Origin of the sequence: Exiguobacterium alkaliphilum (genome assembly GCF_018138125.1) — a bacterium.
Taxonomy (GTDB): Bacteria; Bacillota; Bacilli; order Exiguobacteriales; family Exiguobacteriaceae; genus Exiguobacterium; species Exiguobacterium alkaliphilum.
In genome coordinates this window covers 1-57,671 of sequence record NZ_CP073103.1, presented here as the reverse complement: position 1 = coordinate 57,671, position 57,671 = coordinate 1, and the positions used below count along the sequence as shown (strand labels likewise).

Below are 57,671 nucleotides of genomic sequence, written 5' to 3'. Positions count from 1 at the left end.
CGACTTTAAATATGTTTCCATTTAAAAATCTGCCTAACAATGACTCTGAAGCCATTGAAATAACTATTGTATTTAATGATTTTAATCAGGCAGATTATAATCATCATTTTATAAGGCCCTACATATACAATAACGAATTAGTTCTAAGACGCAGATGGATTGACGTAACTACAAGTGATTCAAATATACCTTTTGAAGTCTATAGTCCTGAACTTACTATTACGGAATTGAATAATGATAGAACATGGAACCAAGCAATATTTGATAATAAATCTCAAGAATTACGTGATCTACACACAAGATTTGTTGCTGAAAAAGAACTTTCTTCACCAACAATCCCTGCAAAGCTTAAAAATGAATTTACACGTTATGTTTATATGAATAATTCCGATTTAATAACAGAGGGCGATGTCCAATGGATGGACAATCCAAATGGTTTGTCTTCTAATATTCGATCAATTATGCCGAAAGTTATTTATGTACCTGCCGTTAAATTAATTGATGAGGAAGCGGACTCGAATAAAAACAAATCTGCTGCTAATCAAATAACTTCAGCGTTATTCGAACATCACTTAAATCAAACGCAAGAAATTCAAGAGTTCAGAAACTCATTAGATTCTTTGAAAACAATATTCAATGAAGGCACTAGACACGCGGAAGTACTAAATTTAGAAGATAAGCTAAGTCGCAAATTAAAAAGATTAATGGATATCGAAGCTAACGTAGATTTTGAAGTACCAGAAGTAATGCAAAAATTACATTTAAACTCTAACATATATTTAAAGCATAACAATTTAGTTACTCATCCCAACCAACAAGGTAACGGGGTACAGAGAATGTTAATACTTTCATTATTGGAATTGATGGCAGAACAACTCACCAACAATGCCTTAGACGATACTAATGATGCTTCACACGAAGGCGATGAGGCTATTTGGAAGAGAAGCTTTTTATTTTTAATTGAAGAACCTGAAATATACTTACATCCTCACTTACAGAGAAAAATGAGAGATTCATTAATTCAAATTTCAAAGCATCCTTTGGCCCAAGTGATTTGTACCTCACACTCAGAAAATTTTATTGACTTGGCTGACCGACACCAAGGAATAGTTTTGATGCAAAAAAATATTGATCAAGGCACAACAATTAAGCAGGTGGAGAACAATATATTTAATGGTGAAACAGCTATAGAAAAGCGCAATAGAATGCGTATGCTATTAAATTTTAATACCTCAACATTAGAAACTTTTTTCGCTAAAAGAATAATTCTTGTGGAAGGTGATTGCGAAGTAGCAAGCATTTCAGCTATTAAAAATAAAATTCAAGAAAGGAAACCTGAAATTAAAGAACAACTCGAAAACATCTTAAGAGAAGTGTCTGTTATCCCTTGTAATGGAAAGTTAACTCAGAAAGCATATTATGAAGTTTTATCACATTTTGGAATCCAACCGCACCTTATCCATGATTTAGATTCTCAAAGTTCTAACGAAGGAAATAACCTTAGCATTTTAAATTTGATAGGGTCTGAATCTTTACGCCTTACGCATCAACCCAATTTTGAGGAAGATATCTTTAATGAAACATGGACTTCTGATAAACCATGGAAAGCCACCACACTGATTTATGAAAACTTCGATTTATATCAAGAAAAACTAATGAGATTTTTTAAATTTGTTATTGGTGAAGATAACTATATTTCCTTGAATTTAGACACTGAAATATCTATCACCAACTAATTAGATATTTAGAATCATTTAATTTAAATGATTCTAAATATCTTTTAATTAACTTGTGATAATATAAGGTTATCACAAGTTAAGGATTATTATTTGATGTATATGTTAATGACGTATTACTTTATAGTCACTAAAAATAGATATAATAATCATTGTATTTTTAATGAAATACATACGTATTACATTAAAAAGACCTTGATACTATTCATATGTTTCATTTTTTATGAAAATTGATTAGAAAAGAGGAAGAAGCATGGAGATCAAGAAAAAGCAGCAGGCGTTCGAAGTGGCATTGCGAGAATTGACCGGGGCGAATCCTAAATTAGCCGAGGCGCTGAAAAAGGACCATATCGATCTCGATACGTTAACTGACATCGAAGTGATTGAATTGTTCTGGGCAACGGAATTATTCCCAATCTACGCTGATAAGAGTCCGCACACGCGTCGTGCCTATAAGCAAGATCTCGAGTTCGTTCTCAGTTTTGTGATGACCAATACCGAAGGTCTAAAGCGCTTAACCGTTCTAGATATTCATCGTTATTTGTTTGACGTAAACGAGCAATATTCACCTCGCACGGCACAACGCAAGAACAATATGTTAAAGCGTCTCTTAACTTACCTTCATATCAATCAATATCATCAACACAACTTAGCTTTCCATGTAAAAAATCAAAAGCGACCAGAACCCCTTCGTCGAGAAGTTGATTTTGAAGAGATTGAACGCATTGCTGAATCATTTCGTTATACGGTTCAACGAGCACAAAAAAAGGAACTCATAGAGCTCCGAAATGAAACCATTGGCTATTTGTTGTTGACGACTGGGATGCGTGCTTCAGAGCTTCTCACTGTGAAATTTAGTGATGTTAAACGGAATCAACACACCTTCTACCTCGGTGTCAAGGGAAAACGTGATAAATGGCGTCGAATCCCACTCACCGAAAAAGCCAGTCACCTGATCAATCGATTGCAGACACTCATGATGATCGAAGAAGAGGATTCTCAATTCATCGCTTTCAGCACGAAGAAGACAGGAGATGCGATGACATATGAAGCACTCCGTCTGATGACTCATAAGGCTGTGGAGTTCGTAGCAGTAGAGAATAGTAATCCTCCCCACTGGTTCCGTCGTGCTTATATCACGAAACTTCTTAGCAATGGTAGTCCACTCATTGGGGTCATGCAATTAGTCGGTCACGAATCGATAGGTACGACGAATGGATATTTACAAACTATTAATCGATTATCGAATATATCGAATGCTGAATTACCGTTTGAATAACTCTATTTTTGATCTGCTTTATCCTCAATAATCATGAGCAGATAAGATGTCATAATGATTTATAGCTATTTTACCTTACTTTATAATTGTGTTTTCGTTTTATTTATAAAGGTTGTTAAATATAAAATCAAAGAAGATGGTTAGTAGATTGTACTTCTCACTCTATTTCTTTCATAAAATAGTAAAGTAAAAGATACCTTGTCCATTTTTTATGGAAAGGCATCCTTCACTATTAATTTTTGATTCAGATTAAATCTCTATTTTGTTATAGGCCCGTTTCGAAGAAATAAAAATTTAGAACAACATCATTATACCTGCAAATGTCGAAATTCTTAAATGCTAAGCCACTCAGGAACATCAGATGTAGAAGCACTTAAGGGCGAGTGGAGAGATTTCTAGCTTCAGCAGACGGTCAGACAGGTCTATCAACCGCGTTTCCAAAGAAACGATGTCTTTCAAAAAAAATTCAAGGACATCGTCGGGCAGACCGGGGCCCACGGCTTCATTTCAAGACAAATCATGATCACAGGCTACATGTATCGGACCCGAAAGCTTAAGAGTTACTTTTGGCTCGGCCACCGCGCGGTCTACAAAAGAAAGATAAAACTTCATCATCGACGCCTACGTCGTTCCAAGAAAAGTTTATGACAGCATCTTCAGTAGTTCTTTAATTAAACTTCGTAAGGCAGATCTGAAAATGTAGAAACCTCCGTGTTTTTATAAGCTGGTTCTGAAAATGTTGGAGCGGTTGTAAAAAAACTAAAAATTACGATAATCGATACAATGGATTTTAATGTATTCATTTAGTATATTAACTCCTAGATTAAATTATTTGGTGGTGTTTTAAGGATGCAGTTGGAGAAGCTAGGTTCCGAAATAAGTTCTTTAAGAAAAGAATTAGGGATCTCACAAAAACTATTGTGTGAAGATATTTGCACCCAGCCCACGATTAGTCTTATCGAACGAGGCGAAATGTTGCCCGGGTTGGATATCATCTACAAAATATCTTTGAAGCTTAAGAAACCTTTAAGCTATTTTCTTAATATTATGTTCGAAAATAATTACGAATATGTTCACGAGATGATTGTGTACATCGAGGAGCAATCTTTGTCTCAGCGATTTGATATTGTATATGAAATGGTAGCCAAAGAATTAGAACAGGTTTCGGAAAAGAATAACCCTTGGTTCTACCACTTTCTGCAATGGCAGCATACGCTCTGTCTTTTCTTTCTGAAAAAAAACAACAGTACAGCTACAACCATCAAGTTAAAAGCTTTGCTGGCTCGGGAGTACAATCTAATTCTAAGCAAAGATTTTCTTCGCGAGCGTATTCTGAACTCGCTTGCTTTTATTTATGCACTGGAAAAAAACTACGACCTATCCATTTATTACTATGAAAAAATTGATTTTACCGAAACATACTCTTCTTCGCCAAGACTGGATCCCAAAATTTACAGATTAAGAGTTCTGTATAATAAGGCGAAAACTCTCTATGACATGAAGCGCTATTCTGAAGCCATCCAAGTCATTGATGAAGGTATAGAAACTTCGCTCAAACTTGAAAACATGTCTCTGCTGGGTAATTTTTATTACTACAAAGGGCAATGTTGCGAGAAAACTGAAGAAAGTTTTGATGAAGCGAGTTTTTGTTACAAACAGGCTTTATTCTTCTTCTCTCTTTTAAAAAGAGAACTATATACAGACTTAGTAAAAAAACAAAAGGGCAGATTCTTAGTTTAAGTAGTTACTTTTTAATCGATATGGTAAGGCCGTCTTTTATAGGGATGAGGGCTGACTGCAGTTCAGAGCTATTATGAGTGTAAGTATTGTATTCTTTAATTATTTGAGTGCGCTGATCCGCATGCTCCCATCTGACCCGGCCTCCCCACATCGTATTATCCGCTATGATCATTCCGCCTTTTTTTACTTTAGGCAAGACTATTTTTAACGCTTCCATATAAAGCTCTTTATCCAAGTCAATAAAAACAATGTCGTATTCTTCCTCTGTATCTCGTGCAAAGGCCAGAGCATCGCCAACATGGAGTCTGACTTTATGCTGCAGATTTCCTTTCCTCAAGAACTCCTGCGCAGTCTTTGCATTTTCTTCTGATAAATCCGTATACGTTACCTTGCCTTCTTCAATCGACTCAGCAAACCAGAAAGTGCTGTACCCGATTGAAGATCCCAACTCTAAAATGTTTCGGGCTCCACTTATTTTTGTAAGAAGGCTTAAGAAGTTTCCTACTTCTGCGCTTGCTATCGGAGCATTGTGTGTAACAGCAAACTTTTCCATTTCTTTGATAATAGCGCTTCTGCTTTCTAGGTGAGAAAACAGGTATTTTCTTACGCCGGGTAGGCTTACGCTTTCAAGCATCAAATCCATATTATTCTACCTCCGTTGCAATTTTATATTGGGTTAAAACCTCACTGATATTATTCGGTTCGATTAAGTCCCCTCCAAGAGGATCAAATTGGAAAAACAGCATATCTGTCTCATGGCTCTCTGAATCCGAAATATAAATTAGGTACTGGCTGTCCCCTTCATGAAATACATCCATTAAAGTGAAATTCACCAATTCCTGCATTCCCATGTCTGCTTCAATTTTATTTAAAGCATCAAATCGGTTGTCTTCTAACATATTAATGACTCCTTTTTACTCCAACAGCTGCAGTTTTGATGTCGGCTTACTTCTTGATGTGTGACATCATTTGTGAAATGGTCAATCTGAACAATGTGGTTGAGAGATGCAATATTAGAATGGTTTATACCGGCCAGGAGTTTTATTAAATCAAAAGTCAGCATAGAAGCTAACAAGCTGGAATTAGCTAGAATACAGTCATTTTGCGCTCCGTATTTCCCGCTTAACAGTTGTATATATTTCTCTTTTGCTTCTTCAAACTGAAATATCTCCTGCTCTAAGCATTCGTAACAAGACGTAATGCCGGGAATGATTGTTTGAAACCGCGAAACATATTCGACCATATTAGAATACGACCAAATTGTGCCTGTTTTCATGCAGGCTGTATTGCACCACTGTAAAATTTTCAGGCTCGGTTGATCGGCAGCGCACAACAAGTAATCGCATTCATACTGCTCTAACATGCTTTCAATCTCACTGCTTGAATTCACTTTCTTATCAATTCCTATAAACTCAATTGAAGAATTAAACTCGGACAGTGCTCTTTGTGCAGCACTGACTTTTTTCATTCCTACATCTGCTTCCTTATAAAGAATTTGACGATTTAGATTCGAAATTTCAACTTCGTCATAATCGATTCCAATAATTTTTTTAACGCCGAATGATGCCAGATTATAGATGAGATTTGTTCCTGCGCCTCCTAACCCAATAATCATGACTGTAGAATCAACTATGTTCTGCAAATACTCGTATTTCTTATCTCCTTTTGCATCAAAGTTGGATAAAAAATTTAAATTTCTGCTCTGTCTTTCCTTATTTTCAATTTCCAGATCATTAGCAGCATCCTCCATTATGTATTCCACCTCAGAGAATTGCTGGATAATATTCATTAATTCCTCGGAAGAAATTTCATATCCTTCAGATTTTAAATTAGAATGGATGGATGCAAGATCGTTTGTGCCGTCGCAATAAAATAGAATGCTAGTAAACAAACCCTCTGTATCTTCAATTTCAATATTTGTATTTTCACAACTCCCAATTAAAATACCTTTATCGACGGGAACTGTCACAAGATGTTTTCTAATTCTTGGATATTTCAAGTTGTTTCCCCCTTAATAATTCCTGCACTTACTATTATCCATAAAAAGTATTATTTGTGTTTGAATATTAGTATCTTTATATTTATTTCCATAATGTTTGTTGTAAGTGGTTATTTTACAGAATATACTCATTTCATAACGTTAGAGGGAGGTCAAAACCATGAAAACTGTTGTCATTAAGAAGAACTCAGTTCGTGCTAAAGTCGTTCTCGGATACAACTAATACTTAACATTCTTAAGTCTTTTACTTATCTATTACATAAGGAGGCCGAAAACTATGAAGACTGTCGTCATTAAGAAGAACTCAGTTCGCGCTAAGGTTGTACTCGGATACAACTAATACTTAACATTCTTAAGTCATTCACTATCAACTGCATAAGGAGGCTGAAAACTATGAAAACTGTTGTCATCAAAAAGAACTCAGTTCGCGCTAAGGTTGTTCTTGGCTATAACTAAAAAAAAAGAAGAGCTTCTAGCTCTTCTTTTACTATATAAGGAGGCATACATACGATGAACAAAATCAATATCTCAGTAACATTTCAAAAAAACTCATTAGGATTTGAGAACCTTAAACCGTTGCTGGACTATTTATATCCTTATTATCTGGAAATGCGGTCAGAAATTGAATTGGCATTAGACTGGGAACATTCCCGTTATTTCTTCCCTGTTGACCGCGACGTCCAATCGCCGAAGCAGAGCATTACTTCCTCTGTAGGTTTTTCAGAGCGGATTCGATTCTATCAATTCAGCAAAGTGCAATATCCCGTATTTTTTTTATGCGATGTATTAGCGACGGTAGCAGAGAATCAGAATGATGACCGCCGGTTGGAAGTTTCTTTTTATAACCTGAAAGACACGAACGAAGCAGAAAGAATGTTTCTTAAAACATTAACTGAGCGGATACAAATTCAAAAGCCTAAAAATCTCGTTTTAAATTTTGAAAACAACGCAGATTATTTTTCTGCAACGAATGGCAAACGGGAATACCTTACGCAAGATCTTCACTGGGACTCAGCACTTATAAAAGAGAAGTTTCAGTTTTACATCAGCCTTGGAATGCATGAGGATGCCATTCGCTTGGGCAACCTTTATCTTCAGAGACATCCGGAAAATTATGAAATGCACATGTTTACCGGGCTTGCCTATGTATTATTTGATATGCCTGAGAAAGGAGAAGACAAATATCTTCATGTTCTCGAACATTCAAACGACCCGAAATTGATAGCAGATATTTATTACTGTCTTGCCATGTTGTACATGCGACACAACGACAAAAACAATCTGGATTTTGAAAAATCGCAACAGTACCTTGAACTCGGTAGAAAAACCATTCAGCATAACAAAGAAGCACTGGGATTGGACTATACATACCTTTTCGTCTTTAACAGAAATGGAAGAGCTTTGGCAGAATTTAAAAAAGGAAACTTTGAACTGGCTCATCAATATTGTGAAGATGGTCATCGGACCTTGTTTAAAGCATACGGGTCAGAACCTCATATACTGCACAGATCTGTGCTAATTTACAATTGCACATTGACAAGCAAGGCGCTCCGAAACGATTTGCAGACGAAATTGTATTATGATTTGCTGTTGACTATCGATCCCTATTATCCTGATTACTGGTATGACAAGTTTAAATTTGAAAGTCGGATTGGGGATCTTGAAAATGCCGAGTTCAGTATAAACCGGGCTCTCGAGCTGAATCCTTACAACTCTTCCTATTATATTGAAAAAGCCGAGTTCTTAACTCAATATGCTTATCCCCAGTCGGCAATTGAGGATAGTTATTCTAAGGCGCTTAAAATTAATCCCATGCATGAAGAAGCTTTGGTAAATTATTCAGCCTTTCTGCTGGAACACAACAAAAATGAGGCAGTAATTGAACTGTTAAGCAGCAGAAAAGCATTTCTCTCTGCTGATGCGAAAAGCAACTTAGCCCTGGCTTATTTAAACGTAGAGGATACAGACCGGGCGATTGCTTTATATGAAAGCTTATTAGCAGATGCACCAAAAGCTGACTGGCTGGCTAACCTCTCTGTTTGCTACTACTCTCAGCAACGTCATGGTGCAGCATTAAAGTCTATAAACGACGCTATGGAACATGATCCTGACAATCCGAGCTATATTTACAATAAAGCTTTTTTGCTGAAGGAATTGTATTCTATTGAAGAAGCCTCACGCTACATTCAGAAAGTAAAAGAAACGTATAAAGAAGAAAATTTTATTGAAGAGCTATCACAGCTTTTAGAGGAACCTGCTAATGTCTAAAATCTTAAATCAATTAAAAATTAATTCTGATTTTGTCAATCTGTTAAAAAACAACAGTGATTTCAACAAATTGTTCTGGGCCCGAACCTTATCACTGATTGGTACTCAGATGCAACGGTTCGGGCTGCCGTGGCTCGTCTATGAAATTTCTGGATCTGCAGCATTGATGGCTGTAAACTTTACTGTTTCTCTACTTCCAGGCCTGTTGTTCGGATTTACTGGAGGAGTAATAGCCGATCGCTATGACCGGAAGAAAATCATGTTCTGGGGAGATTTAATTGCAGCGGTCATTACCTTTTTGTATTTTATGACCTATCTGTTCTCCATTTCTGTAGGCGCATCCGGATTGTTTATTCTAACATTTATTCTTTCTAGTCTGGCCGCCTTGTATACTCCTTCCTTTGATGCTGCACTGCCTAACATTGTAGAAAAGAAAGACATTGTTAACGCCAACAGTTTATTTAATGTGGCAAGATCTTTTATTAGTTTGGGCGGGCCGATGGTTGCCGGTATTTTAATCGGTTTCATGGGACCATGGACTAATATCATGATAAATGCTGTCTCTTTTCTGATTTCCTCTCTGTTGATTTTGGCGATCAAACAGCAATTGAATGCTATTCAGATAAATGAGAAGAGCAGTATGCGGTCTGACTTTAACAACAGTTTGAGCTATATCAAAAACCAAACGTGGCTTTATTATGGTCTATTTATTACATTCGGCCTCTTTTTGGCCACAGGTAGCGTAGGCAGCCTGATTCAGTATTATCTTTTAGAAGTATTGAATGTAAAAGGGTTTATGTTCGGATTCTCCTTCACACTCTTTGAATTTATTCCAATGCTTCTAATGGGCATATATGCTCCGGTGTTAGCAAAGAAATATGAATACGAGACCTTGATCTTTTGGGGGACATTGATATTTGCTTTGAGTATTGTAGCGATGGGAGCGACTACTGTCTATGCAGCGGTTATACTTTCAGGTATGATTCTTAACGCTTCTGCAGTGCTAGTTCTAATCAGCTGGAATACGATGATTCAAGTTAGAGTGCCTAACCATATGCTCGGTAAAATATCAGGAGTGGCAATTACTATTCAATCGGTATCTTTGCCGATCGGCGGGGCTATTTCATCCCTGCTGGTGATTTACATCTCTGCTCAATGGACACTGATAACATTTGGCCTTCTAGCAGCATTAATTTCCTTGTCGACGCTTAGCACGCCTTTCCTGAAACCAGCAAAAAATGAAGAGAACATTAAAGCGGGCTAAGAGTAAGTGTAAGAATAACGCCATTAACAAATCTCAGCAAGCAGTTATATGCCATTTTTAGGTGTATTTACTGCTTGTTTTTATTTTTTGTGAAATCAGAATAGATATGAAAAAGCATATAAACATTTAATAGTATATTGACGAATCAGGTCGCAAAATAGGAGTGATTCGTCTTTTTTGTAGATTTTGATTTCTTGAGACGTTCTACCTCCATAGAATTCAAGAAATACTATGTGGACTTTCCTTTCAGTCCAACAGGTTGGCCAACTTCTTCATGTTTGTGGTGGCTACAACCAGATTGGTGTGCTGGTTCTTCATGATTTCTTTGTAAAAGGTGAAACTAAGACCCGCGGAGATTCTTCGCGTCGGTTCATTCGGCTAGATGAAAACTTCTCGAGGAGGGCAGAAACAGTACACAACAGTACACAATAGAGAAATCGATTAGGTGTTCGAACTTTCGACTTTCGGAAAAGGTGACCCTACGGGAGCAGCTGGTCTAACGTGATTTTTGGCGTGATACATCCGGGTTTCTCCTTTTGGATAACGAACAAACGTGGTATTTAACTTCTCGTTTCCCCGGTTTGGACCGATTCGGAGTATATACAGGGCTTTTTTTTGAGGCCATCCAAGGACGGCTTCTTGTGTTGCTCGCACAACGGCACATCGATTCCTGCTGGAAAGAAACTCAACGGGACTCAAATTGCGATGCGTTTCCGGGGTTGCCTCCGGAAAACAAGGGCGCCAGAAAGGTGAACAATATTATTCAAATTAGTAGCCCAGATGATTCTGTTCTCAATTTTAAGAATAGACGTTTTCTAGATCCCTGTTTTATTTTCTGTCAGTCAATATGTCTTCCTAAAACATATTTAATGTCTTTTGGATATCTAAATACTTCCCCTTTCATTTAGAAAATCATTATTGAATTTTCTCCATACAAATAAATAAAATAACCACGTGAATATATCTGTCTAACTAATTTCACATCGTGATTAACTTATTCTTTAGAAAGTATGCGCCGGCGCATACTTTTACGGTAATTGAAATAAATATTATTTAGAAAGATATTTAATTACAAAAGTATGCACTTTTACAAATGTGCTATATTTAGTGAAGAAGAGGTGATTAATATGGAGAACCATTCATCCTCCAACAGCCGCTCGCAACAACTCATTATTTCGCAAGCGGTTAATACAATTAAGCAGCATGGTATGGAGGAGATCCTCCATAGTGTATCCATTTTTGATATTCATGAATTTGTCTCAACGCTCTATCAGGAGCACTATGCGCTTGAAAATATCGAAAGCGCCTATAAGAAAATTCGTTATTACTCTTTTATGAAACTAAAACGTCGCTGGGTAAAAACAGCTGTGCGAAATTATCAAGAGAATCGTGGTTATAACAAAGAACTGCGAGCCAAACACGATATGATCTCAGCTTATGTAAAAGTTGCAGGTTTTGAAGGACTTTACAAAGAGTTTCACGTGAAAACAATTGAAGACTATATGAATCTCTGTATCACCGAGATTGAAGAGTGGGCAGAAGATCCAAATCAACTAATCCATACGTATCCGTACTGGTCTCAAAAAACTGTCAATCAAAAAACTACGACGTTAAAAACAGATGTGCTCATGATATTAGGGGAAGTTGCAAAGGAAATTGATTCAACCAAGCGTGTAGCACATCATTCACCAACACTTGCTGTTGATATTCCATTTTTCGGGATGTCTGATCGCATCAAAAATAAAACAGAGCAACTTGATGAGAAGCTCAATGATGCGTCACAACTTAATCTCGAGCTTTTGAACTACGACTCGGTCGTCCCGAAATATAAAGATGGCGTTCCACAGAATCTTTCTGTTTTGGTTAGTAAAGAGTTTATTCAAGAGTTAAATGGTAAAGTACCTGATCTAGATGCGAAAGATTTCGAGGCCTTTACCGAGATCTTGTCATACCGGGATATCTCGTTCCAAACGAGTCGCAAGATCATCTTTCCACTCGTTCAATTAGTTGAGAAACTCTATGCCAACAAGAGTGGAAAGAGCTATGACTTAACAACAAAACGCCTTATGAAACTGGGTTATTATCGAGTAGCTGGGCACAATGAAGAAGGCGATTTCTTTATCCGGGGCCTCTTTTCTTCCGTTACCATCAAGAACGCCACAACCCTTGCGGATAGTCAGGTCATCGTCACAGTAGCTGAAGAAGTGTATGATGATCTACTCAAGCAGCAAATCGTCAGTATCTACGGTGAACAGATTGAACAGTTGAAAGGGAGCTTTGCGTATCATTTGGCGTTCGTCCTTCAAAAAGAACGCATTGCGTCGCTTCAGACAGGGGAACAAAGTCCGGTTCGTCGGCATTGGCGTCAATTTACTTATTCGATTCGCTTCAATAAATCACGAAAGTCAGAGAACTTGCGGGAACTTGAAGCAAATCTTGATCGTATCAAGGAACATGAATTTATTTTGAAAGATTGGCATCGTTCGGGCGACTACTACTTCTTCACGTTTTACCCGCTCGAATCATGGGAGCTATTAAACCATCCTGATACATTGCTGCTTTAATAGAAACAAAACATAGAAGAAGCCTACTATATCGAAGGCTTCTTCTTTTTTTATGTTTGCTCTTTAGTCTATGTTTCACATGGAACGCTTTTTAGGTGGATTGATGAATTAATATAGGTGAACGCCAGCGTGTAACTATCAGCGCCATCCTTTCAAACTAGAATTAAGTGATGTGATCATATCATTTTTGTTACCCAGATGAATGAACTCTTCGTACTGAAATGACACTTATGAGTACTTTAGAAAGAACATTTTTACAAAATCGTTCGCTTTAGGGTGAAATGATTCGTAAAAGTGCGTACTGAAACGACATTATAATTGAATTTGGTCGCAAATTGCGTACTAAAATGACACGCCTCTTAATTTGGTCGCAGATCATCGTACTGAAACGACATTTAATTGGTTTTTGTCGCAATTTGTCGTACTGAAACGACACTTTTCAACTTTTTGATGAAAAACCAAAAAAATTTTAAGTGTCTGTCTCTTAAAAATGGTCGCAAATTATCGTACTGAAACCGCATTTTCGATTGTTTTGGTCGTGAATCGTCGTACTGAAACGACACTTTTATTAAAATGGTCGCAAACCGTCGTACTGAAACGACATTTTAACTACTTTTCGTATGAAATTTCTACTCTGAATCACTCTCAAATGGCTTTCTTAAGCAATTACTCCTAATTTGGTCGCAAACCATCGTACTGAAATGACACATTTTTATAGCTCTAAAATGGCTTAACATCAACGTTTCATCAAATTTGGTCGCGATAGATCGTACCAAACCCACACTTTGACACTATCTCGAAAGAACAAGATACTAAAACTAGCATATTTTAGGATAGAGGAGGTGTAGGGTACGTGGCTTACAAAAACCGTCACATTTTAGTTGCAAACAAACTACTCGTCGCGATGAGTGGCTTAACTCGTTGGACGAAACGAGCTGATCACTATCGCTATGAACAGCATCACTATAACATCCCTACATGCTTCACTTCTTTTAAGTGGACAAAGTCACGGATTCGCCATGTCCTTACACTTCTTTCTTATGCAGATGACCAAGGTAAGATTGAGTTTATGGAAGATACCGAGCTTGCTTCTTCCGCTCATACGTCTGTCCGTTCTTTACATAATAATTTAAAAACATTTGAGAGCCATGGCTTGTTACGGCTTGTCCGGCATTTCCCTGGAGTGCTCTCGATTGAACTAACCGATTATCTTGAGAATTATCGTGATCTTTATGTTGACGGAGCCTCTGTCGTTTCGAAGACCGGGTACACGTCTATTTGGCATGATCTTCTTTCCGAACTACTCATGCTTGATAACGTGAACGCTTTGCGCCTTGCGTTACGTACACTCGTACAAGTTGAAAAAGATATCCATGTTCAATCACATGACCAAGCCATCCTTACCTATGACGAGATCAAAGGCTTCTTGCCTAAATACTGTGGCCACAAACTTGCCATTCAAAAGATGATGGCTCGTTTGAAATTCCTTCAAGTGTCCCTTATAGAAGATAGCCGTCATTTCTTAAATGTGGTAAAGCAAAATCTCACGCTTAAAAAACGCGTTCAAGATATTTCGCGTCCAGTCCTCGTTAAATTGACATTAGACAAATCTCAAGACAGTAAAGTGATCCGAGAAGAAGAGCGTTCAGATGCTCAAATTGCTTGGTTCGAGTTGCGTAAGCGCGTTGGTGAGTTCTTCGATTTCGATGCACTAAAAGTAAGCCGTGAATCTCTCTACTCTATGAGTGATACGTTCGGTGCATCAGCGTTCCGTGAAGTCTTGGCTGACTTGAAACAAGCGTTTCTTCACCATCGTGAAGACTTAATTCATTCAAGTGAGCATCAACTCTTCTTCAAGGAGCCGATTCTTTACCTTCATCAACAACTAAAACATAAAGTTGAAAAATTGACGATCGCATGATGGTCTTTTTGGCATGCCTCATTTTGAAAAATTGTATGAAAGCATCCCGAATCTATATCCATTGTTGATTCATTCCATCAAAAGGCATCGTAAATGACCTGTGTTTCATAAGGTCATTTTTATTTTTTACATCTTCGGAAAAAAATCAAATACAATCGTTTTTATTTCAAATATATAGCGAATAAAATTGGCTGTTGGATATGATTTATCAAAAAGGAAATGAAAAAAAAATAGCCCCTTTGAATAAAAGAAACTATATCTGACATATTTACAATCTTCTTAATCTCTCGAAAACGTTGGTGTCAAAAGGATTTTCGGACTGTCATTTTTCCTAATTCTTTTAATCTATCTTTAATTCTTATTCATTCTATTTAATCTTTTTTATTTATAAGAATATGGTTTTGTATTCTTCTCTTAATCGATTAGATCTGAGCGCTTGATTACATATACATTCTCTAACGACTTAAATCATAGTAATCGTTCAAAAAACCGTTCATACAATATCATGAAGATGTCACATCCATGATGACTTAATCCTATATACCCCTCATACAATAAAGTATATATCATCTTTTAGGAGGTCTTTCCTATGAAACGAAGTATTCGCTATGATGTTGATTATGTATTCGCTGGTTTTGACAATACTGAAAAGTATGGACATTGGACATATCGTGATGAAATTACAGATTTAGAACTTAAAAATGCTGGAGAAAACATTGAGAATCTCGTATTTACGGGTCAAATGTTAGATGAAATTTTTGCAACTGAAATTTTCTATCAGTACGTGACAAAACTACTCGGTGCCCCTTGTGTCACCACTAATGCGATATTCGAACATTTACATAACGAAGATGACGGTGTCTATACACTAGGATCACTCTCTGTTTCGCTGATGGAACCAACCTATCAATTTGACATGTAATGTATACATCGTTAGAGCTACACGATGGTCTTAGCTTTTATTTGATGTCATCTTATCTATCGATGTTTCCATGTTCGATGTTTTTAACTTTAAATATGTATGGCCAGAAACTGTATGCTCCTTTAGTATCCATATATCCTGATAAGGGCTTAGCTCAAGTTGCTATGTTTTATTCATTCATTAATTTCAAATTCGAAGACTATAACCCAAGGTTGTAGTCTTTTTTCTATTTCAAATAGTAAAACACTCTTGAGATGAGAGTCGAAAGTATACATTTCGACGTCGAAATGTATACAAATCAGATGGTAAATTTAAGAGTATAAAACACGTATACAAACTATTTTTTAATTTGTATACAAATTATTTATTTAAATATGTCAGTTGTTCATTATTTTTAGTTGTTCCATAAAACAGACTGTGGCATCATAAGAACTAGAAAGGGGAGAGGACATGAACATATTAACGTTTTACATTTCGAAAGGTGGATCGGGTAAAACCACCTGTTCCTTGAACATGGCCTATGCATTAGGAGAGTTAGGGGAACGTGTTCTTCTCATTGATTTAGATCCCCAGGGTTCTCTTAGCAAACTAATGTTAAAAGAATCCGATACGATTAAATACATGACTATGTTTGATGTACATACACGAAATTTAGATATCAAAGATATTCTATTTGATGACGAAACGTATCATGTCAGTCTTCTTCCTTCAAATGAACGAAATGCAAGGTTAATCAACTTACTCTCTGAGCAAGATAAGCTTTTCCTATTAAAAGACATGATTGCACCGCTCGAAGATGAATTTGATTGGGTCATCTTAGATTCAGTTCCTTCGATCAACGAACTCTCAAAAGTTGTCTTGTCGACTGCCAATACGACCATTATTCCATTTATGCCGAAAAAGCTTGTCTTTGATCAGCTAGGAAGTACCATTCGCACCGTACAAAAGGTGAAAAAGTTCTATAATCCTAATTTAGAGATTGCCGGGGTCTTGCCTGTGGCGATGGACCATACGTTAAAAGCCGATAAAGAATACTTCGAAGCAATGGAACAAATTGCGTTGACTGAATCGTTGCCTATTTTACCTGTCATCAAACGATCGACATTTATTGAAAAAGCAGCGGATAGCGGAAAAAGTGTCATTCAATACCGCTCCAAAGAATCAAAGCAGTTATCTGAACCGTTTCGAGAGTTGGCACACATGATCCGAACAGCCAGAGGTGATTCTGTATGAAGGCCAGAAATCGTAACATTCATAAAATCAAACCGAGTGAGCAACACCCTTATCAGAGCGGTTTAACGAATATCAGTTCACTGGTTCAAAAGCTGCCGATTTCAAAGGAAGTTGAAGACCTCGTTCATGAAATCAATGAACTCGCCAAAGTACAAACCATTTCCGTATTTGAAATTGGCAAACGTCTAGTGATCGCCCGTTCTGAGATGCATGATAAAAAAGAGTGGGGGACGTTTTTAGAAGCGGTCTCCATGTCCGCCTCACTTGCCTCACGATATATAAAAGCCTATGAGACGCTGCATCCGCTCGAGGCATCGCTAACAAGTCTACCAGCATCCAAAATTTTTGAACTCATGTATCTCGATAATGTCGATGAGGTCGTCGAGCATGGCCTATATATTAATGGTGAAAGAAGACAAGTAGAAGAACTCACAGTCAAACAGATCCGTGATCTTCGAAAAGGGAACACTCATACACCCCTTAAAGTGAAACCTTTTCAGCAAGAGAAAAAGTCATCTTCGATCTTGTCCGCGCGTATTCCAAGCGATCTTTCGGAACAATTTCAACAGTATGCCCATGCACATAATCGTAGTGTCAGTGAGTTACTAGCTGAAATGATTGAACGAACTGTATCAGACAATATAATTGAAGCCACAGATGAACAAGGAGAACAGTCATGAAGAAAATCGCATTGTACAATCGTAAAGGTGGAGTTGGAAAATCAACGACAACCATCAATTTAGCTCATGCCTACGCACGGGATGGCTTACGTGTACTCGTGATTGATGCCGATGATCAGGCGTCTTCAACGAATGGATTAGGTCTGACGAACGACTATGAAGGGAAAGTGCTATTGGATTGTCTACTCGAAGAGAACGATCCATTTTATACACCGATTGAACAAGTCATCGTCACTTGTGAATATGAGACTGGAACGATTTACTTAGTTCCGACAAGACGGTCTGCTTCACCGAGTGATTTAACGAGTCAAATTGGTTATGAGTACCGACTCAGTGAAGAGTTGGCCAAACTAGATGAACTATTTGATATTTGTTTAATTGATTGTCCTGGTTCGACGTCAGCGTTGAATCCTTATGCGCGCTGCGCTCTTGTCGCACAAAATCGAATTATCATGCCTGTACAAATGCAAAAGTTTTCGATGGATGCGGTATACTCAGCTCCTGAAGAGTTAGAAGAAATGAAACGATTCCGAGAAGATATTCATATCGCAGCGTTTATCCCGACAATGGTCAGTGCACGTTCTAAAGGGGATACGACGACGGTAGAAGAACTTGAGGAACTCGGGAAAGAGGTCGGGATTCCTGTCCTTACAACAATCCCGTATGCAGTTAAGGTGCAAACCCTACAACGGGAATCTAGACCTGTGATCGATCATAAAAGTCCTGCAACGGATGCTTATTTACAACTTGCCCAGGAGGTACTTTCTTTATGAGTCGCCCTCGTAAAAAACATACACCAAAAATTTCGACATTCAGTGCCAGTTTACCGGTGAAACAAGGAACACAATCTAGCGAAGACCGTACCGATCAAGTGGAAGCGGTCAAAGAATTTTCTGCAATGACGACTATCACGAATCCGTATCAGTCCTTACCAGCAACCGGACTTTCTCGTATTATCACAAAAAAACTGCCCGAGGATATGGACGGAATTGTTCAGTATTACAACCACATAGATGCGATTCAAGCGACTAGTTTTGTCGAAAAATGTCGTATACTTGCACACGCAAATAGTCTGTTCCGTGACCCTGAGACGAAGAAAGAGTTCAAACAAGAAGAAGGCAATTGGAAAGACTTCTTAGCCAAAATTGGCATGTCACATTCTCAAGTGAATCGATTTGTCTCATTTTGGAATACATTTGGTCCGAACATCTTGGAGAAGACGCTCGAGCAGGATTTTAGCGCGACGAAACTTGCTGAGTTATTGTCGTGGCCAGAAGATCCAAAACTCGCGCTACTCGAGAATAAGAAGTACTACACAGCTTCAGGAGACAAGACGGTGTACGAGATGACACGTGAAGAACTCCGTGAAGTGAAACGGATGTTGATTGAGCGTCAGGAACAACGTGTGCTCGAAGTCGAAACTAAATCTGTGAAACCAATGCGTGTACAGATTCGTTTTGCTGATTTGACAGATCCTTTATACGTCGGATTAACTCAAGCCGCGCAAAAAGAACACGTGTCAGAAGATGAGATTATCCGGCGGGCTCTCAGTGCCTATTTAAATACGAATTAAATTCAGAGATGTGAAATACATTATGGCCCACGAAGAGTCCTAACATACCGGATCAGAGTGGGTCATTTTCATTAGGAGGGACATACATGACTTACTCCAATCAATATAAAGACGTTGAGAGTATTATCGATACCTTGCTCGTTCTTGATACGTTTTGCGCCTCAAGAGACATCGAAGTCGAGTTTGTCGTGGTTGGCGCTTCAGGGATTCTTCTCTTCATTGAAATGATGAATAAAGAGGCCGAGTATCGTCCGACGCGAGATATTGATATTCGTGTGACGGAGGGTGTTGTGACACCTGAATTGAAAGAAGCACTTCATGAATACGAAATTGAAATTGTCGAAGGGGTGATTCAGTTCCCACCTCGTGAAGACTTTAGAGAAAATGAATTCCGTCATAAGATTGAAGGTCTGTTCGAGGCGATTGATGTGTATATCCCTGACATTGAACTCTTAGCATGTACCAAGATCTTTTCTTCTCGTCAAAAGGATTTAGAGGACCTCGAAAAGACGAACCTATTGGAACTTTGCGATAAAGACAAACTTCTCGAACTTGTAGAAGAATACAAGGGTAACATGACGTGGGACGATCCATTTTGTAACGTACACGACTTGAGTCGAATTTTTCAGGAAAAGGGTATATAATTAATCAAAAGAACAGTAGAGGAGGGTGACCGATGACAAACAAGTTAAATGTACTGCTACAAAGCGAGCTAGCGGATGAACTGAATCGCATGCAGACAGGCGGGACAAGCTATCGCTTAGAGACCGCTCAATTGGCCCTTGAATTAAGTCGTCATGTATCGGTCCCTGAATCGCTACGTCATCGAGAAGTGGCACGTCAGTACGTGAGAGCTGTCTCAATGGATTTACAGGAAGATCGCGCGGAAGATGTGGCTAAAATGCTTAGTATGGCAGCGCGACGTGCCTACAGTAGTCCCGAAAGTTCGTTCTCGTTAGATATGAAAGTGAAATTAGAAGAAAAACGTAACCGATATAAATCTTACGGATTGCGAGCGAAATCCTAATTTCACGCGTTCACTTTAATCAATAGTTGTTTAGAGTGAGCTTGTATAAAAAGAAAAGGTACCTACCTCATTTCGATGAAAATGAAGTAGGTACCTTTTCGGCTTGTAAGTAGCTCTTTATGACATTAGTGTTTGGTTTAGACAGCCTACTAGGTCGATTAGCATTTAGCTATTGAGGTTCAATGTTTGAGCCTACATGCTTTGAAAAACAAAAAGACTTAGGAACCGATAAATAAATTAAGCATGATAATAGCAATGTAATTTATAGTTATGTTGTGATATTGATGACGAAATTAACCAATAGAATTAAAAATGCCGATATCGTTTTGCCTTCTTTATTGTTTTAGAAAATGATTTCACTGAATTTGGTGAAGGACTATCTTGATTATTCTCTTGTATAAGTAAAGTCAGATGTATCTCATCAAGAATTTTGCATAATTCATGTCTTAATTCACGTTTTGAATATACAGAAATATTACGGATACTGCGATAGATTAAAATACTAATAAGTATTAAAACAAATAACAGAATGAAGAAAGTAAACCAAACATTCTTATTTTCTAATGAAGAAAAAGTGAACCAAGAAACAAACAAAGTGAGTATGAATGAGTACAGTTGAAGGTCAACTGATAAAAAAGAATATTTTTTTACGGTATCTTCTTTTATTAAAGTAGTAAGTACTTGCAATTCATTAGAACGACGAATACTATATTCGGTCTTAAGAAATTCAAGATACATCTTATAAGATTGGTTTTGTCTTTCTTGAACATGGCGAACCATTAAAACATCCAGCCCTCGATCAAATTTTCTAATGTAAGAAATGTTTATAAGTAGGAGTACAAAAATAGCTAAAGTAGCAAGAATTCTTATTATCCCGGTAAAAATAAACTCAATGATGAATGGACAAATACTTAGTAAAACAAAAGCACCTATAGATATGAAATAGGTTTTATAAACTTTGCTGTTCTTAAAATGAGAGAATGACGCTTCTTTTTGTTTTGAAAAATCTTTTGCGAATCTAAGGTAATGTTCAATTAATGAATTGATCTTCATAGCAATAACTACTCCTTCAAATGATTTCTATCTATTAATTGTAGTCGAATCAATGCTTATTTTATCTAATTTAGTTACAAACCCAAAGCGTTTACGAATAATTAAATGATGTAAAACGAGAAATTAGTAATAAACATCTCCTCGAACATCCAAAAATATTACTTGATAGTAAACCAAAGTCCCCGATTGATCATGATCGGGGACTTCTATTTAGCTGGCTGCGTTAGATTTTTCGCTGAGCAATTGATTATAGAGTTGGTTTACGTGAATCAGTTGTTGGATTGATTTGATTTTCTCATCTTCGATAATACATGCAGTAGGTGTTGCCTGTACAAAATAGATCGAAGGTAAATTTGATGACCGAATGTAGGCTACATTGTGCGGTAATCGCTCACGTACAGATGTATCATTTCCAACCTCATCATTGTTTACAATTAGGATGTTCAAATCATAGTGAGTAGAGATTTTAGGCAAGTCTTCAAGAATATTCTTACATGTAGGGCATAGAGTGTTAATGAAAAGGATTAGCGTATTTTTCTTTGAAAAGAGTTCTTTTGAAACGATACGTTTACGATTCACATCAAACACTCGGAAAGGTGGAGCTTCTTCACCAACTGAAACTCCTTTAAGGCGCAAACCATTGATTGTTTGAATTTGATTTAAGAAGTTGCGATTATATTTCAACATGTAATAAAGAACTGCAGTTACCCCTAATAAAAGTACAAGTGTGATAGATAATAGAATCTCAGTCATTTTCGTGTCTCCCTTAATTATGATTTAGCTTTGATAAGTAGCTTATTAAGCAATAGTCGTTGTGCTTGTAACTCTGTAACCATGTCGCTGATCAGTACCGTAATTATGGCGATGATTCCACTGAAAGCCAGGTATGGAATCGTTGGGATATTAAATTCGCTAAAGGCAATCAAAAGTGCAGTGAAAATGAGAATTGCATTGCGGTAAATATGGTTGATGCTTAAACGGTCTTTTTCTAAGACGCCTCCACACCCACAAGAAATTTCGGTATTTCCAACATAAAGATTAATACCGATCCCGATCATAAATATCGACATGAGTATCGTAAACATTAGGCCGTCCACGACGTTAAAGTTTAAAGAAACCAATCTAAACGAAAGGTAAAACTCAAGTAACGTTGCAATGATCGCGAATGGCTTGATGATTTTTTTGTGTAACAATCGGTACGCTTCAATTTTTACGAAAGTTTTTTTCAAATCTTTCACTTTATCCCATGCAGATAGGAAAAGCACTATCCCTAATATAAAAGAGATTACTATGATTGATATGTCAGGCATTTTTAACCACTCCGTTCTCATTGTTCAAATAACTTAATTGGTTGTTATACATTCTTGCATATGTACCGTTCAATTTTTTCAATTCTTCATGTGTTCCTTCTTCAATGATTCGCCCCCCTTCAAGAATAATGATACGATCAGCCATCATTGCGACATTCACGCGATGAGTGATAAATAGGACGGCAGGATCAATCACTTCGTTTAAAATTCTTTTCATGATTTGATATTCACTATCCGGATCGAGAGAGGCAGTCGGTTCATCTAACACAAGTAAATCACTCGGCTTATACAAAGCTCGAGCAATGGCAGTCCGTTGCCATTGGCCACCTGATAGTTCGTTCCCTTCTTGAAATAACAAACCTAAATCACTTTTGTAATGCTTAGAAAAAGAAGTATAGATGTGGTCCATGCTGACTAATTCAGATACTCGATCTAAACGGGTATTATCTTCGTGCTGCTCCTGATAACTCCCCAGGTTGAAAGCAAGAGAAAGATCATATTTATTAAAATCCTGAAAGAGCACGCTACAGCGTTGCCAGTAAGTTTGTAAGTTGACGTCCTCAAGTGAATATTTGTTATTCAGTATTACACTTCCTTCAGTCTCATACATTCCGAGCAAACATTTAATTAAGGTGGATTTTCCGGCGCCATTACTTCCCATGACGGCTATTCTTGTACCGCTTTGGATTTTTAAAGAGATAGAGTCGAGGATGTCGATAGTTGATGCTGGATAGCGGTAAGTTAAATCTCTAATCTCTAAAGTTTGAATACTATCGACTTCGCAAAGTTCTCTATTGTTTTTAGAGTTTAAAATGAATGACTCTTCCTCAAAGTCTTTAAAATCTTGGACCGAGAGTGTGGACTCATGAAGGCTAGATACTGTTGATGCAAAAGAAGGTATCATTCCTTGTAAGTTTTGAATCGCTTGAATCACAGCTGCCATGCTTCCAATCCCGAGTACACCTGTAGCAATCAATGAGATGGAAAGGGACCCCGACAGTAAAAAAGCGATGGCCACAATGATGTTAGATAAAATTAAAATCTTACTTTGGTGCAGGTGGAGTGCTATAACTTTACTTGCATTAGAGTTGAATAATACCGACCACTTTGTAAATAGAGTTTTTTGTAGACTATTCAATTTAATGTCTTTAACAAACTCTTTTTTAAACATCATCATTTCAAAGTAATTTAGTTTTCTGTTTTCTTCAGATAGGTCAAAGTTTAAATTGTAGCGATTCTTCCCATTACGCACTTCAAGTAGTAGTAGAGGGATCGTCATAAAAAGAATAATCCATAGAAATCTCGAATCTAGGTTGATTAAAAACAAAGACAATGTGCTAAGTGAAGTGATGGCTTGAATGAGAGTCAAATTGACCTCTACTACTGATAGGACCTGAGATTGGCCCGATATCATACGCAAAACTTTATTTTGAAATTCTGATTGCTCATATTTTGAGTATGGAATCACGTCGGTTAGCTTGAATATATTTTGCTTAATGTACTGTTCAAATTTAAAGGCGATTTTTTTAGTGATGACGTTATTGGAAATGTTCATCGCATACATCAGTAAGTTCAAAACTGAAATAACAAGTAAGATATAAAATATTTGTTTGAATTCTACGCTAACATTTAGCGCTTCAGCAATTTCATTAAAAAGCCGCTCGGTCATGAAAACAACTGTGACAGGAATTAAACCGAGGAGAATTTTAAAGATTATTTGTAATGAGACGAGGAACTTGCTTGATCGCCAAACAGACATGTAGCAAAAAAATACAGTGTGAAAGTAGTTCCTGATATTAACCAATATAAAAATCCCTTCTTTTCTTTTATTTGGATAAAATAGTTGACCGTAACCTAATTACATAATATTATAATAACTGTAGATTGTAAATATTCTGAAAAAGGATGTAATTTATGTGTCTTTAATAAATTCTCTACTTTTGCTCTTCATTGCCATTTTGATTTCATACCTTTTAGTTCAGTTAATGCAATGGAGTAACTTGTTTGATAAATGGTTAGATCAAATTTCTAAAAAAGAAGATCCGTCTTTTGGGAATGATACTGAGGGATTACTAGAAGTTGTAGAAACACTGCCGCAATTTACGGTAAGCGACATATCTGGCCAGTTAATAGGAATACAGGAACTTATTGATAACAAAAAAACACTTTTAATTTTTTTAAACGAGGAATGTGAATTTTGTGGTTCAAACTTTGAACACTTTTCTCAACTAATAAATAACTACAAGGGTAAGAAAAATATTCAAGTTTTATTTCAAAGTAATCAAAAAGAAACTGCACGGAACTTTTATGACGTGTACGATGGAAAGTTCTCGGTTCACTTATATAAAAAAGAAGTGATTAGTGAAGTTGGGATCAATTTCTTCCCAGCATATTTAATAGTTGATCCTACTCACAGTATTGACTTGATAACTCACAATCCTATTCAAGTGGCTCACTCTTTAAATTTTGACTAAAGAATAAAACTACTAATGAAAGGAGGTGGATCAAAATGAAATATATTCCATGTTCACTAGCGTCAGCTAAAGCTACTCGCTATTACTGTGGATACAACAGTGACTGTTTCCGCATGTTTAAAACGAATGCAAAAATCAAGGAAGTTTATGACACGCGTGACGGTTCTACATGCAGCACTTCAGTATACGCATGTCCTTGTTAATCTAAGTACAAACTACATAGGATAACTTGGATCACAAAAGACTGGCATCTTAATTAGAAAGCCAGTCTTTTGCATAATATTAAATAATACGTTGAGGTGACGACTATGAACTTCATTCCATGTGGTACAGCTTCTTTTTTAGCGACTCGGTATTACTGTGGCTATGATAAAACATGTAATGATTTATATAAATCTAGAGCGAAAATTAAAGAAATTTATGATACTCGAGATGGGACCATTTGTAGTCTAAATAGCGTGGCTTGTCCTTGCTAATGTGATAAATAAAACAAAATTGAAAAGGATAGATTAATATGAGTGACTTAATATGTATTGATGTGACTAAACAGTTTCAAGGAGAGGGGATTTCAACTTTAGCTCTTGATTCAGTATCGATTACATTTCGTGAAGGATCATTCGTTTCTATTACTGGTCAATCTGGTTCAGGAAAATCAACATTACTGAGTTTGGTTGGGACATTGGACGTTCCAACAAGCGGTCAAATTCTTTATGGTGATTTACCTATTAAAAACATGAAAAAAGATGAGTTGGCTGATTTTCGTTTTGATAAGATTGGTTTTATATTTCAGCAATTTCACCTTATTCCTACATTGACCGCTTTGGAAAATGTCATGGCACCAATTTTTAATCGGAAAGTTGAATATGATAAAAAATTACGAGCTCAAGAGTTACTTAAACGTGTAGGTTTGTTAGATAAACTTGATGCATTACCATCTCAGCTATCAGGAGGTCAACAGCAGCGAGTTGCCGTTGCACGCGCACTGATCCAAGAGCCTGATTGGTTGCTCGCAGATGAGCCAACCGGGAATCTCGATTCTGAGACGGGCGAAGTCATCTTCGAGCTGTTACGAGAGTTGAACCGGGAGAAGGGGTGTGGCGTCATCTGTGTGACCCACGACCCGAGTATCGCCGAGCGAGCGGATGTACAGATTCGAATGAAGGATGGCGCGGTCATCGAGGTGATCGACACAAGGGTGACGGGACATGCTTAAGTTCATCTGGAACTCGTGGTGGCGCAACAAAGAACGCTTCATCCTGCTCCTCGTCGGTGTTTTGATCGTCAGTACCGGATTGTCCTATCTCGTCGGGCTCACTGAGTCGAACAAGGGCACGGTCGTATCCGAGCTCGAGAAACGGTGGAAATCCTCTTATCACATCGTCGTCCGGCCGCCGGGCACGCGGAGCGTGACCGAGGAGTTGGACCTCCTCGAGCCGAACTATATGAGTGGACTTCAGGGAGGCATCACACTCGAACAATATGAACAAATCAAACAGATCAGTGATATCGAGGTCGCGGCACCGATCGCGATGATCGGGTCATACGACTATTACACGGAAGTCGGAGAGTTCGAATTGGATGAGACGGCCGTGTACCGTGTCAACTTCAAAGAAGAGACGAATACGGGAGCCCGGGTCGAGACAGACACCTCGACAACATATTTTCTTGGGAATTGGAGACCGATGGATGCCGATCCGAACTATGGGATGGCCCCGGTCCCGACTGGTACGACGTTCCGTCCTTCCTTTGGGTCGAACTTCATGATTGCCGGGGTCGATCCGAAAGCCGAGTCGGAACTTGTCGGTCTCGATCAAGCAATCGTCGGTGGTGCTGATATCAGTCGCTATTTGCCCGAGGGAGAAGCAGAGATCTCTCCAGAAGGAGCTGTACAAGTTCCGGCCATCATCAGCACGGATATGTTCGTGGATGCGAAGATGTCATTTGAATTGGAAAAGATCGATCTTCCTTTCAAAGGAGAAAGTGCACAGGAAATCGCAGAAAAGATACGTGATTCAGGCGGAGAATCGTACCTGAAGACCTTGTCCGGCGAAAAAATCGATCAAATCAATCCGGTGTCGACGGGAGATCTACATCAAGAGCTCATCGATCAGTTTATGGCGGGACAAGGTTTTCAGTTGAGTGAGGACTTCACTTCATACAATTTTTTGGCGATGCGTCCTTCGTCTTTAAACTATGAGACCGTCACCAGCCCGTTCGCGGACCGTTGGCCGTTCGCCTATCAGGTAAAACCATATGAGGTGCCTGAGGATAGTCTATATCCCTATAAGCAGTTGTATCGTCCGCTCAACATGTTCGGGGAGACGAGTGCCGATTGGCCGAAAGTGAAACTCGACTATATCGGGGTCTTCGACCCGGGCAAGCTCGACATGGCCCGCGATCCGCTCACCGATCTGCCGATGGAGACATATTTCCCGGCCAGGGCCGACTGGGTCATCGACGCGAACGACGAGCCGGTCAACCCGGTGAAGGAGATGTTGCCGCTCAACAACGACCGCGGCTTCCTCACACGCCCGCCACTCGTCCTGACGACGCTCGAGGCGGCAGCGGCCATCCTCGGTGACGAGCCGATCTCGGCGATCCGGGTCAACGTGAGCGGGGTCGACGAGCTGAACGAGGCGAGTGAGGCGAAACTGCAAGCTGTCGCCAAAGAGATCGAGGAGATGACCGGGCTTATCACCGACGTCACGCTCGGGTCGTCCCCGCAGATGGCGTTGACGTATTTGCCAGGTCTCAAAGAAGGAGAGGCGCTCGGCTGGGTCCAACAGCCGTGGGTCCGCTTAGGTTCCTCGTTCACCATCTTCGAGGAGACGAAAATGGGCATGGGTGGCGTCATCGCGAGCGTCATCCTTGTCGCGATTTTGTACGTGTTCACGTCGAACGTGATCATGTTGTACGCCCGGAAGAAAGAGTTCGCCGTCCTCCTCTCGCTTGGCTGGGGACCGAGACAACTGTCTCGTCTCCTCTTGATCGAGGCGATCCTGCTCGGTGGTGTCGTCGCCCTCATCGCGTGGTCGATCTTGGGTGCGTTCCTACTCGCCGGTGACACGGCGACGACCGGGCTTCGTGTCGTCTTGATCGGGTTTGGGGGACTCGGGATTTATGTGTTGGGGTCGCTCGTGCCGATGATGATGATCCGACAAATCAAACCGTATGAGGCGCTGCGCTCCGGGGCGACGACGCGCGGGTTACGGCTCGTCAGGTCCGAGGGTGTGCTCGGGATGGCGTTCAACCAGCTCGTGACTCAGTGGAAACGGACGCTTTTGACACTGCTCGCAATAGCGGTGCCGACGAGTTTGTTCATGTTCTTCCTGTTCGTCTCGGTCCGCCTGCAAGGCGTCATGTTCACCTCGCTTCTCGGGGAGTATGTCGCCCTCGAGGTCGGGACGATGCACTATGTCGCCATGGGCGTATCGCTCCTCATCGCCGTCCTGACGACGACGGAGGTCATGTGGCAGAACATCAACGAACGAAGAAGTGAAATCGCCATCCTCAAGGCGACCGGCTGGCGCTCGGCGAACGTGCGCCGTCTCGTGCTCGTCGAAGGCGGATTGCTCGGACTCTTGGCCGGTCTACTCGGCATGGTCGTCGCGGGTGTGCTCGTCTGGAACGTATATGGGTCGCTTCCGCTCACCGAGGTGCTCTTCCTCACGGCGACACTACTCGTTCCCGTACTGACGGGCCTGGTCGGAGCATTACTCCCGGCCCAGATGGCCGTTAGCGTCTTGCCCTACCAGGCGATGCGTGGGACGCAGGTGAACACGAAACGGACGGAGCATCGCTTCAAATGGATCCTTGGGACCGTCGCAGGAGGTCTCGGCGCAGCCGTCTTGACCTTGTTCTTCTTCGCGCTCCCAGAAGGAGAAAAGGAACCAGTGCAACGTGAAGTGACCGAAGTGCAGGGCACGAAAGGGGAGAAGCTGGGCGACCTCGATTCCGACTCGAAGAATCCAGAATCTTCACCGGCGTCCTTGAAGACGGGTGCGGTTGAGGCACGCGGTAGCAAGGCGTATCGGTACTATGAATATGATAATCCGACTTACCGTGATGAACTCGTCAGCATCGAGAAAATCGTCCCGACGCCTGATGAGGTCGCCCCGGCTAAGCCAGGACACAAATTGGTTTCGGTAGCGGTAAGAGGTAGCACCCCTGAAGCTGGAACGGATTCAGACGGAGGCATCATTAAATACTATCCGCCGGGCTATAAGTTGCTCGATGATCAGGGAGAAGAGTATAAAGTCAAAACGTTCACGGTGGTCGAACGAGGAGGGTGGGAACACAACTCCTGGTTACGTGTCCCGTCCACCTCATTGGTTACGTTGACCTATGAGATTCCGGAAGAGGCTAAACGTGCTGCGCTCCTCGTGAGCGGAGAGATTGTCGGAGGAGACTACGTGATCGCCTTCGATATCAACTAAATAAAGTCACAGTAGAATTGAAACGTGTTCGAAGCATCGATGATTGCTTCGAGCACGTTTTATTATCGATACGAAAGCTCGAGGGATTAAGAGTTGGGAGGTACTAAATGACAAAACATAATGAAAATCATGTCGGATGCTTTCATTTAAAGTGGGACTTGAATCATCAAACAATTATTTCTTCAAATGCTAGATGGCTCAGTGGAATTAAAGAAATGCGAAATCAGCGATATGAGGTTGAAATCAGTAGTATGTCAATGCATAAGTCAAATGAAAAAATTACACTTGAAATGACGCTCGTCACGCCATCGCTTCGGGAAGTAAAACTTTTAAGTGTGTTTAACATAGTAGACGTTGAGGGTGGCGTTGTTACTTTAATTGAAAAAAAATTTGATGTAAGAAGAAGTTCGAATATAGAAGTACATACTCAAAACCTTAAAGGAGAATTTGTTGAGAAGATAATAGATTTAAGTCATCAGTTGATAACGTTCTTCTCGAAGAAATGGGCATGGAACAAAAATGAAAGTGTTATTGTGAAAATTTATGATGACTATCAAAGCTGCTCGTTCTCTGTGCCGGACATTGCTGTCTACGGATGGTATGAATATCGAGAACCTATAAAAATCTCATTTCCAACATATCTTGAAAAGACAGAGCACTTAGAATTTGCACAAGCTGTGTTGAAGCATGAATTTGCACATCAAGTGTTGTCTGAATTAACCAATGATAATGCAGCCCTCTTTTTACAAGAAGGATTCGCTTTGTATAATGAAAATCTAATAGATTTGAATGCAAACGGCATAGTAGAGAAGGAACTAAGTTTAGAAATGTTTATTTCAAAAATATTGGCAGAGACACCCGATCGGTTGACGTTACAAGAAGTCATAGACTTGGAATATACATCTGGACTAGTCATCTATCATCAGGGGCTTTTATGGACAAGATTTTTAATTGAAGCATTTCCAAAACGTCATTTTCATGATCTGCTGAGACGATTAAGCAATCAAGAATATATGGATTGTCGAACGGCACAAAAATACAATCGAAATAATCATCTCAATTTTGACGTGATTACTGAGATATATGGTGAGGCGGATGTCCTTAATAAAAAATTTCTAGACTATTATTCGACGAACGTAAAGATAACTTGAAAGATGCCTTACTTCTTACTAACGTTGGAAGTAGGGCATCTTTCAAGTTAATTATTATGTGATACCTCAGACTCATATAATTCGTTCTCGAACACTAATTGTCCGGAAGAAGGAGCTCCTCCAAATGAAGTGCGAGATTCTTCTCTTCCTATTTATTCTTACGTCGCCTGCGTGCCTTTAATCTAATGTTGACACTCAAGTTTTTCAGGCATCCTTCCCAATTAAACAGTGGTTTTTAAGTTACCATCAACGAATTATGAGTCCGTTCGTTGAATGAAGGGGTGTTTAACCATTCAGTTTAAAAGAAAGAATGTCGATACACAGCTAATAATAGGTTCACTTCATCAATACAATTCAAAAGATTAGTTTTTGTAGAAAATATAAGTAAAACAATTTTCTTGAAACGAAAGTCTACAAATTTAATATATAAATTTGTAGACTTTACTCGAAAGCGCTATAATTACATCAAAGGAAGGTGTCATCATGAACTCAAATACAATCATCGTGAATAATATAAGATTATGGCTACAGGATAATCAAAAGTCTCAGCAATGGTTGGCCCAAGAAATCGGGGTCAGCAAGGCATTGGTCGGTCATATGTTGAATGAGAGCCGTGTCATCCAACCACAACGTATCGTTGCGATTGCTAAGGCATTAGGTGTATCGGTCAACGAATTGACAACTGATGCTTCAATGAGAGAAGAGCGCATGACAGTCGAGTTGCGCGGGACCCTTTCAAATCGTCGATCCAAAATGGAACTTGAACGCCTTAAATTTTCAATAGAAGATTACGTCGGTTTGAAGAGTGATTTACGATGAAGCCATCTACAAAATTTGCGGAAGATACTGCAGAGGCGTTTGCATCCGATTTTTTAGAGCAAGTCATTGACAGTCACGTCTTTATTGGCGCTTACATTGAGCAGGTATTGGCCAAACGTGCGAACCTCATCTTTCAATATGTCGAGGACGACTCATATTACGGCGTCGCGATCAAGCATATGTCAGGAGAAGAATTCATCGCATTGAACTCCTACCAACCGCTGCGCATGCGTTACTTTACCGCGGCTCATGAACTATGGCACTTGTCTGAAGCAAGCGAGTGGCAAGTCGATGGATTCGATCACGAAAGGGCAGCCGATCGATTCGCCGCTGCGATCATGTTGCCGAAGAGTACGACAAAAGAAGTCTGGGAAAAGCTGAGGGATGGATATGATACGAAGTCTGCCATCATCTATTTGGCAGATATGGCCCAAGTGCCATACGTATCGGTTGTAAGACGACTCCGAGAGCTCAATTATCGATTCACTGACTTAAGTGAACAGGAATCCGATTGGCGCGAGGAACGAAGCAGACTAGGGATTGCCCCGAGTCCACTGGATCAAGCTCAACGCTTCGAATCATTTCCAGCCTATGAACAAGTAGTCGTCAAAGCAGTAGAAGAAGATCGAATGACACGGTTGAGCGCCGCCAATAAACTCTCTGTCTATCGACCTGAGTTGGCTCAAGCGTTACAGGAAGATGAAATCAGTCGTCTTCAAAAGGACACTGCCCATGATTAAGGAGCCGGTGTTCATCGATGCGAACATCATCATTCATGCGGCAAGTTTTCGACAAGCCGATGTTTTCGATTGGATCAATAGTCTCTATAAACAAGTCCTTATCTATGTAGAGGTATTGAATGAACTGAAGACATCTTCGGTAAGAGAAAGGGTCGACACGTTCATCCATGATGGGAAGTGGGTGCTATTCGATCCTGAATCGGAAGCATCGATCGCGACGGATGAACTATATGACCTTTATCTCGTTTATCTGACGGAAGTTCGCCTGGCATTCCAACAACTGGATGAAAAGAAAAAAAGAGAAGGTCGGCCACTCAAACATACGAGTGACTTGGGCGAAATGCATAGTCTTGCTGCCGCGAGATTGATGAGCGCTGGGTTGATATGTAGCGATGACGCGGATATTCGAGAGGTCATCACAGATGCTGAATTGTACATCGTAAACCAAGAGGAACAGGAAACACTCATACGTCAGCATACCCTCCTAGACTTTTGTATACATTTGAAGCGATATGAAGTCGTGAAGAGGGGCCAGATTCGAAAGTTTTTCAAGACGATTCGTCCTCATGATTTAACTGTATTCGATCAACACATTGATAAGATCTGAATACGATGTTGTATCATCAGGACAAAAAGCACCCAATCTGCGTCAACTTGTGACGTAGATTGGGTGCTTTTTTATGTGTTACTAAAAGAAGAAAACACATGTTTTTGTTTTACAGGATCAATGATACACGTTACTCTTTCCTAGGTTTAGAAATCGGATCCGGAAAAGTAAAGAGTCTTTTCGTTCATTTTTGATGGGTATCGAGAAATATGTATATTTCTCGTGTGAAAATTGATATTGAGAGATCAAAGCATGAGTGATTTTTCTAAAAACAATTGTAGTAAGTTCCCTCTACTAGCTATACAATTTTGACGTGTTTTGCTATGTTTGATGTAATAGAACCCACCACGCCTCTTTAAAATGCGGACCACGGTGGGTCATTTTTTATATAAATGGGGGGAAGACGCGGATTCTATGAAGCCTAACCAGTTAGAAGTCCCAAAAACCTAAGAAAAGCAACTATCTATTTTAAAAGAGCGCAGTCTATATATTAAAAGGGCCGAAGAAATAGTCAATATGTGACTTCTCTTCGGCCCTTTTAATTAAGAATTATTCTGTTGAAGATTTCGCTCCCGAAGAACAGCAAGCTCTACCTGTTCTTGTAGTCGATGTTCAAAAGCTTCTTTCTCGCGTCGAAGAAGTTGCACCTCTAAATGAAGTTTTCGATTCTCTTCTTCGAGTTGTTCACTCCGACGTGTTTTGCTTTTTAATTCATCTACAGCATCCATTAAACTCTGGTTTTGACGATTTAATTGTTTTTGACTCTCTTCTAATTTTCGAATAGTCCCTTCCAAATCAAAGATCGTCTTTTTATGAACCTTCAACTCTTCTTTAGCTGATTGTTTCTCAGTCTCTAGTGCATTTAGTAAGTTTTGTTTATCTGTATGTAGTTGTTCCAATTGCTGTTGAAGTTGTTCTAGCTCTTCCTGATGTTGCATGACTTTAGCTTCATATTCTCGATGAAGGTCTTCACTTTCCTTCACAACACTGTCTTCAAGTTCACGTATCGTTTCAGTATATTGAATTGTCATGCGTTGAGTTTCTTTTTGTTGCTTCTCTAAGCGAAGAGCTCGTTCATGAAAGAGTGAAGTAATCTGATTAAGTGTAGTTTCAAGTACATTATTCTCTTCATCGATTAATGGGTCTGGTGATTGTTTATCAGCTAATTGAATAAACTCTTCAAATAATTGATTCGTCGTTAGTTGTCGTTCTTGCATTAAACGTTGAATATGTTCTGTCACTTCTTCAGAGACACGAAATGATTTTACTTTTGTTTCGTTTGAGGCCATATCCTATTCACTCCACGTCATTTTTTTTTAGTATGACGGTTTGTCAAATTAAGCGCAACACTTCCTCGGTGAAGGCCTCGTGTGCAGTCTTCCAGCACAGGCATTTGCGGTCGGCCGTTGATTTGGCGAGGCCGTCGCTATGGGCTTATTTTGCGCTCACGTTCAGATCTTCCACTTAAATTTATAATTCATCTTTTTAAAAAAGGATAAAGAAATTCTTGAACTTTGAAACCTTAAAGAATAAATCAAAAAGAGAAACAATAAGTCAAAAAGATTTCAAAATTACGTTTATATTATATTTTTGTCTTCAAATATGTAATTTTCTATTCCCCCTTTTTCTAATTTTATATAGAATCAATTTGTACTGTTGTATTGGTCATAACATTTAAAGAAAAATATGGAGGTTATGTATGTATAAGTTAAGTCACAAAATAATGTCATGGCTTTTAGTCGTGACATTGGTTTTATCTTCTTTTCCAATGGGAGAAGGAGTAAAGGCTGAAGGAGACGGAAAAAAGACGAATACTTCTTCCGTTAGTGAAAATGAGGTTGCCGAACTCGTTGCCCCTGATTCTGATTCTGACTATCTACCTGTCGAAGACATTACAGGGGATCATATGGTCGTGACAGAAGGAAAGGAGTCAGGTACATACGAGCTCACTGCCTACGACGATACTGTGAAAATTAAAAATGAGGATGGAGAATTCGTACCTGTTGATGCAACACTAGAAGCGAGACAGGATGGCTTTTCACCGAAGTCGACGCAGCTTCCGGTAAGCTTTGAACGAGCTTTACGGTCAGGTTCACCTTTCTTAGAAGTTGGTGAAGACTCTTCACGTATTGCGTTCACTTTAAAAGGACTGCAATACGAGGAAGGTCTTGTAGCACCGAAAGATGTTCAAACCCTTATTCGCGATAATCAGGTTTGGCATCGAAATGTGTTTCCAAATGTGGACTTGCGTCACATCACATTAAACGATGAAGTGAAAGAGGATTTGATTTTCAATCAATCCGCAGAACTACCAAAAGAAATCATTTATGAATTTAATACCTTATTAACACCAGTACTTAAAGAGAATCAGATTCTCTTCTATGACAAGGATGCTCTCGTCCTCACAATGCCCGTGCCTGAAATGCAGGACAGCGCAATTGATGAGAAGTCAGGGCTTCCGGCTCGTTCGTTTGATGTCGTCTATGAACTGACTGAACTTGCAGATGCGTCATATGAACTTAAAGTCGTGCCTGATCAAGAATGGTTGAACGACCCAGCGCGTGTCTACCCGATTTATGTCGATCCGACGCTTGCACGTGACGCTACACTTGACACATTTGTCTCTAGTAAAAACCCGACAACGAACATGAACAAATTCTGGAGCTCTAGTCGCGGGGAGTATGTCTTGTGGGTAGGCTACTTTGATGCCACCACGGGTACTAACTATGGGTTGATTAAATTCCCGGCCCTTACCGATTTACGTGGAGCTACTATCAGCTCTGCTGATATCAATACGTATGTAACATGGAGTTATTATGCGACTCAACAAAACGGATTATGGTTGGACCGCGTCAACGAGAACTGGTCTGAAACTGGTGTGACGTGGAATACGCGACCGACGTCAACAAACCTTGCCACAACAAACGTAGCACGGAATCAATGGGCCAATTTTGATGTCACTACGTTTGTTTCACAAGTAGCAAGTGGCACGCGTACAGACTACGGGTTTAAGTTTCACACCAACGGGAACACGACAACACACTGGAAACAGATCACAGCGTCCGAGACAAATACGAACCGGACACGTTTGAACGTCACCTACAGCTACCCGAAGATGTCGGCCATTTCGACAGAAGGCTTCTTAACGACTCCGACGTCTTCAAGCGGACATGTCAATGTCACGTGGCCAGCGATGGCAGGTGCGACAGGCTATCGCTTACAAATGTTCGATGGTAAGGGGTGGCAGACGGTTTATACCGGCACGGCACGATCGTTCACTACGAAAGACAAAGGATTATTCCCAAAGACGACTCAGTATGGGACACGTGATGCCTCCACTGGAGGAATCAAGTTCCGTAACGGCGATGGACAAGAACTCCCAGTCGATCCCTCCGACTTCTTTAATAGAAGTAGCGGGACAACGACGAATACATTGTCATATCAATTCCGTGTAATCGCCGATTACAAACTTGGTAGCGGCGCGGCATCCTCTACAGCGAAACGTTCGCTGCAAGAGCTCATTCCAGACGTACCGACAAACTTATCGGTTGTTGCCGGGGATACGACTGCTGATGATCGTGGACAATTTGTATTGAGTTGGGATGAGTCGGAGCACGCGACAAGCTATGATGTCTATGTGTTCAACGGATTCGCTTACGAATTGATTGAGAACGTCAAGACGACAAGCTGGAGCCCGAATGGGAAACGCCTATTCCCGACGACGGCGCAAATCAATGCCATGCCAATCAACACCCGGACGGCGTTCCGTAAAGGGGACGGACAAGACTTCCCTGGAGATCCTCGCCCGTTGTATCGAAAGAACAACCCGGACCGGACGACCTATCATAATGTTCTTCATTATTATTTCCGAGTCTATGCGAAATCATCAAAAGGTCAGAGCGCAGGGTCAGACGTACGTACATTCAATGTACCCGCACCGCGTGTTACGACAGAAGCGGTCGGCTACTCAGATAACCGAAAAAACAGCACCGGCTTCCTATTTGCAAGCTGGCAACCTGTTCCTGGCGCTGCAGGATATAACGTGTATTTATACAACGGGAAAGAATACGATTTGGTTGAAACGGTACCAAGTGACGTAACCACTTGGCACTCTCGAAACAAAAAATTATGGCCGCTTGCCGGTCAGTCTTACAAGTTGAACAATAATGGTGTCGTTGGGCAAGGAGGAGAGCTTCCTGTCGACCCGAGTCCGAACTATCTCTTGTCAGGTGGGAAGTATGGCAAGCACACCAACTACTGGATTCGTGTGACGGCTCACCGTCGTGCCATGCAACCTGATGTGTTACTAGCTTCTAACTTTGTCTCCGAAGGGAACTTGAACCGCACTCTTCCAACGACACCACGGATCTTGAAGGTAGATGAGCCGGATCTCGGTACCGAAGAGTTTTATCCAATGCTTGATACCTCGATTGGTTCATTCAACGTCATGAAGGAAAATCAGTTCTTGGAGGAAACGGATGAAGTGCTTCCGGGTCGAGGGCCGGCTGTGGAAGCGAGTCGCTACTTTAACTCGAAGTCGATCCGGCTTGGGATGTTCGGGCTGGGATGGAGCAGCGGGTTAGAGCGTCGACTTGAAATCCCGACAGAAGACAAACCGAAAGTCATCCGTTACATCGATGCTGACGGGAGTGGGCATTTGTTCCTCCGTACGTCTGTTCAAGAGAATGGAAAGACGGTGGAGAAACTCTTGCCGCCGACAGGAATCGATTATGAGTTCAGCATTGAGAACAATGGCACACAATACGTCATTCAGACGAGTGACGGCCAACGTGAAATTTACAATCAAACTGGTCAACTCGTCGGTATAGAATATGACGCGAAAGAGAACGGGAAAAAGAATAACGTCCGTTTCGACTATTCAGATGTCCAAGGCGTTAAACGTTTAACAACCATCTATGCAGCGAGTGATACAGGCACGGCTTCTCCGAACCGTCTCACGTTTACGTACAATGCTGAAGGTTGGGTCGACACGATGACGGCGACAGCATCTTCAGATGAGAAGGTTGACTCACGCACGTATCGCTACACGTATGATGCCTGGGATCGCTTGACGAGCGTGGAAAGCTTCAGAGGATCTACTCCGATTGAGACATATGGTTACACGTATACAGAAAGTGTCGGTACCATCGAAGAATCGGGAGAGATCGCGGAGCGCCCTGATTCGCCATCTCCAATCAATCGCTTGATATTACCTGGCCATACCGCGGCAGAACCAAATGAAATCATCGGTGAATTCGACAATGCGATTCCATCTGTTGTCCAAGAGGTTGACGGAACACGGAACGCCTATGAGAAGACATCCGGAGATTCCGCTGAGCGAACGGTCTATCAAGTCTCGACCGTTGATGCAAAAGATGATCAAGTGATGACTCCAATCACATATACGTTTGATACGGTGGGCCATCTGGTCGAAGAAGTAGAAGGCGATAAAAAAACAATTTACGAGTGGAAAGACCACCGGATCGTAAGCGTTAAAAATCCGGACGGTTCGGTCGAAAAGACAACGTACGATGACCGTGATACGGCTGACGTCGACAAAACGACGGAGTTAGACGGAAATGTGCTCGTAGAGAAAGATGCCACGTCAATCACGACCTATGAATATGCTGAAAATGGGGATGACCTCCTCCGAATCGAAGATGAGTTCGGTTTGGCCGAAGAGGTTGCTCTAAACGAGGATCGTGAAGAAATCGTCGATCATGAGGAACCAGAGGAACGAATCGGGTTCACAGAGTATGACAGTCGAGGAAACGTTACGCGAACAGGTGTAGGTTTAACGCCAGGCGTCAATCTGTATCCAAATGGTAGCTTTGAAGGAACAGAGACGGTGACACCAGGAACGCTTGTAGATGGTGGTCGCAATGGTAAAGCACTTCAGTTAAACAATGCGACGCTCACAAGAGAAGTCACTATTAAAACTGGCCACCCGTATAACTTGGGTATCGACATGAAGACCTCGGGCACGTCAAAAGGAAGTGTCACGCTTACACTCCTGAATAGCTCAAATGTCGCGGTCGGGACCCATACGATCCGTCCGATGGGCAATCTAGGAGAATGGACGAGACGATTCGTCGAATTTACTGCAAAAGACGGAGCCGTCAAGGCACGAATCAGCATTGTTTCTGAAAATGGTTCAACCTTATTCGATGAGGTACAACTTGATACTGCGAAACAAGGGCATGCCGTCTCGGCCTCGGCGTTCAACCATGTCGAGCAGGGCGGGTTCGATGGCCTCAATAAATGGCAACTAGTAAAAGCTACAGCAAGCTCGACCGGTTATATGAGCGAAAGTGGCTTGAGCCTTCAACCTGATGGAACGGCGAAACAAACCATTTTTGTTAACCAATCGACAGCAAAACCGTTCTATGTGAGTGCTCTGGCACAAAAGGCCTCGAAAACAGATTCACTAAATGTGGTAGCGACATATGAGGATGGAACGACGGTACAGAAAACAGCCACATTCCATGCGTTAGACTATACCGGAAAAGACAATGACACGACATGGCAACGTCAGACGATTCAATTGACGTCAGATCAGAACAAAAAACTCGTGAAAGTCGATCTCACCATCAAGAACGGTTCGACGAGCACCATTCTTATCGATGCGGTCCGGGCATCTATCGGACGAGTCGTCTCTGAATCGACGTATGACAAACAAGGAAACCACGTCTTAAAAGATGCCGGGCTGACGAAGCTTCCAGTGACCAATACGGTCGACGCGTTCGGGAATGTCTTAACCATCGGTCAAGGGAATCGTACACGGACGAACACCTATGATCTATTAGGTCGTTTGACGACGACGACCGCGGAGAACGGGACTGTCATTTCCTATGTTTATGACAAGAAAGGACAAGTCACACAAAAAACGTTTGATGGAAAAGTCACTTCATACACGTATGGAAAAGGTCGCATCACTTCTGTGGACCGTCCAGGGGGACAACGCTATCAATATGTCTATGAGCCTCATACGGGCAACTTAAAAGAAACCATCCTGCCATCCGGAAAAAGACTCGGAAACATCTATGACGATGAGGGAAAAATCACCGAGCTAAAAGAATCCAATGCAACACGATTCAAATATGGCTATGATGCGACCTCGGGCGATCTTGTTTCCATTCAAATGGGGAACGACAGTGCGAAACTAAAGAAATACGAATATGATACGAAAGATGCAGGTAAAGGTCGTCTGTTGAAGCTGACGGATTTCCACCAGGTCCTTCAATCATGGGATTACCAAGATGTCAACGGTGTCGGAACCGAGCTTCCGCTCTCCATCACATTAGCGGGAACGAAACGCGACTTTGCATATGATGTCGCTAAACGAAATCATGGGGTCACTGTCGAGAGTCAACATTGGGCTTTCCGCCATAATGAGGATGGCAAGACGACGCAGATCACCATGCCTGGCCAAGGCGGGGAGTCGCTTGTGGAGTTCGATGAGACTGGTGCCGTATCAGCATGGTCCGCCTCTGCTGGTGATAAACAGATTGCATTTGAGCGTTATAGTTACGACCAATATGGAAACCTGTCAGGTTTAAAGAAAGATGGGGAAACTGCAAGTTATTCATATGACGCGATGGATCAATTGATTGAAGAGAAGACCCTTGACGGACAGACAGTCAGCTATGCGTATGACAAACGTGGGAACCGCACGCATATCAATAACCAAGTCATAGCTGAATTTGATGATTCCAACCGGATGACGAAGTTCAAGAGTCAAGCCATTGCGTATGATGCAGACGGGAACCGTATCAATGACGGACGTCTGAAATATTCATGGGACGGGCTTGGGAAGTTGACTGCGATTGAAGACGTCAACGGGGCAAAGAAATGGCAGTTCACGTATGACGAACAAGGGCGCCGTATCCAGAAGACTGGGCCGAGTGGAACGATTCGCTTCCATTACGACGGAGATTCGAACCGACTGATGGCTGAGACAGATACGGCCGGCAAACCAATCCGAGAGTACGTCTATAATGCGGACCATATCCTTGTCGGACTCAAGACAAATGGGACATGGTACAATTATCAACGGAACTATCGTGGGGATATTGTAGCGATCACGGATATGGATGGGAAAGTTGTGGCCACGTACACCTATGACACATGGGGTAAATCGTTAACGACGAATATCACCGATTCGAAGTTGACAGGTCAACCAATTCGTTACGCGTCGTATTATTATGACGAAGAATTAGCACTTTACTATCTGATGGCCCGTTATTACCATCCAGAACAGGCAGTATTCCTCTCAGTTGATCCTTTGTTAGATAGTGATGAGTCAATTGAAATGGCAAATGGTTATAGCTATGTCATGAATAATCCGTTAACACGAATTGACCCAGATGGACTTATGTGGGATCACGATAGAATGGGATATGGTCAAGTTTCTTATCGTGGAGGAGGCGGTGGAAGTAGAGGTACTGGCAAGTCTACTTCTTCTCAACAGAATAATCTTTATAAAAATGAAATAGTAAATAGCAGAACTAAGCAAATTACTGAGCATAGAAGAGTTATTAAGAAACGTAATTTAGATGCTGAGATGAGAAAGTTTTTAGGTCAAGGATTCGTTAAAATAAGTAATGGTAAATGGAGAAGTAAGGATGGCAAACGTCAATTTAGAGCAAAACCTAATGATGTTGCCGGAAGGCACGGAAAAATCGGACCACATGTACACTTTGAGTTTTTGAACCATAAAAGAGAGGTGTTAAAAAATGTTCACATCCGCTTACGATAACAATGAAGAAAAACGAATTTTCGAAATTTTCCGCGGAGGTAAATACGATTTACACTTATGGGTTTTACATGATGATTTAGAAAAAGCTTTGAGTGTGCTTACTAAAATACGTAAAAGTACGTGTACTAAAATACCAGTTATTAATAGTTTTTTTGCTAAGTCCAAACCTGTGGAGAGGTTGGTTTTCCAAAAAGTGGATTCAAAGCCATCTAGTGTGAATTATTTTAATAACCAGCTTGAAATTAATATAGAAAATGAAGCTTTAGAAAACCTAATTCAAAATTTAAGAGAAGCAGTTGAAAGTGGAGAAGTTTTTCCTTCAGAAGTAACCGAATTGTCAACTGATTTCGGTTATGAAATTACGCTTTATGCTTCGGTAGGGTATTAATTTGTTTGGGGGATAAAGGTAAATGCGCTTAAAAAGATATAGTAAGAGCATGTTATATTTATTAATTTGCAAAAGTGAAATACCGTTATTAAAAGATAAGTTCCTTAAAACTAAATGTGGTGAAGAAATCTGTCTGAAGATAGACGGTTTCATTGAGAATAATATGCCAGTTAATAAGCTTCAAATTAGTGCACTTAAGGGAAACTCAAAATTAATATATGATAAAAACAAAAAAACCTTAAAATTGTTTATCAATATGGAGGATTATATTGCAAGGATGCACATATTAGAAACAGGAAAGGATGAAAACTTAGAGTGGCTCTTTGAAGATGAAGAATTTTTATTTCCTTTTGAAACACTTGAAGTTTATAGCAAGTATTCGATTAATTGGTTTAGTATTATAGACATTTATGAAGATTAAATGACAAAACAGAAATTGACATATTACTTAATAGGGAAACAGATGTATTACTTTTCTGTTTTTCCTATTAGGTTTTTTTAATCCCATGAAACAAACATTATGTCGAATATAAAATGCGTGTACTGCGTATGAGTGAATTGCTAAACTATTGATGTGGGGTGAAATCTGCGAGACCGATTCGATTTATGAAGATACGCTCCGTGGCCGGATTGCCCGAATTTAGTTGCCTCGACAACTTCTTCTATCTGGACAACAGGCTCCTCTGCTGTCTCACTTGCAGAAAATGTGTTTTTATTGGTGCAACCAACCATTAGCAAAATGGCCAAAGAAAGGGCTAAGTAGGTAAACTTCATTTTTTTCCTTATAGCATGTTTACGATGCGCCATTCCTTCAAAATTTTGTTCGTTCATATGCCGGGTCACACGTTCGATTATTCTAAACCGTTCGCGTTGACAAGAGTTGTAGGCTTCTGCAGGTAGTGACAACTCGACCTCAATCGTGACTTTTACTTTTTTTCTTCGTTTGTCGAATCTACTGAGCAAATGATGTTCCAGCTTCGTGATGAACGCGTCGTCGCCAACACCCTCTTCTGACTTCAGTACGCCGGTTATCTCAGTACTGATTCCATCAAGGTGGTGTTTGATTTCAAACGGTGTCGCATCCAAGTACTCGCAAAGGTGATCAAAGCGTAGTATCTCTGTACCGTGATATTGCTGGATCCATTCTTGAAGTCGCATGAGGAGAACCCCTTTTTAGTTCAAGTGTACCTCGTATGTACCTCGTAGGGTTTTAACAAACAGTGACGAATCAGTGTACAGCGTGTATAAGATAAAGCACATGAGACCTGTTCGATTTCATATTCTGTCCTTCCTTAAAAACGGACTTTGTTCCGGACTTTCATCTCTTCCAACTTTGCTTTTTTCACATCGGGATCAGTGGTGAACCGATAGCTGCTCCGCTCATGGATCCAGGTCTCATCAAGGATGATGCCATTCATAATATGACGATACGGCATGGCGGTGCATAACGTGTATGCTTTCAGATAATGTGCAGCTTCCTGAATGGAGACACACTCCTTTAATTCTATCCCGTCTTTAAAAATCAGGACCGGTTTATTCGTCTTATTTATTGCGATTGGTTTTCGTAAATCCATTTCTCTCACTCCTCCTATCAATTACACCTTACCTATTTATGTATGTGGTCAACCACAGGAATAAGAAGCTATTTAACAAATAGCGGATTATAATAAAGGTGTGTTGGATAATTTTACAATAATTTTAAAGTGGAGTGATAGAAGATGAATAAATTGATCAAGATTGGGAGTGCCGTTCTATTTAGTGGAGCGCTATTGGTGTCGCCATACGGGGAGGCATCTGCCGCTGCGAGCATCAAAGTCCATTACATCGATGTCGGGCAAGGAGACGCTATCTACATCAAGATGCCGAGCGGTGAGGACGTCATCATCGACGGGGGGAACAAAGGAAAGGGCGATGCCATTGTCGCCTATCTCAAGAAACAAAAAGTGGATGACATCGAAGTATTGATCTCGACGCATCCGGACGCAGATCATATCGGTGGATTAGATGAAATTTTGGATGCCTACCGTGTCGAGAACGTCTACGCGCCAAAAGTGAAGCACACGACCCAAGCCTACAAAGACTTCCTTCAAGCCGTCAAACGGGAAGGGAAGACCATCAAAACGGCACAGGCCGGCGTGAAGCTACCGATCAAAGGTGTCAGTGCGAAGTTTGTGGGTCCGGTCAAATCCTACTCGAACAGTGACTTGAACAACTGGAGTGCAGTCCTTCATGTCACGTACAAGAAGAACACGTTCTTGTTCACAGGGGACGCGGAACACGTTTCTGAGAAGGACATGATGGCCAAGAAGCAGACGCTCCGTGCAGATGTCTTGAAGGTGGGGCATCACGGTGCCAAGACGTCGACGAGCAGCACGTTCCTCAATACGGTCAAACCGAAGCATGCCATCATTAGTGTCGGGAAGAACAACTACGGGCACCCGACGTCCGAAGTGGTGACGAACTTAAAGCGCCAAAAAGCGAACACGCTTCGCACAGACAAGAACGGCACAATCATCATCACGGGGAACGGCTCGAGTTACGCCGTGAAAAAATCCAAATGAAGAGACGACGGGGAATCATCGATCGATTCGAAGGAGACTTAGCTGTCGTCGAATTCGGAGAAGTGATGGAGGATATTCCAAAGTCACGGCTCCCTGATTCGATTCAATCTGGGGATGTGCTGTGGTTTTATGAGGATGGAAAAGTTGAGATAGATGCAGAGGAAAGGCAACGGCTATCAAAAGAAATCGACCGGCTGATGGATGAACTTTGGGAAGACTGAGTAAAAGTATACAGATTTTTTCTATATATGTTTTCAAGTACATCTCCCGAACAACAATCATTTAGATGTAAAGTGAGGTACCTAAATTGTGATCAATAATCGAACGCTGATGCTTCATTTCCCTGATGCTAGTCATGCAACATCGTTACGTATTTTTCAAGATCCGACGAGTCAAATACGTGGGTTTTATTTTACAAAGAGTCAGCTGAGTAAAGTCGAATCTCTAGATTACGCTAATAATCATGCTGTATATTTTCTTTTCTCTACTACAGAAGAATCAAGCGTTTACATCGGGCAGTCTGTAAATGGCATTAAGCGCATCAAATCCCATTTGAGAGACAAAGACTTTTGGCAATTTGGAATCTTATTTGTTACTGACAACAATAGCTTTGATAAATTAAGTATTGATTATTTGGAATATTATTTTATCCAGGCTTTTTCAAAAACACAGTATAGTTTAGAAAACCAAGACTTGAGAACGACGGCGCCCAATGTAAATGTATTTAATTTATCCACATTAAATTCATTTGCTTCTCAAATGCAATTCTTACTTGAAGCTATGGGGATTTCTTTTGAGGCGGCTGCATCAATAAATGAAGAAATAGATGAAGATGAGATTTTTTTTGCTCGTTCTCCGCACCAAGCGTCAATTAAGTTACAAGATGGACGTTTTATCTTACTGACAAATTCTATTATTAAAGCTCCTTTAAGTCGCACAAAAGATTGGAGTGACAGTGGGAGGTTTTACAAACGCTCTTACCGACGATACACTCAACTTATAGAGTCAGGAAAAGCAATCAAGATAGATGAAATGACAGCAAAGTTAGTGGACAATGTCGAATTTACTAGTCCGAGTATCCCTGCCGGACTATGTTCAGGACTTTCCCAGAATGGATGGAAATTTTGGAAAGGACTGGACGAAAAGAGAGATAAAGAAAGCTGATAGCTTAAACAATAACCAGATACAAGAAGCTTCATACTTCTTGTATCTGGTTATTAATTTAGAGAGTGCGTTCAGAATTTAAAAGAAATGTCCTTGAAAGAGCTCTTTTTTCTTCTTTAAGAAGTACTTCATGCCAACACTCCTCGAGTGATTTCAGAATCGGTTTTTCAAATCGATTGTTTTTTTCAAGATTGTGTAAAGGGTTTACAGCACTGTCTGGAACGAAGTGACCGCTAACCAATGGTTGATTAGGTAATGCAATTGTATAAGCAACAAGCTGGTTTTCACTGAAGTCATGATTATTGGCGATACCGAACTGTTGAAACCCGAATCCTTTACCATGAATATACATGAGCGGCTCATCGACACGATCCACATTCAGGTTCGTCTCGAGGGCCGCTTTTGCGTTCAGATAGGGCTCCACCTCTTCGGGAAACACACTTTGTACGGCGTGAACCTGTTCGTAGAGTGTCAGGTCGGTGTCTATCCATCCCATACGCCGATCTAGCTGCTCGATATATTCGAGTGGGGTCTGTTCCTTTTCTTGTTCCAACGTGCGCACCTTCTCTAAGTGTGACTCGATATGGTCGAGGAAAGTCGCGGATGTCTGATGGACCTCTTGCAATAGTTGTTCCTTGTCGAGCAGTTCCTTGTCTTTCGTCCAACCGGCCAAGTAAGAGAGCGAGAAGTCGTCCGTCGGGAATCCGAGTTGATGTGAGACGACATAGGCGACCATCTCGGCTTGGAACTCTTTTTCGGGTGCCGTGAGTGGTTTGTCCCGTTCTAAATTCCGCTCCTGGTTGTGCAGCTCCGCGTGGGCGAGCTCGTGGATCAGGACGCTGATGTCCTCGATGGATGTGTTCCGCGGGTTCAAGGCGATCGCATGCAGCTCCGGATAGTAACAGCCCTTCGCCGTCCCGATTTCGTCGAGCGGTTCCTCCAATAGCGTCACATTCCGGGCATCCGCGAGCGTCGTCAAGGCGTCACGGATGTCTTGTTCGTTCTCGAGCCCGCCGTCACGGTGATACCGTTTGAAGATGTCCGAGACCTCGATTCCTTTCTCGCGAGCGTCGGTCTGCGTGTACTCGAACACGTGACCGATCTTGAAGTACATCATCTTGCGTGACGGGATGCGTCCTTGTTTCACACCGTCCTTGATCGGCTTCGGTGCCTTGCTGAGCGGTACCCATTCATCTTTGTGCAGGGCGTACGTCACTGGGTTCGGGACGAACACCTTGATGCCACGCTCACCTTTTTGAACCTGTGCGCCTTGCTTCTCCCAGAACGGATAAGAGCCGACCGCGACTGCGCCGGGGAACTGGGACTCGATCAAGATCGCGTTCCGCATCGAGTATTGATGGAACTTGCCGAGAAACTGCAGATGTTCCCGAATCTTCTCCGGACTCTCGAAGTAGCTGTCGATCTGCTTTCCCATTTGTTCCGTCAAGGTCTCGAGCTCAGCTTTCCGTTCTTCGTTCGTTTTTATTTTGGCCATCGTGTCAGACTCCTTCCTTCAACAAGTCGGTGACAGATTCATCACTATCCGCAAAATCGTTCAGTTCACGCTCGAGTTGTGGCGACGTTTCCGGGATGTCGAGTAACAGTTGTGTCCGCTCGAAATTGACGGGAAGTAAGACAATTTCGTCTTGCGCGATGATTGTTAAAAGCTGGTGCTCGGAAACGGACACCGGGATGTCGTACTGGTTTCCATAGATGAGGACCGTGACGGTATCGGATTGAAGCGTCAACAGTTGTCCCATCGTGAAGGGACGGTCAAGTGGTCGCATAAGATTCATCCTCTCTCAAAAGTTAAAGTGTCCTTCTTCTGTTTTTGGTGCTCGATGCGTTCCTGGACGACACGTTCCGCCGTCGCGAGGAACGTCGGCTTGAACTGATCCGTCGTCATGATGTCCTCGATGCCCTCGGTCTGCATCAGCGCCTGAAGGAGCTCTGTCAGGATTAGTCCGTGACGGTCGGAGCGGTTCGCGGCGAGACGGATCCGCTCGAGTTCCGCCGATACCTGCTCGTTCACCAACTCCTCGATATGACGGGAGACCTGCGTGCTAATCGAGCGGATGAGGAACTGCATGTCCCACTTCTCGTCGGCCAGTTGTTTATGCTTGTCTGCGATATGGTCGATGACCTGACCGAGATGACCGAATCGTTTGTCGTCGGCGAACTCCTCCAAATACGCAACCGTCTCCGGCTTTAACCGGAGACGAATCTGTCTCAACTCTTCCATCGTCCTCCCTCACTTTCCATATTCGATGTCCCGTTCCAGCTGTTCGAAAGCACGTTGGTTCTTCAAATGTTCGAACTCGTCGTTCATATGCCGCTCAATCCTGTAAAGTGATTCCTTGAAGATTTTTTGTTGGTTGAACGCGCGTCGGACCGGATGTTTTGGAGATCTATTTTTCTCAACTATCGTCTGTTCTTTTGACAAGTCGCGCATCTCGGAGAGGATGGCATTCCCCATCCGGGTGTAGAGGTCCTGTCGCTTTGTCGTCCGGTACCGCTCGGCCTTCTCCGTGTCGCCGTAACTGCGACGATGGAACGACACCTCCTGTTCGAGCCGCTCGTTGAAGGCCTGGAACTCTGATTTGAAGTGAATATCGATATAGTGATCGGTCAGACGGTCGAGTGATTCCCGGAGCGGCTGCATCCCGTTCATGTTGTAACGCCATTGACGTTTGTCTTCCGGCAAACGTTCATAGATGTCCTTGAATTGACGGACAAGCTCGGGGTGCAGGACACGGTTCGGGAGCGTTGGAATTTTCCGGTTCCGTTTATGGGCGACCAGTTCGTCTCTTATGAACGCGTTCAGTTTCTCTTGTTCTTTCGTCCGATCGGCGAGGGAATGGATGACCTTCGACTTCATCAGCTCGATCGATTTCGGTTTTCGTTTACCGCGCTCACGCATGTGGCTTGTCTCGACGATGGCGACATGCACATGGATGTTGTCGGTGTTGTAATGCACGGCACCGGTCCAGTAGGCGTGGACCATCTTCTCTTTTTGAAGCATTGAATCGATCGCGTTCCGTGTCGCCTGGATCAACCGTTTCTCGTCGACGAGGTCGTCGTGGAGCACGCCGGTCTCGCGTAGCCAAGCGTTGTCGAACGAGATGACGTCCTGCCAGAGGATGCTCCCGTTCTCTTGCGCGTGCTTGAAGATGTCGCGGACAGCGCGACGCTTTTCGTCGTCCAACAGGTCGTCCTCGCGTGTGAACAGACCGCTCGATTTCGTCTCGTCTTCAATATAGTCGTGATACGTCTCGAACTGTTCGCGGCTGTCTTTCGCGTCCGGTCGATTGATGTAGTCGAGGTACGTCGTGTAACGACGTGACTTCTTTTTCGTGCCCGGCACCTTGAACTTCGACTTGATGACAACGCCCGGCGTCTCACGCATCCTGCATCACCTCGTTCAACAACCGGGTCAACTCGGCGAGCTCGTCCGCGCTCCTTTTTAAGTGCAGCGTGTTCGCTTCGAGCTGTCGTTCGAGCCGCTCGACCTGTGTCGATTGGATGCCGTTCGCGCACCAAGAGGCGAGCAGTTCTTTCAAATATTGTTGCCGGGAGCGGTCGTGTTCTTTCGCCCATTCATCGATCTGCTTCACGATGACGGGGTCGATGTCGCGGAGTAACAGATCCATCTGCCTGACCACCTTTCTAGAGGATACATATTGCCAACGTTTAAAAAAGTTCATTCAAAGAGCATAAGGGGAAACTGCTATCACTTGTCGTGATAGCCCAGGCAGAGCCTGGGGTTTCCGTGATATCACTAAAAGTCCGAAAACGGCACGAAATGTGCCAGTAAAACCAGCGATTTGGCACGAAATGTGCCACTTAAATCGACAGTTCCCGGAGCCGGACGCGCAACTTGTCGTGCTTTTCTTCGAGCGCTTTGACTGACTGTTCGAGCTTCTCGAGTTCGAGTACGAGCTCGTCACGCTTCCGGCCGAGGTCGAAGATTTCGTTCTCTTGTTTGACCTGTTCGTCGAGCGAGAGGTAGGGGAGTTCGCTTTCAAGTTCCTCTTTGTCTCGGTCGAGTCGCTTGATGTGTTGTCGCTGTACTTCGACCGACTGCTGCGCTTTTTCTAACTGGCGTTCGGTCTCCGCGAGCTCGTCCTCGATGAATAGTCGCGCGAAAGTTGTCTCGTCAGATGAGGTGTGGCTCGCCTGTTCGATGGTCCGACGGTCGGCATAGAGGGAAGTCAAAAGACCGTTCTCTCGTTCCTCGGGTGTGAGTTCCTTGATTGATTGCGATTCATTCAATCCATAGATCCGGACGGCAAGCTGGCCAAAGTCGTTCGGAACGTTTTTCAATTCGAGCACATATTGGTCGTTCCGTTCATACAGTAGCGTGACTTCTTTCTCGGCATCAGGGCGTGCCTTATAGACGTAAGGGAAGAGATGAACGTAGGTGTTACCTGGTGTCTCATCGAGTGAGAGGCGGACACGCATCGTCCGTTTATCCATGTCATAACTCCAGGCATGGAGCGTCACGGTCTCCCCGTTCGAGAGCCGGATTGCCTCGTTGATCGGTGTCTCATTGACCGGTGCCTCTTCAGCAAAGAAGAACGATGAGGTTCCAAAAAAGAGGAAGCCGATGACAAAGAATACGCCGAGTCCGAGGTAGAACCGGGAGACGTTCTGGGTGAGTCGTCGTCGCGTTTGCCGCCGCATTTAAATTCCTCCTTCCGGTGTCAGGTCTTCCATCGCGGTGACGACCAAACGTCCGTCGATGGACTTGAACGTCAGCGCCAACAGTTCTTGCGTCGTCTCTTCATAACCCGTCTCGGTGATCAACAGGTCTTGTTCGAATCGCACGAGACAATCTTCTCCGGAGACGGAAGGGAACACCTCGATATCGCGGACGGTCGTCTCGAACGTGCCGACGTCACTGCCGTCAGCGGCGAAGAGCGTGGCCGCGAGTTCCTCCGACATGACGTCTTTCGCCTGTCGTTTCTGGGTCGTGTAACTGTCCTTCGTGATGGTGAAGGCGTACTCGACGAAGCGCGTTGCGCGTGTCGTCAGCTCATCTATTCGTTCCGTCTCCGTCGAAGCGACGACTTGTTCAGTGTCCGACGACGTAGCTTCGGAGGTTGCCGATTCAGAGGGAGTGACACTCTCATTTTCCGTCTGATTCGTGTCTGAAGTACTCGTGACAGCCGTCGCTTGTTGATAGAAAAAGGCGTTCGCCGCGAGTGAAATAAGAAGCAGTACCCCGAACAGATAGGCGAGGTGACGTGCGGTGAAGTTCATTCTTCCTCCTCCTTTCCATACATCCATGACTTACAACCCGAAGACCGGGGCGGGGTCGATATGACCGGACCACTCACTCGTCTTGATCTCGAAATGCAGATGGTTCCCGCTCGAGCGGCCGGTCGTGCCGCAGTACCCGAGCGCCTGTCCGGCGTCGATCTGTTGCCCGCTTTGGACACTGAGACGACTCAGGTGCGCGTACGCCGTGATGTAGTTGTCGTGTCGAACCTGAACGAGATTCCCGTACGGTCCGCGGTCGCCGCTAAAAATGACGGTGCCACTCTTGACCGCGTGGATCGTATCGGACGGGGTGCAACTGAAGTCGATGCCGGTGTGGTTGTCCCGTTGTCCGAAGACGATACGCCAGCCGAAACGCGATGTCACGTTGAGCGGGATGGCGAGCGGGGAACGTAACCCTGACAACAGCTTTTTCGTGATGACTCCGTCGGCGACGGCGACCGGCGCAAGGTATTTCAACACCGCGTCGACATACTCGATGTCGCCGTAACAGGCGCCGTGCTGGACCGCACTCGGACGATGACAGCGATAGATGCCGGTGTGTTTCACGCGCTGATACATCATCTGGGAGAACGAGATAGCGAGCTCTTTCGAGTATCGTCCGCCGTTCTCCTGGACATAATCGATAAAGCCGCCGCCGAAGTTGTAACTCTGTAACGTGAGCTGCACGTCCCGGTTCGCCCGTTCAAAGACGGACGCGAAATGCTCGACGCCATAGACGATGCTTTCCTCGGGGGAGGTGATGCAACCGATCTGTCCACACTTCGATTCGCTCGCCTGCATCGGGTCGTTCCCGCGTCCGCCGCTCTCCTGCATCATGAGCGCGAGCAAAAGGTTCGTTTGGTCGGCCAATCCGTGTTTCGTCAGTTCCGATTCGACCAAGCCCCGATACTGAAGCACTTGGTCACTCACCTGAAGACCGCTGCCCGTGTCGAATGTGACATCGGTCGGTTGCTCGTTCTGGACACCTGTGAGCGTATCGAGGATCCCGACGACGAGGATGACCAGGAACAAGACGAGTGCCGCGATGCCGAGCAGGATGAGTCGCCACTTGAGCGTCGCGAGCTGCCATTTCGCTGTGATGGCGAAGCGCGCCGTCCGTTTCGCGGCCGCCCACATCAGGCACCTCCACCGAACAAGGCGAGCTCCTCGGGTGCGACGTCGACGTCAAAGATGAGGTTCTGCACGCCGGAGATGCTGAGGACGACACGCCCCGTCTCGAGCGAGGGGATGATCCGCATCTCGGAATTCGAGAGTTGGCCATCAAACACCGTCTGGATGATCGGGATGCTCTCCGCGTCCTGTTCGCCGATGATCTTGTACTGCGTCAACTGAAAGAGCGACTTGACGTTCTCGGCATTCTCGGATTTTGATCCGGCCGGCACGAAGTCGGTGATCAGGTGCGACACGAAGAAGATGCCACCGAAGTATTTGCGCGCCTCGCGCATACAGCGTTGCAGATACAGGATGGCCGGTTGCGCGATGTCGCGCGTGTTGATCAAATGGTGCGCCTCGTCGATGACGATGAGGTACTTGCATGCTTCTTCCGTCCGGAGCACGCCCTGGTTGTAGGCTTTCAGTTGACTCGATCCGTTGGCGATCATTCCGTCCCACAGCATGTTCATCAAAGAGAACACCTGCGCCTGGAACACCTCGTCCCGCAGACTTGTCAGGTTCCGGAGCGGGAACGACACGATGAGCTCCTCGTCGAACCGGTCGATGGAGGAGTGCCCGTCGAAGATGTTGCCGTAGTTGTGGACGAGGTTCGTGACGGCGAGCTCGATGTTCTCGAGACGCCGCACCCGGTTCGGACTGATTGCTTCCTTGATCGAGGTGCGCGTGTCATCCGTATAGAGCTCACGACGTACGAGTTTTAAGAAGTCGGAGAACGTCGGGTACCGGTTCGCCGGATGCGTCGTGATCGGCAGTTCACCCTGTTCGTCCCAGAGTCCGTGCCGGACGTACAGGTCCCGAAGTAGGATCTCGAACTCGTTCGTCTCTTCTTGCGTCGCCGCCGGGTTGATGTAGTGATAAAACACGGCCATCTTCGACAGATGTTGCATGAACGAGAGTGCCTCGTTGGCACTGCCGTCGTTATTCGTCACCGTCTTATAGACATGGAGCGGATTGATGAGCCCGGCCGACCCGTCGAGCGCGATCTCTTTCCCGCCGAGCTGACGCACGAGGTCGGAGAATTCGCCCGTGACGTCGAGGATGCGGATTTTGTTGCCCTTGATCGCCTGATCGAGCACCGTCTTCTTCAATAGCGTCGACTTGCCGGACCCCATCTTGCCGATCATGAGCGCGTTATAGAACTTGCGTTGCTTGTCCTTGTGGAACAGGTCGAAGATGACGCTTCCGTTCGTGTCGGTCGTCCCGTAATATGTTCCGGTCGCGTCCTGGAGCGACGTGAAGTGGAACGGATAGCCGCCGGCGATGGAGAGGGACGGGATTTCTTTGCCACGGCGCCGGTTCGGGAGCTTTTGTTGTTGATCATAGCTCGTGAACAGGCTCTGCCATTCCCATTCCTGTTCGTTCAGGAAAATTGTCGAACGGAAGTTTCGGGCTTCGAGCTCTTCCATCACTTCCTGCACCTTCACCTCGAGCGTGTCGAGCGTCTTCGCCTTTACATAGAGGCGTAGGTGCAGATATTTCATCGTCTCGCCCTGGGTGATCTGTTCGTAGAGCTCGTTCAGCTCCTTGTATGTCTCCCGGGCGTCGATGCGGTCGATGTTGTCCTTTGCGTTCTCGAAGCGCGTGTTCTGTTCGGCCATCGACTTGTTGATGGTCTGGATGATCTCGCGCTTGTCGGCCGTCCCGATGTCAAGCGTCGTCAAAACGCCCGGCATGTTTAAGATGGGTTCGAGCCAGTAGTCGTAGACGAGCGATTGATATTTATAGACATGGAGGCACGACAGATAGCCGTCCCCGAGCCGGACGAAGTTGGCCTCAAACCGAATGCCGCCCTGCGGCTGGATTTTGGCGATGACGTCGGGGTTATAACCTTTCTCGTTTTTGACGGTCTCTGGGTCCTGTTGTTTGGCTATTCGCTCACGCAGACGTTGCCACATGCGCGTCACTCCTTTCTTCAGGCGTCGAGTTGCGGTTTCGTGTTCGGGTTGTTCAATTGATAGAGCACATGGACCTTCTGGTCGAGTGTCAGCTCGCGCATCGGGTTCGAGCGGCGGAGCAGTTTATAGAGGTGTGTCTTCCGCTCCCGTAACGTCCGCTCGTCATCAGCATAAAAAAAGAGGAGATAATCGCGATTGGTGCGATGCTCCTCGAGGTATTCGAGCTCCTGCTTCTTCTTCAACAAGAAGGGCAGGTAGGCCGGTGTCTGATTTTGTCGAATCTGTCGTTCGATGCTGATTTTCTGCCGTTCGAGACTGAGCGGCGTGTTCAGCGGCACGACCTTAAGCGGATGCGTGTACGCCTGTAGAAGATAGGCGAGTGAGAACACATCATGGTCTTTTTCCTCTTCATTTAAAGAATAGATGTCCTTTGAGGTGAGCTGGACCATGTCGAGATAGGTCCCGTCGCGCATCTCGAACGCCTCGGTCCCGGTGATGTCGACGACCGGCATCAGTTCGGCGACCGTCGGTTTGATGACGACCTTGTCTTTGACCTTTCGTTTCTCGACCACGTTCTGTTCGTCGAGCCAGGTGCCCGTGCGTCTCGGTTCTTGTAGCGACTCCTCGATGAACGCCATCTCAATCACGCCCTTTCGTGTGCGCGTCGAGCGCGAGATAGGTGTCTTTGCGTTTGATGAGCGCGTAGTAGAGCGCGTGGACCATCCGCTTCTGCGGGTTCGTCGCCGGCCGGAGTACCATGAACAGGCCGAATACGACGAGAAAGACCGTGAACGGGATGTGCAGCACCGACGGGATGAACGGAAGCGTCACGAGCCGGAGCACGATGAGCCCGACGAGGAACAGGAAGTCGTGCAAATAGAGCATCTTGTTGATCTTGAGCTCGGTCGTGACCTCGTTCGGGATCCGGTAGTTGCGCATGGGTCATCACTCCTTTTTCTTCATGTTGTCAGATTGCGGTGGCGAGGTCGGATAGATCCGTCGCGTTTCTTCATGATTCTGTGTATGACGGTGCGTCTGATTCTCTCGGACCTGTTCAATGACCTCGGTTTCGACATCGAGCACGGTGTCTTGATGGATGGTCCGTCGGGCGCGTCCTTGACGTTTCTCTGATGCCGCATCACTCGAATCTATCGTAGATGACGTAGATGAGTCGTTTGAATGTGGTGTTTTTTGTTGCGTCGGTGGCGTCTGAGCTTCTCCGGCTACCGATTCGCTTTGACGATTATCAGGTCCGGATGCGTTATCGATAGAACGAGTGACCGGTTCGATAGGCGACGAACTAGGGCTTGGAGAATGACCAGAACTTGAATGATCGTGAATCGACTCCGGTCTTGATGTCTCCGATGATGTTGTTTGATGGTCGGGTCCACGTTCGGTATTTGATTCAGGGTTCGTCGCATGAATCGATTCGGGAGACGTGCGGCCCGACGCTTCGTTCACGTGTGGAGAGCCTTGCGCTTCAAGTTCTGACTCTTGACTATTGATTGGTTGCGCAACGTCCTTTGGATTTGTCGGTTTCTCTTGATCGGTCTGCGTGCGACTTGCAGTTTGGTTCTCCTGAGCGACACCATCTGGATCGGTTTGTCTCTCGGTGTCCATCCGCTGTGAAGCTTGGTCCGCTGCACTAAGTGTTGAACCGTTATGCGGTATGGCGTTTGAATCCATCCGCGTCGTCGCAGCCTCATGGAGCGATGGCATTTTCGGTGCGCCCTGTGTGGCACGCGCGACCTTCGAGACCGCGTGGGCACCGGCCGAGGTCACGCCTTTCCCGGCGGCATAGGCGCCGAGGGCGACACCCCAGCCCCGTTTAAGTCCGGCATCGATCCCAAACAGCCGCTCGACCATGTTCGGTCCATCAATCAAGGCGACCGAGAAGGCGATGAGGGCGATCAGGTAGGCGAACCCGTCCAACGTCTCCGCGAGATAGGCGGTCCCGATCGTGTACAGTTTAATCGAAACGAAGATCAGGATAATCACGAGGAACGTGTTCAAAATGCTCTGGATGACCTTCTTCGTCTTTTGGCCACTGTGCAGGTCGGTCGGTGCGACGAGAATCGCCAGGACATAGTTGAAAGCAAGCTCGAACGAGAGACGCGCCAGTTTATAAGCAATGGAAAACAGCGTGAAGCCCATGATCCCGAGCGTCACGAAGATGGTCAACCAGTTCGGCTGATAGCGATAGTAGTATTGGTTGTTCCATTCGACGCCACCTTGGTCGAGTTTCGAGGTTCCCATCGTTTCACCATTCCAGGTTAGTTTAGACTGAGAGATTTGTTCGCCAGTACTTCCCAAGCGAAATTCATTACTATCGAATACCTCGTTGATGTCGATATTTCGTAAATGACTTTGAGGCAGAGAGTTCAAAGCCTCACCTTCCAAACCGGAAAAATCGTTTCGGTCATACTCAATCAAATCATGAATGTTTTCTCGTAAAATCTGATTTGATATCGATTCACCGGAAGAGTTTTCGCCAGAGTTTTGAGTTGTGAAATCAATTGCAGTATCACTGAATTCACTTACTTGCGTCATCGTTGGAGATAATAGTCCGAGAATGAGCAACGTGATAAACAGATTGATTAAAAATCCTTCCCGATCAAATTTCTTTTGAAAAATGATGAGGTAACCCGTGAATAAGAAGCTAGCAGCTAAAAGAACGTACAAAAAAGGTTGAATCGTAGAAACGAATTCAACCACTTGAGAGTTATTAAAAAATGTTTTAGTTAGTAATATGCTGTCAGCCACTTTTTCAAGTCCATCAATCAATACTGCTAAGCCACGTATTAAAATCCAACCCATTGAGCGGAGGGCATCCAGTACCAGTGTACTGAGACTAAGGATATCAGTGAACTCTTGTAGCTTATTTACAACTTCGTTATCACCCATAGAATCCCTCCATTCAGAGGCTATTTAATGAAGTTAGTAACTTGATCCTTTAATTCATCTTCTGTAAGGGCAGATACATTTAATTCACGGCTGATTTCACCATCAGTTATCTCGTACAATCTGCCACCTTTAAGTTCAGGATGTTCTTGGGTAGAACGTTCCTCAAGATCTTCCCCATTAGGCTGAAACGGATTGAATAAGAGAACGTCTTTCTTTTTTTCCGTGGCGACTTCTCGCACAGTATCAACGTAAACCCCTTCATTACCTTGACTATCGCTGTCTACAAGAACGTATGCACTTTCTTGCTCAGTTTTAATATCTGCAATTTCTTCAACAGAAGTCGTAGAAAGATAATTCGAACTTTCGGCACCACACGATGCTAAAAGTAACGAACTTCCGAGTAGGACACCAATCAAGATTTTCCTCATAACGTTTACCCCTCCGTCAGACGATTTTCCCCTTCAGTAGATCCGCGATTTTCAGGTTGACGCGGAAGTCGAACTTATCTATTAGTGTAACAGTTTTTGGGGTGTCTGAGGTGTCGTCCTGATAGACGGTCAGAAAGCCATCGGTCGTCTGGATATTGAGCACGTCGCCCCGTTCGAGGCGGACGCGTTGCGTCTCGATGATCCTCGCGACGACACGCAATTCGTTCTGGATTCGCTTCTCTCTCGCACTCTCGGCCATGGGTTCGGCCTCCTCTCTACGGTGTACCTTGCTTCAGTTTCTCGAGTCGCTTCGCGATCATC

General features: G+C 43.1%; 51 protein-coding genes (1 of these 51 running past the window's edge). 27 read left to right on the top strand and 24 right to left on the bottom strand.

Going from position 1 to position 57,671, the window contains the following annotated elements; genetic code table 11:
* The 3 genes from KB235_RS15520 to KB235_RS15510 form a co-directional block, all read left to right on the top strand.
* A protein-coding gene (locus KB235_RS15520) for an AAA family ATPase (RefSeq protein ID WP_211781055.1) crosses the window boundary here: on the top strand, window positions 1–1,736 show its 3' portion. It extends 196 nt beyond the left edge of the window; the window shows 1,736 of its 1,932 coding nt (coding positions 197–1,932); its start codon lies off the left edge, out of view; it ends in the stop codon at window positions 1,734–1,736.
* 253 nt (window positions 1,737–1,989) lie between these two features.
* Window positions 1,990–3,015 (top strand): tyrosine-type recombinase/integrase, encoded by a 1,026-nt coding sequence (locus tag KB235_RS15515; RefSeq protein WP_211781054.1) that lies wholly within the window; start codon window positions 1,990–1,992, stop codon window positions 3,013–3,015.
* An 849-nt stretch (window positions 3,016–3,864) separates the two neighbouring features.
* Window positions 3,865–4,755 carry a helix-turn-helix domain-containing protein gene (locus KB235_RS15510; RefSeq protein ID WP_211781053.1) on the top strand — a complete coding sequence of 297 codons (891 nt, stop codon included), beginning with the start codon at window positions 3,865–3,867 and terminating at the stop codon, window positions 4,753–4,755.
* Between the two features lie 4 nt (window positions 4,756–4,759).
* Here KB235_RS15510 and KB235_RS15505 read toward each other — a convergent pair whose 3' ends face one another.
* Genes KB235_RS15505 through KB235_RS15495 form a run of 3 tightly spaced genes read right to left on the bottom strand, consistent with a single transcriptional unit; the run spans window position 4,760 to window position 6,754 of the window.
* Window positions 4,760–5,398: an O-methyltransferase gene (locus KB235_RS15505; RefSeq protein ID WP_211781052.1), complete on the bottom strand. Its 639-nt coding sequence runs from the start codon at window positions 5,396–5,398 to the stop codon at window positions 4,760–4,762.
* Between the two features lies 1 nt (window position 5,399).
* The gene (locus KB235_RS15500) at window positions 5,400–5,654 is read right to left on the bottom strand and encodes a hypothetical protein (protein ID WP_211781051.1); all 255 of its coding nucleotides are present in this window, start codon (window positions 5,652–5,654) and stop codon (window positions 5,400–5,402) included.
* Entirely contained in the window at window positions 5,648–6,754 is a 1,107-nt protein-coding gene (locus KB235_RS15495; RefSeq protein WP_211781050.1) for a ThiF family adenylyltransferase, read from the bottom strand. The genes KB235_RS15500 and KB235_RS15495 overlap by 7 nt, the downstream gene beginning before the upstream one ends.
* Before the next feature lie 510 nt (window positions 6,755–7,264).
* Between KB235_RS15495 and KB235_RS15490 the strand changes: the two genes are divergently transcribed.
* The 11 genes from KB235_RS15490 to KB235_RS15440 all read left to right on the top strand — a co-directional run bounded on the left by KB235_RS15490 (window position 7,265) and on the right by KB235_RS15440 (window position 20,206).
* Window positions 7,265–9,022, top strand: a complete 1,758-nt coding sequence (locus KB235_RS15490) for a tetratricopeptide repeat protein (RefSeq protein WP_211781049.1) — start codon at window positions 7,265–7,267, stop codon at window positions 9,020–9,022.
* Complete coding sequence (locus KB235_RS15485; protein WP_211781048.1) at window positions 9,015–10,286, top strand: MFS transporter; 1,272 nt, start codon at window positions 9,015–9,017, stop codon at window positions 10,284–10,286. Before KB235_RS15490 ends, KB235_RS15485 begins: the two co-directional genes overlap by 8 nt.
* Window positions 10,287–11,413: 1,127 nt before the next feature.
* Window positions 11,414–12,850: a hypothetical protein gene (locus KB235_RS15480; RefSeq protein ID WP_211781047.1), complete on the top strand. Its 1,437-nt coding sequence runs from the start codon at window positions 11,414–11,416 to the stop codon at window positions 12,848–12,850.
* An 853-nt stretch (window positions 12,851–13,703) separates the two neighbouring features.
* Window positions 13,704–14,771 carry a hypothetical protein gene (locus KB235_RS15475; RefSeq protein WP_211781046.1) on the top strand — a complete coding sequence of 356 codons (1,068 nt, stop codon included), beginning with the start codon at window positions 13,704–13,706 and terminating at the stop codon, window positions 14,769–14,771.
* Window positions 14,772–15,360: 589 nt separating this feature from the next.
* Window positions 15,361–15,693, top strand: coding sequence for a hypothetical protein (locus KB235_RS15470; protein ID WP_211781045.1), 333 nt, complete (start codon window positions 15,361–15,363; stop codon window positions 15,691–15,693).
* Window positions 15,694–16,143: 450 nt separating this feature from the next.
* A complete protein-coding gene (locus KB235_RS15465; RefSeq protein WP_147538812.1) occupies window positions 16,144–16,926 on the top strand; it encodes a ParA family protein in 783 nt (260 codons plus the stop codon).
* A complete protein-coding gene (locus tag KB235_RS15460; protein WP_024127809.1) occupies window positions 16,923–17,606 on the top strand; it encodes a hypothetical protein in 684 nt (227 codons plus the stop codon). The genes KB235_RS15465 and KB235_RS15460 overlap by 4 nt, the downstream gene beginning before the upstream one ends.
* Window positions 17,603–18,379 carry a ParA family protein gene (locus KB235_RS15455; protein ID WP_211781044.1) on the top strand — a complete coding sequence of 259 codons (777 nt, stop codon included), beginning with the start codon at window positions 17,603–17,605 and terminating at the stop codon, window positions 18,377–18,379. Before KB235_RS15460 ends, KB235_RS15455 begins: the two co-directional genes overlap by 4 nt.
* Window positions 18,376–19,179, top strand: a complete 804-nt coding sequence (locus KB235_RS15450) for a hypothetical protein (RefSeq protein ID WP_211781043.1) — start codon at window positions 18,376–18,378, stop codon at window positions 19,177–19,179. Before KB235_RS15455 ends, KB235_RS15450 begins: the two co-directional genes overlap by 4 nt.
* An 86-nt stretch (window positions 19,180–19,265) precedes the next feature.
* Window positions 19,266–19,823, top strand: a complete 558-nt coding sequence (locus KB235_RS15445; RefSeq protein ID WP_211781042.1) for a DUF6036 family nucleotidyltransferase — start codon at window positions 19,266–19,268, stop codon at window positions 19,821–19,823.
* Window positions 19,824–19,855: 32 nt separating this feature from the next.
* Window positions 19,856–20,206 (top strand): hypothetical protein, encoded by a 351-nt coding sequence (locus KB235_RS15440; protein WP_211781041.1) that lies wholly within the window; start codon window positions 19,856–19,858, stop codon window positions 20,204–20,206.
* A 306-nt stretch (window positions 20,207–20,512) separates the two neighbouring features.
* Here KB235_RS15440 and KB235_RS15435 read toward each other — a convergent pair whose 3' ends face one another.
* The 4 genes from KB235_RS15435 to KB235_RS15420 form a co-directional block, all read right to left on the bottom strand.
* The gene (locus KB235_RS15435) at window positions 20,513–21,259 is read right to left on the bottom strand and encodes a hypothetical protein (protein WP_211781099.1); all 747 of its coding nucleotides are present in this window, start codon (window positions 21,257–21,259) and stop codon (window positions 20,513–20,515) included.
* A gap of 210 nt (window positions 21,260–21,469) precedes the next feature.
* Window positions 21,470–22,012, bottom strand: coding sequence for a TlpA family protein disulfide reductase (locus KB235_RS15430; RefSeq protein ID WP_211781098.1), 543 nt, complete (start codon window positions 22,010–22,012; stop codon window positions 21,470–21,472).
* 17 nt (window positions 22,013–22,029) lie between these two features.
* Window positions 22,030–22,569 carry a MauE/DoxX family redox-associated membrane protein gene (locus KB235_RS15425; RefSeq protein ID WP_211781097.1) on the bottom strand — a complete coding sequence of 180 codons (540 nt, stop codon included), beginning with the start codon at window positions 22,567–22,569 and terminating at the stop codon, window positions 22,030–22,032.
* Window positions 22,562–24,238: an ATP-binding cassette domain-containing protein gene (locus KB235_RS15420; protein WP_211781096.1), complete on the bottom strand. Its 1,677-nt coding sequence runs from the start codon at window positions 24,236–24,238 to the stop codon at window positions 22,562–22,564. Before KB235_RS15420 ends, KB235_RS15425 begins: the two co-directional genes overlap by 8 nt.
* A gap of 247 nt (window positions 24,239–24,485) precedes the next feature.
* On the opposite strand from KB235_RS15420, the gene KB235_RS15415 reads away from it, so the two are divergent.
* From KB235_RS15415 to KB235_RS15385, 7 genes are all read left to right on the top strand, one after another.
* A complete protein-coding gene (locus tag KB235_RS15415; RefSeq protein WP_211781095.1) occupies window positions 24,486–25,043 on the top strand; it encodes a redoxin domain-containing protein in 558 nt (185 codons plus the stop codon).
* Between the two features lie 514 nt (window positions 25,044–25,557).
* A complete protein-coding gene (locus KB235_RS15410) occupies window positions 25,558–26,256 on the top strand; it encodes an ABC transporter ATP-binding protein (RefSeq protein ID WP_211781094.1) in 699 nt (232 codons plus the stop codon).
* The gene (locus KB235_RS15405; RefSeq protein WP_211781093.1) at window positions 26,249–29,479 is read left to right on the top strand and encodes an ABC transporter permease; all 3,231 of its coding nucleotides are present in this window, start codon (window positions 26,249–26,251) and stop codon (window positions 29,477–29,479) included. Before KB235_RS15410 ends, KB235_RS15405 begins: the two co-directional genes overlap by 8 nt.
* Window positions 29,480–29,586: 107 nt before the next feature.
* Entirely contained in the window at window positions 29,587–30,630 is a 1,044-nt protein-coding gene (locus KB235_RS15400) for a hypothetical protein (RefSeq protein ID WP_211781092.1), read from the top strand.
* A gap of 483 nt (window positions 30,631–31,113) precedes the next feature.
* The gene (locus tag KB235_RS15395; RefSeq protein WP_211781091.1) at window positions 31,114–31,449 is read left to right on the top strand and encodes a helix-turn-helix domain-containing protein; all 336 of its coding nucleotides are present in this window, start codon (window positions 31,114–31,116) and stop codon (window positions 31,447–31,449) included.
* Window positions 31,446–32,189 (top strand): ImmA/IrrE family metallo-endopeptidase, encoded by a 744-nt coding sequence (locus KB235_RS15390; RefSeq protein ID WP_211781090.1) that lies wholly within the window; start codon window positions 31,446–31,448, stop codon window positions 32,187–32,189. Before KB235_RS15395 ends, KB235_RS15390 begins: the two co-directional genes overlap by 4 nt.
* Window positions 32,182–32,796: a hypothetical protein gene (locus tag KB235_RS15385; RefSeq protein WP_211781089.1), complete on the top strand. Its 615-nt coding sequence runs from the start codon at window positions 32,182–32,184 to the stop codon at window positions 32,794–32,796. The genes KB235_RS15390 and KB235_RS15385 overlap by 8 nt, the downstream gene beginning before the upstream one ends.
* A gap of 542 nt (window positions 32,797–33,338) precedes the next feature.
* On the opposite strand, the gene KB235_RS15380 is transcribed toward KB235_RS15385, so the two are convergent.
* Complete coding sequence (locus KB235_RS15380; RefSeq protein WP_211781088.1) at window positions 33,339–34,085, bottom strand: hypothetical protein; 747 nt, start codon at window positions 34,083–34,085, stop codon at window positions 33,339–33,341.
* A 410-nt stretch (window positions 34,086–34,495) separates the two neighbouring features.
* Between KB235_RS15380 and KB235_RS15375 the strand changes: the two genes are divergently transcribed.
* Genes KB235_RS15375 through KB235_RS15365 form a run of 3 tightly spaced genes read left to right on the top strand, consistent with a single transcriptional unit; the run spans window position 34,496 to window position 42,363 of the window.
* A complete protein-coding gene (locus KB235_RS15375) occupies window positions 34,496–41,554 on the top strand; it encodes a DNRLRE domain-containing protein (protein WP_211781087.1) in 7,059 nt (2,352 codons plus the stop codon).
* Window positions 41,532–41,942 (top strand): hypothetical protein, encoded by a 411-nt coding sequence (locus KB235_RS15370; protein WP_211781086.1) that lies wholly within the window; start codon window positions 41,532–41,534, stop codon window positions 41,940–41,942. The genes KB235_RS15375 and KB235_RS15370 overlap by 23 nt, the downstream gene beginning before the upstream one ends.
* Window positions 41,943–41,964: 22 nt before the next feature.
* Entirely contained in the window at window positions 41,965–42,363 is a 399-nt protein-coding gene (locus tag KB235_RS15365) for a hypothetical protein (protein ID WP_211781085.1), read from the top strand.
* Between the two features lie 140 nt (window positions 42,364–42,503).
* Here KB235_RS15365 and KB235_RS15360 read toward each other — a convergent pair whose 3' ends face one another.
* Both KB235_RS15360 and KB235_RS15355 read right to left on the bottom strand, forming a co-directional pair.
* Window positions 42,504–43,100, bottom strand: a complete 597-nt coding sequence (locus KB235_RS15360) for a hypothetical protein (RefSeq protein ID WP_211781084.1) — start codon at window positions 43,098–43,100, stop codon at window positions 42,504–42,506.
* A 134-nt stretch (window positions 43,101–43,234) separates the two neighbouring features.
* Window positions 43,235–43,516, bottom strand: a complete 282-nt coding sequence (locus KB235_RS15355) for a hypothetical protein (RefSeq protein WP_211781083.1) — start codon at window positions 43,514–43,516, stop codon at window positions 43,235–43,237.
* Window positions 43,517–43,660: 144 nt separating this feature from the next.
* Here KB235_RS15355 and KB235_RS15350 point away from each other — a divergent pair, with 144 nt between their 5' ends.
* From KB235_RS15350 to KB235_RS15340, 3 genes are all read left to right on the top strand, one after another.
* Window positions 43,661–44,503 (top strand): ComEC/Rec2 family competence protein, encoded by an 843-nt coding sequence (locus KB235_RS15350; protein ID WP_211781082.1) that lies wholly within the window; start codon window positions 43,661–43,663, stop codon window positions 44,501–44,503.
* Entirely contained in the window at window positions 44,500–44,724 is a 225-nt protein-coding gene (locus tag KB235_RS15345; protein ID WP_211781081.1) for a DUF3006 domain-containing protein, read from the top strand. Before KB235_RS15350 ends, KB235_RS15345 begins: the two co-directional genes overlap by 4 nt.
* A gap of 88 nt (window positions 44,725–44,812) precedes the next feature.
* Window positions 44,813–45,667: a GIY-YIG nuclease family protein gene (locus KB235_RS15340; RefSeq protein ID WP_211781080.1), complete on the top strand. Its 855-nt coding sequence runs from the start codon at window positions 44,813–44,815 to the stop codon at window positions 45,665–45,667.
* Window positions 45,668–45,725: 58 nt separating this feature from the next.
* Here KB235_RS15340 and KB235_RS15335 read toward each other — a convergent pair whose 3' ends face one another.
* From KB235_RS15335 to KB235_RS15270, 14 genes are all read right to left on the bottom strand, one after another.
* Window positions 45,726–47,162: an ImmA/IrrE family metallo-endopeptidase gene (locus KB235_RS15335; RefSeq protein ID WP_211781079.1), complete on the bottom strand. Its 1,437-nt coding sequence runs from the start codon at window positions 47,160–47,162 to the stop codon at window positions 45,726–45,728.
* 4 nt (window positions 47,163–47,166) lie between these two features.
* Window positions 47,167–47,454: a hypothetical protein gene (locus KB235_RS15330; protein ID WP_211781078.1), complete on the bottom strand. Its 288-nt coding sequence runs from the start codon at window positions 47,452–47,454 to the stop codon at window positions 47,167–47,169.
* A gap of 5 nt (window positions 47,455–47,459) precedes the next feature.
* Window positions 47,460–47,909: a hypothetical protein gene (locus KB235_RS15325; protein WP_211781077.1), complete on the bottom strand. Its 450-nt coding sequence runs from the start codon at window positions 47,907–47,909 to the stop codon at window positions 47,460–47,462.
* A gap of 9 nt (window positions 47,910–47,918) precedes the next feature.
* Window positions 47,919–49,073 carry a MobP2 family relaxase gene (gene mobP2, locus KB235_RS15320; protein WP_211781076.1) on the bottom strand — a complete coding sequence of 385 codons (1,155 nt, stop codon included), beginning with the start codon at window positions 49,071–49,073 and terminating at the stop codon, window positions 47,919–47,921.
* Window positions 49,066–49,317, bottom strand: a complete 252-nt coding sequence (locus KB235_RS15315; protein WP_211781075.1) for a hypothetical protein — start codon at window positions 49,315–49,317, stop codon at window positions 49,066–49,068. The genes mobP2 and KB235_RS15315 overlap by 8 nt, the downstream gene beginning before the upstream one ends.
* A 193-nt stretch (window positions 49,318–49,510) precedes the next feature.
* Window positions 49,511–50,350, bottom strand: a complete 840-nt coding sequence (locus KB235_RS15310) for a hypothetical protein (protein WP_211781074.1) — start codon at window positions 50,348–50,350, stop codon at window positions 49,511–49,513.
* Window positions 50,351–50,929: a hypothetical protein gene (locus KB235_RS15305; RefSeq protein ID WP_211781073.1), complete on the bottom strand. Its 579-nt coding sequence runs from the start codon at window positions 50,927–50,929 to the stop codon at window positions 50,351–50,353.
* 30 nt (window positions 50,930–50,959) lie between these two features.
* Entirely contained in the window at window positions 50,960–52,066 is a 1,107-nt protein-coding gene (locus tag KB235_RS15300; RefSeq protein ID WP_211781072.1) for a lysozyme family protein, read from the bottom strand.
* A complete protein-coding gene (locus tag KB235_RS15295) occupies window positions 52,066–54,018 on the bottom strand; it encodes a VirB4 family type IV secretion system protein (protein WP_211781071.1) in 1,953 nt (650 codons plus the stop codon). The genes KB235_RS15300 and KB235_RS15295 overlap by 1 nt, the downstream gene beginning before the upstream one ends.
* Before the next feature lie 17 nt (window positions 54,019–54,035).
* Window positions 54,036–54,656: a hypothetical protein gene (locus tag KB235_RS15290; protein WP_211781070.1), complete on the bottom strand. Its 621-nt coding sequence runs from the start codon at window positions 54,654–54,656 to the stop codon at window positions 54,036–54,038.
* A gap of 1 nt (window position 54,657) precedes the next feature.
* Window positions 54,658–54,957, bottom strand: coding sequence for a DUF5592 family protein (locus tag KB235_RS15285; RefSeq protein ID WP_031424824.1), 300 nt, complete (start codon window positions 54,955–54,957; stop codon window positions 54,658–54,660).
* Window positions 54,958–54,963: 6 nt separating this feature from the next.
* Window positions 54,964–56,922: a pLS20_p028 family conjugation system transmembrane protein gene (locus tag KB235_RS15280; protein ID WP_420842166.1), complete on the bottom strand. Its 1,959-nt coding sequence runs from the start codon at window positions 56,920–56,922 to the stop codon at window positions 54,964–54,966.
* A gap of 20 nt (window positions 56,923–56,942) precedes the next feature.
* Entirely contained in the window at window positions 56,943–57,350 is a 408-nt protein-coding gene (locus tag KB235_RS15275; protein ID WP_147537536.1) for a hypothetical protein, read from the bottom strand.
* 16 nt (window positions 57,351–57,366) lie between these two features.
* Entirely contained in the window at window positions 57,367–57,609 is a 243-nt protein-coding gene (locus tag KB235_RS15270) for a hypothetical protein (protein ID WP_024127790.1), read from the bottom strand.
* Between the last annotated feature and the right edge of the window lie 62 nt (window positions 57,610–57,671).

Coding starts and splice junctions, on each gene's coding strand:
- KB235_RS15445 (WP_211781042.1), top strand. CDS start 19,266: ATGACTTACTCCAATCAATATAAAGACGTTGAGAGTATTATCGATACC.
- KB235_RS15515 (WP_211781054.1), top strand. CDS start 1,990: ATGGAGATCAAGAAAAAGCAGCAGGCGTTCGAAGTGGCATTGCGAGAA.
- KB235_RS15370 (WP_211781086.1), top strand. CDS start 41,532: ATGTTCACATCCGCTTACGATAACAATGAAGAAAAACGAATTTTCGAA.
- KB235_RS15485 (WP_211781048.1), top strand. CDS start 9,015: ATGTCTAAAATCTTAAATCAATTAAAAATTAATTCTGATTTTGTCAAT.
- KB235_RS15325 (WP_211781077.1), bottom strand. CDS start 47,909: ATGGAAGAGTTGAGACAGATTCGTCTCCGGTTAAAGCCGGAGACGGTT.
- KB235_RS15310 (WP_211781074.1), bottom strand. CDS start 50,350: ATGCGGCGGCAAACGCGACGACGACTCACCCAGAACGTCTCCCGGTTC.
- KB235_RS15510 (WP_211781053.1), top strand. CDS start 3,865: ATGCAGTTGGAGAAGCTAGGTTCCGAAATAAGTTCTTTAAGAAAAGAA.
- KB235_RS15295 (WP_211781071.1), bottom strand. CDS start 54,018: ATGTGGCAACGTCTGCGTGAGCGAATAGCCAAACAACAGGACCCAGAG.
- KB235_RS15275 (WP_147537536.1), bottom strand. CDS start 57,350: ATGAGGAAAATCTTGATTGGTGTCCTACTCGGAAGTTCGTTACTTTTA.
- KB235_RS15395 (WP_211781091.1), top strand. CDS start 31,114: ATGAACTCAAATACAATCATCGTGAATAATATAAGATTATGGCTACAG.
- KB235_RS15300 (WP_211781072.1), bottom strand. CDS start 52,066: ATGTGGGCGGCCGCGAAACGGACGGCGCGCTTCGCCATCACAGCGAAA.
- KB235_RS15405 (WP_211781093.1), top strand. CDS start 26,249: ATGCTTAAGTTCATCTGGAACTCGTGGTGGCGCAACAAAGAACGCTTC.
- KB235_RS15455 (WP_211781044.1), top strand. CDS start 17,603: ATGAAGAAAATCGCATTGTACAATCGTAAAGGTGGAGTTGGAAAATCA.
- KB235_RS15305 (WP_211781073.1), bottom strand. CDS start 50,929: ATGAACTTCACCGCACGTCACCTCGCCTATCTGTTCGGGGTACTGCTT.
- KB235_RS15390 (WP_211781090.1), top strand. CDS start 31,446: ATGAAGCCATCTACAAAATTTGCGGAAGATACTGCAGAGGCGTTTGCA.
- KB235_RS15315 (WP_211781075.1), bottom strand. CDS start 49,317: ATGGATCTGTTACTCCGCGACATCGACCCCGTCATCGTGAAGCAGATC.
- KB235_RS15355 (WP_211781083.1), bottom strand. CDS start 43,516: ATGGATTTACGAAAACCAATCGCAATAAATAAGACGAATAAACCGGTC.
- KB235_RS15440 (WP_211781041.1), top strand. CDS start 19,856: ATGACAAACAAGTTAAATGTACTGCTACAAAGCGAGCTAGCGGATGAA.
- KB235_RS15365 (WP_211781085.1), top strand. CDS start 41,965: ATGCGCTTAAAAAGATATAGTAAGAGCATGTTATATTTATTAATTTGC.
- KB235_RS15490 (WP_211781049.1), top strand. CDS start 7,265: ATGAACAAAATCAATATCTCAGTAACATTTCAAAAAAACTCATTAGGA.
- KB235_RS15420 (WP_211781096.1), bottom strand. CDS start 24,238: ATGACCGAGCGGCTTTTTAATGAAATTGCTGAAGCGCTAAATGTTAGC.
- KB235_RS15285 (WP_031424824.1), bottom strand. CDS start 54,957: ATGCGCAACTACCGGATCCCGAACGAGGTCACGACCGAGCTCAAGATC.
- KB235_RS15380 (WP_211781088.1), bottom strand. CDS start 34,085: ATGGCCTCAAACGAAACAAAAGTAAAATCATTTCGTGTCTCTGAAGAA.
- KB235_RS15280 (WP_420842166.1), bottom strand. CDS start 56,922: ATGGGTGATAACGAAGTTGTAAATAAGCTACAAGAGTTCACTGATATC.
- KB235_RS15435 (WP_211781099.1), bottom strand. CDS start 21,259: ATGAAGATCAATTCATTAATTGAACATTACCTTAGATTCGCAAAAGAT.
- KB235_RS15460 (WP_024127809.1), top strand. CDS start 16,923: ATGAAGGCCAGAAATCGTAACATTCATAAAATCAAACCGAGTGAGCAA.
- KB235_RS15345 (WP_211781081.1), top strand. CDS start 44,500: ATGAAGAGACGACGGGGAATCATCGATCGATTCGAAGGAGACTTAGCT.
- KB235_RS15465 (WP_147538812.1), top strand. CDS start 16,144: ATGAACATATTAACGTTTTACATTTCGAAAGGTGGATCGGGTAAAACC.
- KB235_RS15400 (WP_211781092.1), top strand. CDS start 29,587: ATGACAAAACATAATGAAAATCATGTCGGATGCTTTCATTTAAAGTGG.
- KB235_RS15450 (WP_211781043.1), top strand. CDS start 18,376: ATGAGTCGCCCTCGTAAAAAACATACACCAAAAATTTCGACATTCAGT.
- KB235_RS15470 (WP_211781045.1), top strand. CDS start 15,361: ATGAAACGAAGTATTCGCTATGATGTTGATTATGTATTCGCTGGTTTT.
- KB235_RS15480 (WP_211781047.1), top strand. CDS start 11,414: ATGGAGAACCATTCATCCTCCAACAGCCGCTCGCAACAACTCATTATT.
- KB235_RS15500 (WP_211781051.1), bottom strand. CDS start 5,654: ATGTTAGAAGACAACCGATTTGATGCTTTAAATAAAATTGAAGCAGAC.
- KB235_RS15375 (WP_211781087.1), top strand. CDS start 34,496: ATGTATAAGTTAAGTCACAAAATAATGTCATGGCTTTTAGTCGTGACA.
- KB235_RS15430 (WP_211781098.1), bottom strand. CDS start 22,012: ATGACTGAGATTCTATTATCTATCACACTTGTACTTTTATTAGGGGTA.
- KB235_RS15270 (WP_024127790.1), bottom strand. CDS start 57,609: ATGGCCGAGAGTGCGAGAGAGAAGCGAATCCAGAACGAATTGCGTGTC.
- KB235_RS15360 (WP_211781084.1), bottom strand. CDS start 43,100: ATGCGACTTCAAGAATGGATCCAGCAATATCACGGTACAGAGATACTA.
- KB235_RS15290 (WP_211781070.1), bottom strand. CDS start 54,656: ATGGCGTTCATCGAGGAGTCGCTACAAGAACCGAGACGCACGGGCACC.
- mobP2 (WP_211781076.1), bottom strand. CDS start 49,073: ATGCGTGAGACGCCGGGCGTTGTCATCAAGTCGAAGTTCAAGGTGCCG.
- KB235_RS15350 (WP_211781082.1), top strand. CDS start 43,661: ATGAATAAATTGATCAAGATTGGGAGTGCCGTTCTATTTAGTGGAGCG.
- KB235_RS15330 (WP_211781078.1), bottom strand. CDS start 47,454: ATGCGACCACTTGACCGTCCCTTCACGATGGGACAACTGTTGACGCTT.
- KB235_RS15335 (WP_211781079.1), bottom strand. CDS start 47,162: ATGGCCAAAATAAAAACGAACGAAGAACGGAAAGCTGAGCTCGAGACC.
- KB235_RS15505 (WP_211781052.1), bottom strand. CDS start 5,398: ATGGATTTGATGCTTGAAAGCGTAAGCCTACCCGGCGTAAGAAAATAC.
- KB235_RS15410 (WP_211781094.1), top strand. CDS start 25,558: ATGAGTGACTTAATATGTATTGATGTGACTAAACAGTTTCAAGGAGAG.
- KB235_RS15425 (WP_211781097.1), bottom strand. CDS start 22,569: ATGCCTGACATATCAATCATAGTAATCTCTTTTATATTAGGGATAGTG.
- KB235_RS15385 (WP_211781089.1), top strand. CDS start 32,182: ATGATTAAGGAGCCGGTGTTCATCGATGCGAACATCATCATTCATGCG.